Here is a 57671-nt window from a genome sequence, read left to right as displayed (position 1 = left end):
AGGCCGCATTCGCCACCGCCCGGGCCGCGTCCATTGCCTTGGAAAAGCTCGAGGTTCGCCACACTGAGGCCGTGCGTGCTGAAGACCTGCGCGATGAGCAGGCCGTGCTCGACGAGATCTCGGCAACGCGTTGGCACCGAGACCGAACCGAATCCGAGACCGAAGGGAGAGACGCATGAGCATGGTTGACGCTATGGGGCGAATCGATCAAATCCAGGCCCGTCTCTTGCAGCTAACACAGGGACAGAATGTGCGCGCCCAGGCCGCTGCACCGGCGACAAGCGCCTCGGCCACGACGTTCGCCTCGAGCCTCTCTGACGCGATGGCGCCGTCGGGTGCGACGGCGGGTTCAACCGTCGCAAATCCCTCCGCTGTGGTCGGAAGTGACGTGGCCGCGGCCGCCCAGAAGTACCTCGGAGTGCCCTACGTGTTCGGCGGTGAAGACGCTTCGGGAATGGACTGTTCGGGACTCGTGCAGAAGGTTTTCGCAGACCTCGGAATCGAGGTTCCACGACTTGTCTCCGGGCAGATGACGATCGGCACCGAGGTCGCATCCCTGGCCGAGGCCCGACCGGGCGACCTCATCGTCACCGGCGGTGGCGACCACATTCTCATCTATGCCGGCGATAACAAGGTCATTCACGCGCCGTATCCCGGCCGCTCTGTGTCGCTCGTCGACGCGTACATGACGGATGCCCAGATCACCACAATCCGCCGGGTCATACCCGCTGAGGCGACCGCGGTTGCCGCTTCCTCGACGGGCGCCAGCACAGATATCGTCACGTCCGCGCTGGCAGCGCTCGCCCGGAATGGAGCATGATGAACAACCAGCTCGGACTGCTCCGCCCGTCGGCCGTGCCTGCGGGATCGTCGACGGCGCCCGGTACCGTCGGTCGGAACGAGTCGAAAACGGGCGCGGGCGAGATATTCGGAACGGCGATGCGCGATGCCGTGGAGACCGCCCAGGCGTCACGTCGTGACGTTCACCAGCAGCAGGCCTTGGCCACCCGGAACGCGGTGGCTGTTCGGGAGCGTTTGACGAGCGATGCGCAGACCGCGCGCGCTGCGGTATCCGATTCGATGCGGGGCCAGCGCTCGGCGGCGTCGGAGACGGCAGCAGCAGCTGCACATGTACAAGCGGGGGAACGGGGGGGAGAGTCGTCGGCCGACCGCGCACGATTTGTGTCTGCTGAGAACGAACCGTCCGACAGCACCGGAGAGGCCGCGCCGGTCACTGAGGCACCGACGAACTCACTGGCGGCGCGTATTGCCGAGCCTGAGCCGGCATCCGTACAGGCCGGTTTCCCGGTGCCCGTGGCGGATGAGGTGGACGCAAAGAACTCGGCACTGATCCCGCCGGTAGCGTCGTCCACGTCGCTCCAGACGCTCGACGTGGCGGAGATGTCGGAGCGCGCTGCCGTCGCGCCCACGGATACTCGTGCCGATGCGAGTGGGGCATCCGTTCTGACGACCGTTGGAGGCGCCGACGCGACCCAGACGACGGCAGGAGGAATCGTCGTGGCAACGTTGGCCGCAACCGCGCCTGCCGTTCGTGCTGCGGTGCCGATGGCCACCACTCGTGGTGGTGACCAGACCGACAAGGCATTTGGCGCTGCAGCGCCGACCCCGGCATCGACTGCTACTGCTACTGCTACTGCTACTGCTACTGCTACTGCTACTGCTACTGCTACTGCTACTGCTACTGCTACTGCTACTGCTACCGCTGCGCTACTCGCTGGCTCGGCGCCGGCGCTGGCCGTCAACCCTGACGCTCCCGTCGCTCCAGCACCAGCACGCGACACGTCGACCGCGTCGGCAACAGTGCCGCCCGTGCTCGCGACAGCTACCGGTGCAGCGGTGACCACCGCTGTTCCGTTGATCGGCGGCGACGCCGTTACGGCGCCGTCGACGGCACCTGCGGCGAACGTCGCGGTTGTCATGCCTGCACCCGCCTCCCTGTCAGCCGCGACCGCGGTCGCACCGGTTGCAGCAACCGCTCCCCAGCCGCCGGCTTTGGCCGCGCAGGTCACTCGGGCGCTGTTCACCCTCGTGGGCGTGGCACCGGGGGAGCACACCATGGTGGTGAAGGTCACGCCCGAGAATTTGGGGCCACTCACCGTGCGGGCCCACATCACACCCGACGGAATGCGACTCGAGCTCTTCGCGCCGACCGAGCAGTCTCGGGAAGCCCTGCGCGCGCTCTTGCCCGATCTGCGTCGCGACGTTTCCGGTTTCGGAGCGAACGCCCAACTCGACCTCTCTTCAGAGAACGAACCGGAACACACCGATCGCGATTCTGGAGATGACCGGCCGGGCGAGCGCCGCCCAGGCGGATCAGAAACGGATGCCCCGCGTACCTCCTCCATTCGCACCCTGCCGTCCGCCCTATTCGGACCGACATCAACCATCGACGTACTGGCTTAAGGAGCCCTCATGACCATCACCTCCATTGTGGGCAACTCGGCCTACACCCCGATCGACCTCACGACCGAGACCACTCGCACTCCCAGCCAGAGCATGGACTCGGAGGTGTTCATGTCGCTGCTCGTCACGCAGCTGCAGAACCAGGACCCGAGCTCGCCGATGGACACCAACGAGATGCTCGCTCAGACCACCCAGTTGGCGATGATGGAAAAGATTACGGAGATGACGGCAACCAACCAAGAGAACTTCTCCCTGCAGATGCGGATCGCCGCTGCCGCCCTGATCGGACAGCAAGTGGCCTACACCGCTTCTGACGGCACCGAGATGACCGGAACGGCCACCGCCGTGTCCTACGCCGGTCCGGTTCCGCAGGTGACGGTTGGCGACAAGACCGTTGCCCTCGACACCATCTCCGGCGTCACCTCTGTGCCAGCGACCGACGCGGCCTGAGTCCCCGCACGACCAGCTACAGCCCCTTGAATTTCGCACCACCACTTCACTTCTGTTCCAACGACTGAAAGGCGGCACCCCGTGCTTCGTTCCCTGTACTCCGGAATTTCCGGACTTCGCGCCCACCAGACCATGCTCGACGTCACGGGCAACAACATCGCGAACGTCAACACCGCCGCGTTCAAGAGCTCGGCAGTGCAGTTTCAGGACACACTGTCGCAGCTCAACCAGGGTGCCGGCGCCCCGCAGGCCCAAGTCGGTGGAACCAACCCCGCCCAGGTCGGCCTCGGTGTGCAGGTCGCGGGAATCTCGACCAACTTCTCCCAGGGTTCAGCTCAGCTCACCGGACGCGCCACCGACATCATGATCTCGGGTGAAGGTTTCTTCGTGACCCAGCTCGGTAACGAGACGCTGTACAGCCGTGCCGGTGCTTTCGACTTCGACGCCCAGGGTCGCCTCGTAGCACCTGACGGCGCACTGGTTCAGGGCTGGAACGCCGTCGACGGTGTGATCACGGAGGGTGGCGCAACGGGAAGCATCACGCTTCCGTTCCAGCAGGTCATCGCGGCTTCAGCAACGAGCACGGCCTCGATGGGTGGCAACCTCCCCTCTGATGCTGCGAGTGGCACCCAGATTATTCGTGACATCGAAGTGTTTGATGCTGCCGGTGCGTCCCGAACTATTGCGCTAACATTCACAAAAGTTGCTGCTGATCCCAGTGAAGATTGGGATGTCTCTTCGGACGGTGCTACTGATGTGAGGCTTGATTTCACCGATGGAGTACTGCAGGCACCCACGACCGCAGTGATCGTTGCCGATGGGGTGAGCTTTGATATGTCGACCCTCACCGGCTACGCCGACCTCACCTCGGTGGCCGTGAATACCCAGAACGGCCAGGCGGCCGGTTCCCTCGAATCCTTCCGTCTCGGAAAGGACGGCTCGCTCGTCGGCTTGTTCAGCAACGGCGGCACGCAGTCCATCGGTCGAATCGCTCTCGCCAGCTTCATCAACCCCGGCGGCCTCGAAAAGTCCGGCGCGTCAGGCTACCGCGCCACGTTCAACTCGGGCCTGCCCGACCTCGGGATCCCGACCGCCGGCGGTCTCGGTTCGCTCACGGCCGGCGCCCTCGAAATGTCGAATGTCGACCTGTCGCAGGAGTTCACCAACCTCATCGTCGCCCAGCGCGGGTTCCAGGCGAATGCCCGTATCATCACCACCTCGGACGAAGTGCTCCAGGAACTCACCAACCTCAAACGCTAACCCGCTACGGGGGCAGAACGCACCCGGAATCGCGCAGGGAATGCCGCCATCAGCACGATGGCGGCATTCCCTGCGTAAACAGGGCGTTCGCCAAGCTAACGGATGCACTCGCTTGGCCGATTGTTCAGCGTGACGTTGCCCTTCGTGCGTCTCGTCCGGAGGTCTCATGATCATTCTCACCAAGCTCAATGACAGTCATTTCGCTATCAATCCCGATCTCATCGAGCGCATTACCGAGAATCCTGACACCACGCTCGTGATGCTCGACGGTGCCATGTACATCGTCACTGAATCCATGCACGACGTCATCGAAGCCATTGCCCACTATCGGGCCCGCGTTATTGCCCTGGCCTATGACCCCGAAACGGTCTACCAGCCCCGAGCCCCGAAAGAGTCTTGATGGATCCCGCAACACTTATCGGCATATTCGTCGCCTTTGGCGCACTGTATGCAATGATCACCATCGAGGGCGCTCAGGTCTCGTCGCTATTGCTTCCCGGACCGATCGTCCTGGTCTTCGGCGCGACCTTGGCCATCGGTATTGCCAGTGGAACCCTGCGCGACGCTCTCCAGGCCTTTCAGGCGCTTCCGGGAGCCTTTCGTGGAAAGATAACGGCTCCGCAAACTGTTATCGATGAGATCGTCGAATTGGCTGAGGCGGCACGAATGAACGGCCTGCTCTCACTGGAGCAGGCGGCCGACAGTGTTAAAGACCCATTTTTGAAAAGTGCCCTGCGCAATATTGCGGACGGCATCGACAATGAAGAGTTACGCAATACGCTTGAAGATGAAATCGCGACCCGAGGGGCTCGGGATCGGATCGCGAGCAAGTTCTACATGGGCCTGGGCGGGTATGCCCCCACTGTCGGCATTATCGGCACCGTCGTCTCGTTGACCCACGTTCTCGAGAACCTGTCCGAGCCAGATGAGCTCGGTCACATGATCGCCGCGGCCTTCGTGGCGACCCTGTGGGGATTGCTGTCGGCAAACTTTCTGTGGCTACCGATCGGCATGCGACTCAAACGATTGTCTGACCTTGATGTTGAACGGCTCACCCTGCTTATGGAAGGGTCCCTGGCCATTCAGGCCGGTAGCCAGCCGCGTCTTCTCGGCGAGCGTTTGCAATCTATGGTGCCAGCCGCGCCGGTGCGACGCGTTCGCGGAAAAAAGAACGATGAGCCGGATCCCGCCGAAGTTGACGACGTCCTGACGAGCGCGTGAGTACGCGTCGTCGTCGGCCTGTCGCCCACGTTGAAGACGAACATCCCGACGAGCGTTGGATGGCGTCGTACATGGACATGGTCACGGTCCTCATGTGCATGTTCATCGTTCTCTTTGCCATGTCGACCGTAGATGAGCAAAAATTCGAAATGCTGCGCGAATCACTGGCAACCGGGTTTGGCAACGAAGACATCGAGAAAATGGACGTGGCTGTCGGTAACGCCTCGGTGGCGGAGATCATCGCTGCAGAGAATGCCGAGCTCAGCGATATCCAAAAAGCCATGTCCGAAGTCGATCGCCTTATTGAACTGCGCGAACAGATGCGCGCCGCTCTCGACGCCCAAAACCTGAGCCATCTCATCGATTTCAACATCGACGAGCGCGGACTTACAGTGGGAATGATCGGCTCGGAAACTTTTTTTGAACCCAATCTCGCCCGCCTCAGTGATCAGGCGGTGCAGGTGCTCAATGCCATCGCGCCGGCGCTCGCCGTGTCGGCCCGAGAGATTTCGGTTGAGGGGCATGCCGACCCGCGCGGCGTGAACGTGAACTTCGAAACCGACTGGGAACTCTCCGGCGGCCGAGCGACAGCGGTATTGCGTTACGTGGTTGAATCCGGTGGGGTCACCCCCGCGCTGATCTCGGCAGTCGGCTTCGGTTCGTCCCGGCCCTCCACGCTTCTCACTTCGACCGGTGATTCCGCAGCGAACCGCCGTGTCGACCTGGTGGTGATGTCCGACCAGCCCGAGAACATTCGTGCCCTGATTCCCACGGTCATTGAGTCGCAATAATCTCGACGGTCTGCTTACGCCGTGGTTCGAGCGGCCGATAGTGGCGAATGTGACGGTCAAGGAACAGGACTCTATTGGTGCGCCGAGAATGCAGGCGCCCGACGTTGAGGTGTACGATTTTCGGCGGCCGCGCACGCTGCCGCGAGAGCATTCGCGTGCGCTGGAACTGGTTTTCGAGACCTTCGCTCGGCAATGGGGCACCCAGCTCACCGCGCGGGTGCGGGTCCTGTCTTCGGTTACCTGCGAACAGGTACTCATGCAGACCTACGACGAATACGCAGCGAGTCTGCCCTCTACGACAGCCATGGTGCTGTTCAGTTTGGAGGGCCTGACGCCCCGCGCTGTCATCCAGTTTCCGACCGCTGCAGCCCTGGCATGGGTGGGGCATATGCTGGGCGGGACCGCCGGTGGACGACCGGTCGAAGAGCGCAAGTTCACCCAGATCGAGCAGGCACTGCTTCGGCAGCTGATGACTGAGGCACTGGAAGACCTAAAGTACTCCCTCGGTTCCCTGATCACAGCCGCGATGACCGTCGACACGATTCAGTACAACTCCCAGTTTGCCCAGGCGGCCGCGACCGGTGACCTCATGATCGTCTCCAAATTCAATATCCGTGTCGGCGAGATTACCTCGCTGGCCACGGTCGCCATTCCCGCCGTGGCCATCATGCCGCAACTCGGTGAGGCCAATCCCACGAGCAACACGGCGGATGCCCAGGAACTCGTGTTGGCCCAGGTCTCTGCCGTGCCCGTCACCGTCGCGCTGCGCCTCGTTCCTGCCCAGGTCTTGCCACAGCGCATTCTCACCCTGACCCTGGGCGATTTGATTCCCATACCGCACCCGCAACATCGCCCGCTGGACATCGTGGTTGACGATCACGTGCTGGCCCGCGCCGCCATGGGGGCCAATGGGTCCCGATTGGCGTGCATCATCATTGAATCCGAGGAGAAACGCCCATGATCACCACCGACCTCATGCATGCCCAGGCGGTTGGCGCGTTAGTTCAGTCCCTTCCCACTCCGGTGCGCTTGCGCCCCGTTGCGTATGTGGGCGAGCGGATGCTCATCGACGGTCGGTTGGCCACCGGTCCCGACACCGATGGTACCTTTCCCGAGCAAGTCGGCCAGGCCATCGTTGCCCGCTTCGTCGGGTCGACCTCCGCGGATCTCGCCCTGGTGCTGGCCGACCCGAATTCCCTTGATGCAGCCGCAGGTCCGCAAACGGGCCTCGTGTCACGCGCCGATGTCGTGCGGCCCGCCCTCGAGAGTGCGGCCACTGTCTTTGGTGTCGGAGTGCTCGGCGACAGCACCATCGAAGATGCCGCGGCGCTTTTTGCCGATGCCGAAACAACCGTCTATGAGCTCACGGACGGCACAACCGTGAGCGGATGGTTCGCCCTCCGCATGCGCGCCAACGGGTCCTCGAATGGTGTTTCCCGGGCCTCTGCAGATCTCTCCGGTGGAAAGATCGGCCGCATCAACAACGTGGAGATGACCATGACCGTGGAAATCGGCCGCACCAAGATGGCGGTGCGCGACGTGTTGTCTTTGGAACCGGGAGCCGTCATCGAACTGGATCGCTCGGCGGGAGCTCCTGCGGACGTGCTGCTGAACGGTCGTTTGATCGCCCATGGGGAGATCGTCGTCGTGGACCAGGACTACGCCGTGCGCATCACCAGGATCCTTGATATCCATGAGGGTGCCTAGTAGGTGGACACCCTTATAGTTGCAGTCCGCGTTATTCTGTCCCTTGCCGTCGTGCTTGGCTTGCTCTGGTACATCCAGCGACGTCTGTCGCGGGGGAGTCGGAGGGCCGGTATCGCGCAGGCAGTGACCATCGTGGGGCGTCACGGCGTCGGGCAGAAGGCATCCGTTGTCGTCGTCGATGTCGAGGGGCAACGACTCGTGCTGGGCGTGACCGAGCAGTCAGTGACCGTGCTGTCGAGCGCGACGGCCCCGCCCGCGCCGGAGCCCGCAGAAGCTGCGGTCGAGGGCGCCAACGGTTCGGCATTCGCTCGTGTTTTGCGGGCCGTTTCAACGGAGCCGCCGACGCCCGTCTCGCTCGCGCCCCGTGAAAGCGACGTGTATGCGCCACCGGCGCGCCTCGCGGGATCGATTCTCTCACCGGCCACCTGGACGCAGGCCGTCGATGCACTGCGGCACCGCCGGTGAGCGTGACCAGCGTCGACGCGCGTGGAAGGACGTCCATTCCTCTGACCGTACGACTGATCGCTGTGTTGATCGTTGCCGCGGCAATCGTTCTGGTGTCAGCAACCGGGGCTGAAGCGCGACCCATCCATCCGCTCATGCCGGATGATTCCGGTGGGACCGACGGCTTCACGATTGATATCAACGGGCCGAACGGTGGGCCGTCTTCGTCGATCGTGACACTTGTCGGCATCACCCTGCTCTCGGTTGCCCCGGCACTGTTGCTCATGATGACGTCGTTCACCAAGATTTTCGTAGTTCTCGCTATGACGCGTAACGCTCTCGCGCTGCCGTCGATCCCGCCGAACCAGGTGCTCGCCGGGCTGGCGCTTTTCGTGTCGCTGTTCATCATGGCGCCGGTGCTGACGGACATCAACGTTCTCGCGGTCGGCCCCTATTTGGACGGGACGATGTCGTTCACCGACGGGTTGGCTGCTGCGTCCGACCCGCTGCGGCAATTCATGCTCGGCAACACCCGCGAGGAAGATCTCGCGCTCATGACCAGAGCGGCCAACCAGGCGAATCCTGAGGATGCCGCCTCGGTTCCCCTGCTTACCCTTATTCCCGCGTTCATGATCTCGGAGTTGCGAGCCGCCTTTATCATCGGGTTTGTCATCTTCATTCCCTTTCTGGTAATCGACATCGTGGTGGCGGCCGCGCTCATGTCGATGGGTATGATGATGCTCCCGCCCGTGATGATCTCGCTGCCATTCAAAATTCTGCTGTTCATTCTGGTCGATGGCTGGGGCTTGATCATCACAACGCTCGTCGGCAGTTACCGGACCGGCTGATGGATACCAACGCGGTTCTGGACATCGGGCTTCAGGGTCTCATCCTGGCGGCCAAACTTTCAGCACCCATCCTGATCACGGCCCTCGTCGTGGGCTTCGGCATCTCCCTCCTGCAATCCATCACCCAGATTCAGGAGGTGACACTGTCCTTCGTTCCGAAGGCCGTCGCCGTCGCCCTGGCCCTGCTGATCACCGGTCACTGGATGATCGCAGAATCGGTGTCGTTCACCTACGCTATGTTCGAAAAGATACCGGCGCTACTCGGCGGTGGCTGACCGTGGGCACCTTCTGACATGGAGTTCGTTCTCAACTTCTCGATGATCGAGGCGACCATGCTCGCCGGAGTGCGGATGATCGCCTTTCTGGTTATCGCGCCGCCATTTTCGTTCAATGCATTTCCGTTGCGGATCAAGGCGATGCTCGCGCTCGGACTGGCCCTTGCCGTTTCACCGGTCGTCACGACCGGGTATGAAACGCTGGATACGCCCGCGTTCATTGGGGCGCTCGTACTCGAGGTCGTCGTAGGGGCCGTGCTCGGCATTCTGGTCTTCATCATCTTTGCCGCCATCCAGGTGGCCGGCGGTCTGATCGACATGTTCGGCGGATTTTCTATGGCGCAGGGGTTCGACCCCCAGTCCATGGTGAACGGTGCCCAGTTCACCCGCCTCTTCCACATGACGGCGATCGGGCTGATGTTCGCGTCTGACAGCTATCAGTTGATAATCGGTGGACTCGTGCGCACCTTCACGGCGATTCCTCTCGGCGGTGGACTGAACCTTGCCGATCCGGTCGAAGCCATGATCGGTGCAGTGTCACAGATGTTCCTGGCCTCTGTGCAGATTGCTGGACCACTGTTAGTCGTGCTGTTTCTTGCCGATGCGGGATTGGGCCTCATCACCAGGGTTTCGCCGGCACTCAATGCTTTTGCGCTCGGGTTTCCCCTTAAGATCTACCTCACTCTCACCCTGGGATCGATCGTCTTCATTGCTCTGCCCGGTATCGTCTCGACTCTGACTGGTCAAGCCGCTGAGTTCTTATTGGGGGTGAGGTGAATGTCTGATCCCGGCAATTCCGGGGAGCGCACGGAACCGGCGACGCAGAAGCGGATGAAGGAGGTTCGTGAGAAGGGCCAGCTTGGAAAGTCGCAGGACGTGACTGCCTGGGTAGGCATCGGTGCCGCGGCGGTCATGTTTCCGTTCACCATCTCGCGGTCAGCCGATGCGGGCGTCGAGCAATTCGTGGGCATCCGTGATCTGATTCTCAACGCCGACGCCGATGCAGCCGTCGTCGTCCTCGTAGACGCCGTTGCCTCACTCGCGTACATCATGACGCCGTATTTCGGTGTGGTCATGTTTGCCGTCCTTGCTAGCGCGGCCTTGCAGGGCGGCATCCACTTCAAAAAATTCACCGGAAAGTACGAGCAGTTCCAACTCGTCAAGGGGCTGGGTCGAGTTTTCGGAGGTCAGGCGCTGTGGGAAGGCATCAAAGCCCTACTCAAGACCGCTGTCGTCGGCATCGTGCTCACCCTAGTGATCCAGGGAATGATCCCGGTGCTGATGACCGGTGGCGGACTGCCCCTCACCGAACTCATCGACGTGGCCGCTGAGGGTACCGCGTTGCTCATGCAGGCGGCGGTCATCGCCGGTCTCGTTCTCGCCGTGGCCGATATCTACGTCGTCATGCGTCGAAATCGCAAGAAGACACGCATGACGAAAAAGGAGGTCTCCGACGAGCACAAGAGCTCTGAAGGTGACCCGATGATCAAGTCGCAGCGTCGCGCCCGCCAACTGGCGATGAGCCGAAACCGAATGATCGCCGCCGTGACCGATTCGGACGTGGTCATGGTCAACCCAACCCACCTGGCCGTTGCACTCAAGTATGAGCCTGGCCGCTCGGCGCCACGCGTGGTGGCCAAGGGGGCCGGGCATATTGCGACCCGCATTCGAGAGCAGGCCGAAACTGACAAAGTGCCGATCGTGCGTGACATTCCGCTGGCTCGAGCGCTGCACTCAGCATGTGAGATCGGGCAGGAGATTCCTGTTGAACTGTACAATGCCGTAGCGCGTGTTCTCGCTTTTGTGATGGCGCTCAAGTCGCGCGGCGCGGCTTCGGGAGTGCACACGATGTCATCCCCCTCCACCCTGCCGTCCCCACCCGCCCCACCATCCGGAGAGCACTGACGTGAATAAGAATCTGGCGAAGATCGCCATGCCGGTCGGAGTGGTGGGGATCATCCTGCTGCTCATCGTGCCGATCCCGGCTGGGCTGCTCGACGTGCTCATCATCGTGAACATCATGCTCGCGTTGGTCACCCTCCTGACCACCATGTTCGTGAAGAAGCCGCTGGAATTCTCGGTCTTCCCCTCCCTGCTGCTCGTGGCCACTCTCTTTCGCCTCGGCCTCAACGTGGCATCCACGCGCCTCGTACTGGGAGATGGATACGCGGGCCAGGTGATCGAGGCCTTCGGTCACGTTGCTGTCGGTGGCTCCATCATCATCGGCGCTGTAGTCTTCCTTATTCTCGTTGTCATTCAATTCGTGGTGGTGACCAAGGGAGCGGAGCGCGTGGCCGAGGTCGGAGCGCGATTCACCCTCGACGCCATGCCAGGTAAGCAGATGGCGATCGACGCCGACCTCAACGCCGGTCTCATTACGGACTCCGAGGCCAAGGCCCGGCGCGCGGAAGTCTCCGCCGAAGCGGACTTCTACGGTGCCATGGACGGAGCGTCGAAGTTCGTCAAGGGAGATGCCATCGCTGGCATCGTCATCATCATCATCAACCTCATCGGTGGAATCACCATCGGCATGGTGCAGCGTGGAATGGGCGTCGGGGAGGCGCTGGAGACTTACGCGCTACTCACCATCGGCGATGGTCTGGTCACGCAGATTCCGGCGCTGCTGATGGCGGTGTCCACCGGTATGATCGTCACCCGATCGAATGCCGAGTCCGACATCGGCTCGACGGCCACCACCCAGCTGACTCAGTCTCGTCACTCGTTGACGATCGCCGGCTCGGCGGCGATTCTGATGGCAATTATTCCGGGAATGCCCGTGCTCCCTTTCCTCCTTGTCGGTGGCACGCTCATCCTGGTGGCCCAACGATTGAAGGCCCAGGACAGCAACGCGCGGGCAGCGGTGGATTCCGCCGCCGTCGTCGGGGCGCAGGCCCCGCAGACCGACAGCTCCGAAGACCTCATCGCCCAGATGCGTGTACACGCACTAGAAATCCTTCTTGCTCCCGACCTCATCGATATCGTGTCGGGGGGATCGGACGACCTGCTGGCCCGTGTCCGTGGCCTGCGTCGTAAAATCGCCATGGATCTTGGTGTCGTTGTTCCTCCCGTGCGCACCCGCGACAGCATTGAGCTGCCACCCTCGACCTATGTCATCCGCATCTCAGGAGTGGAATACGGGCGAGGGGTGGCCCCAACCGGCCGGGTGCTGGCCCTGGGCGATGCCTTGGAGAGCCTGCCCGGAATCGCCACGGTGGAGCCGGTCTTCGGTCTTGCCGGCAAATGGGTACCCAGCGAGATGCGGCACAGCGCCGAAATGACCGGCGCGACTGTAATCGACCGAGTGTCCGTGCTCGTCACCCACCTCTCGTCGATCATCACCACCAACGCGGATCGGCTTCTCACGCGCGAAGACGTGCGAGTTTTGACCGATGGCGTCAAGCAGGTGAACCCGTCGGCCGTCGACGACCTGATTCCTGGGCTGCTTTCTCTTGCCGAGATCCAGCGCGTACTGCAGGGGCTTCTCGGTGAGCAGATTCCGATCAACGACCTGCCGCGCATTTACGAAGCCCTCGCCCTGCGCGCCAAGGCTTCGAACGACCCCGAAGGGCTGATCGAGACCGCCCGGGCAGCGCTAGGACCGGCACTGACATCCCAGTATCTCGATGCGGGAATTTTACGCGTCATCATGATCGAGCCGATACTGGAACAGGCCATGTTGGAAGGCCTGCGACCCTCTGAGCAAGGAACACAGATCCTCATGGACCCCGACCGCATTGAGGGCGTTCTGGACTCCGTACGGTCACAGGTCGCAACGGTTGAAGCGAGCGGCCAGACGGCGGTTCTGGTCTGCGCTCCGGCGCTTCGACCCGCGATCCGCAGGATGGTGTCTGCGCAGGCAGGCGGCCTGCCTGTGCTGTCCTATGGAGAAGTCACCTCAGCCAATGTCGCCATCGAGACGGTAGGAGTGGTTCGTGGAACCGGCCAGATTTCTGCTTAAAGGTACAACGCTGCTCGAGGTCACCGACCGGGCGCGCACCCTTCACGGTCCGGATGTGCGAATCATTTCCGCTGAACGAGTCACTGTCGGCGGAATCCGTGGTTTCTTTGCACGCCAGTCCTACGAAGTGCTCGTCGAAGTGCCCCGACCCGATTCAACGTCGCAAATCGACGACGATATTCTGAATCTACCGAAACGTCTCGGTATTGCCGCACTCCTCGATGACGCGGACGAGGGCGATGTTATCGAGCCGAAGAGGGGGGAGCGAGCAAACGCGCGGCATGTCTCCACTGAGACCGACCGATTTGCCGAGATCATGGACGAGCTCACCTTCGATACCAACGATCCGGACCAACCGGACTATAGCGAGGGGCTGGATCACGAATTCGTGCCCACGCCCCGGTTCGATGAGCCGATCATTGCGTCCAGGGGATCATCATTTGCCGAGCGATTGTCAGAATCAACTTCGGAGACAGCTGTACCGCCCGTCAGCCGTGTTGCGCCTTTTCCACTCACCGGCGCCGGCGACCTGGTGGTTGTCGTAGCACTGGACGACGCGGCGCTGCTGGCTGCCCGGTCCATGGCAGACTCCAGCGGCTCGAGTGAAGTCTATGCGGCAGGTCGTGCGGGACTGACTGGGGTCGACCGCGTCAGTGATTCCCGAGCGGCACTGGCTGCGCGGGCACGCGGAGTCGGGCGCGATCAGGTTGTATTCATCGCTTTTCAGTGGGAATCGCAGGACCTCAATCGGCTCACGGCCTCGCTGCGAGCGCTGGGGGCCGACCAGGTTTGGGCCGTTGTCGACGCGTCCCGCAAACCTGACGACACCGCGGAGTGGGTGTCCATGGTCGACGCCGCCGTGAGCATCGACGCCATCGTCGTGATGGGCGAGGAACTGACTCGCAGCCCGCAGACCGTGGATTATTTGGGAATTCCTGTTGGGTGGGCGAGCGGCCGTCCAATTCAGCGCCGCCCCACCCTCGAACGATAGGATTGAAGGATGCTCGTTCTGACACGGAAAATCGGGGAGAAGATCCTCATCGGCGACGACATCGTCATCTCCGTGCTCGACGTACGCGGCGACAGCATCCGCATCGGGGTGGACGCCCCTCGTGGCCTGAAAATCCAGCGTGATGAAGTTGTTCGAGCGGTGTTGGAGGCCAACGTTGCCGCAAGCCAGGTCGACCCGGCCGCCGAAGACCGCATCAAAAATTCCCTCAAGTCGCTTGCCGCCCTTCAGTCGGTTCGGATCCAGGCTTCGCCCGCCGTGCCGCTCGAGGCCGCGGAGACGCCCGCTCCGCATCCGCCACGGGTGCATTAGCCAGCACCTGCAGGATCAGCTGCACCGCAGCGTCTGTTTCGCGGTTATCCGGTGATGCCGTTACTCGGTGATGTGCCCGCGCAGCTCGTCGATTTCCCGGCGCTCGCGCTTGGTCGGCCGCCCGGCGCCGCGATCTCGCATCGGCACCAGCGCGACCTCCTCGCGCGGCGGCGGTGGGGGAGTGTGGTCGACGTAACACTCGGCGGCGAGCGAGGCCCCGACCCGCTTGACCACGAGGCGTGACACGATCAGCACCCGGTCGAATCCGGCCGTGCGCACGCGTACCTCGTCGCCGATATGCAGCGCCTGCGCGGCCTTGGCCTTGTCACCGTTGACCTTGACGTGCCCAGCGCGGCAGGCGGTCGTGGCCATGGACCGCGTCTTGAACAGGCGAACGCCCCAGCTCCAGCTGTCGACCCGGGCAGAAGTAAGCTCCATCACACGACTCTAGCTGGCCTCGGCCTGCGTCACGCGGCCAGACGGATGGAGTAGAGCAGCAGCAGGGTCACGAGAAATCCGCTCAGAAAATTGAGCCGGAGAAAGCGCTTCCAGCCCCGGTTCGCGCGGCCCGACTCGGCATCGCTGACCGTCCAAAATGGCCGAACCGCGAGAATATACGGCACGACGAGCAGAGCGGCCAGCGGCCCGGGCCACGGTGTGAACATCATGAGCAGGCCGGCCAGGGCCCAGAAGGTGATCGCGAGGCGCACCGTCGGCCAGGCGCCGAGCGCCGTCGCGATCGACGCGATTCCGGCGTGGCGATCGGGTTCAACGTCCTGCACGGCGCCGAAGGCATGGCTGGCCATGCCCCATAGAAAAAACGCCGCGAGCAGGGCCAGCAGTCCAGGGGTGATCGTGGCGCCGGCCACGACGAGGCCGTAGACGGCCGGGCTGACGAAGTGCGTGCTCGAGGTGATCGAGTCCAGAATGGGGCGTTCCTTGAACCGCAGTCCGCGCACCGAGTAGGCGACGACGGCGAACAGGCTCCCGGCCAGGACGACCCATGACAACGGATGCTCCGCCCCCGCCAGCACCAGCATCGCCGCCCCCACAATCCCCACGTTCACGACACCGGCGCCGATCACCAGGTGGTGCAGAGCGGGATGCAGCAGAGCCCCCTCCGCGCCGCCCTTCCGAGGATTGCGCAGATCGGACTCGTAGTCGAAGACATCGTTGATTCCGTACATCAGGAGGTTGTACGGAATGAGAAAGAACAGGGTGCCAACGATCAGCAGTGCATCGAAGCGTCCGGTGGTCATGACGTAGGCCGCGGCGAAGGGAAAAGCCGTATTTATCCAGCTGAGCGGCCGGGACGACAGCACCACCTGGCGGGTCTTCCATGACACCGTGCCGAGCTGCTCAGTCATCCGTTCGTCCTATCTTGGTACGGCCCAGGAGAACCCACAGTGCAGGCAGCAGAATCGCCGCGGCCAGTGGGTAGGCAAAATCTTCGATCGGAGCGAGACCGATGAACAGACCCGAAATATGCGCCGGGTCGTAGCTGAACAGTCCAGCCCCGATCATCAGGTTATCGAAGACGGCCGTGAGTAGCAGGGTCAAGGCGAGGGCCAGCGTGACGGACACCACGAATCGGCGGGAAATCAACTGGCGCGCGAGCGCCATCGTGGCAATCGCGGCGGCCACGGCCAGAAAGATCGCATTCAGGATGAGATAGGTCATGCTCGGGTTTGCCGGTGCAGCACGAGCTGGGCCCCCCGTACCAGGTTCATGGTGAGATAGCAGAGAAAGGTGAGAAAGACGAGCTCCTCGAGCGGTAGTTCCGGCGCCAGCTGCAGCCCGGTCATCAGGGTGGTTTCCCCGCGGTAGAAGATGCCCAGGCCGATTCCGAACAGGTCCCAGGTCAGAAAGAACAGCACGCCGATGCCGACCACGAGCACGGCTCGAACCGGCGAGTGCCAGAAAAACAGACCAAAGCGCCAGTCCAGAACGACCATGCCGCCGAGCGAGACCAGCAGGGTGAGCAGGTACAGCAGGGTCACGATTGCTGCGGCGCAGACTCCACCGGGTCTCCGGCAGCCCCGTTCAAGTAAGTCGGACGTGCGGGCAACGGTTCGGCGAGCGGTCCCGTGGTCGTGTCGTGGCGCATCCGCTTAAGCAAAATCTCGGCGCTGATCAGGCACATAGGCAGTCCAATACCGGGAATGGTGGTACCGCCGGCGTAGTACAGTCCCGAGATTTTCTTCGACATGTTCGAACCGCGCAGAAAGGCGCTCTGCCGCAAGGTGTGCGCGGGGCCGAGGGCGCCGCCCTTCCAACTGTTCAGGTCAGCGGCGAAGTCGGCCGGACCGACGGTGCGGCGCACCACGATCCGGTCGGCCAGGTCGGGGATGCCGGCCCAGCGGGAGACCTGCTCGATGGCGGCATCCGCGATCAGCTCGATCGCCCGCGAGCCGGCACCGTTGACACCACCGTGGCCAAGGGTCACGTCGGGCGGCACCGGCACCAGCACGAACAGGTTGCTGCTTCCGGCCGGCGCCACCGACTTATCCGTGGCGCTCGGCATGCAGACGTAGAGCGAGGCCGGTGACGGCACCGAGGTGCGCTTGCCGAAAATCTGCCCGAAGTTCTTGCCCCAGTCCGTGGTGAAGAACAGTGAGTGGTGCTGCAGTTGGGAGATCTCCCCGGTCACGCCGAGCATGACCAGCACGGCCCCGGGGCCCGAGACGCGCTTGTCCCACCAGCGCTGGGGATAGGTTTGCAGTTCGGCCGGCACCAGCTCGGTCTCCGTGTGGTGCAGGTCAGCCGACGACACGACCGTGTCGGCGTGCAGATGCTGCAGCTGGTCGTCGGCGTCCAGGTAGCTCACCCCGGCTATGGCCTTCTGATCGCTGACCCGAATTTCGGTGACCCGCGCGCCGGTGACGAGCTGCACACCCTCGGCGCGAGCGAGCGCGGAGATGCTGTCGATCAGGGTTCCGAAACCGCCCTGCGGGTAAAGCACGCCGTCGGCCAGATCGAGATGGCTCATGAGGTGGTACATCGACGGCGTCAGGTTCGGCGCCGACCCGAGAAAGACCGCCGGGTAGCCGAGGATCTGCCGCAGTCGGGGGTCGCTGACAAAGCCGGCGACGAACTTGTCCAGTGGTTGCAGCAGCAGACGGGCCAGCCGTCCGAGCCGCCGCAGCACGTCGGGCACTAAAAACGGGCGAAACGATTCGTAGCTGGAGTACAGAAAACGCTGCACGGCCAGGTCGTAGGTCTCGGCGGCCGAGTCGAGATAACGGCGAAGCGCCGCCCCGGCCCCCGGCTGCAGCTGCTCAAATAAGCGGATGTTGGCGGCCCGGTCAGCGAGAATATCCACCGGCGCCTTTTCCCCTTCAAAGTGCACCCGATAGCCCGGGTCCAGCTTGACGAGGTCGAGTTGTTCGGCTGCGGAGGTGCCGAGCAGGCGGTAGAAATGCTCGAATACCTCGGGCATGAGATACCACGATGGGCCGGTGTCGAAGCGAAAGCCGTCGGTGTTCCACACGCCGGCCCGCCCGCCGAGCTCGGAACGGGCCTCGAGCAGGGTCACCTCATGGCCCTCGCGGGCGAGCAGGGCTGCACTCGCGAGGCCGGCGATACCGCCGCCGATCACGATCGTGCGGGTACGTCCGGTGCCGGTGGTTCCTGGGCCGGTCATCGCTTCCACGCGCCGGGTCCGAGGGTAGCGGTCAGAGCAATCACGAATTTTTCTCCATCCGGCACCCGAACGCGGGAGCGCAGTAATCGATCGGCCGGTGTCGACCGTAGTCGATTCGACAGGCGGGTGAACAGGCCCTGCGCTGCGGCCACGGCCCGGCGGCAGCTGGCGGGCAGCAGGGGCAGCACGGCGCTGGCGATCTCGAGGTCGGCATCAATGTCTTCGAGGATCGCATTTTTCTGCGGGTCGCTGAGGTTCAGCGGGTCGATTCCCGGAAAGTAGTTGCGGCCGAGCACCTCACGATCGCAGGACAGGTCGCGCAGAAAATTGATCTTCTGAAAGGCCGCGCCCAGGTGGCGGGCACCGTCTTCGAGCACACTGACTTCGGCGGCGGTGCGGGGTGAGTGCTGCAGAAAGCAGCGTAGGCACATGAGTCCGATCACCTCGGCCGAGCCGTAAATATATTCGGCGACGCCCTCGGCGGTGAATGGTTCCGGGTCGAGGTCCCGGCGCATCGACGCAAAGAATGGGGCAATCAGACTGGAGTCGATGCCCGACTGGCGGGCCGTTGCAGCAAAGGCGTGCACTACCAGGTTCGTGCTGTAGCCGCGTACGATCGCCCGCTCGGTCTCGAGTTCGAGCTCGTCGAGCAGGTGCCGCTGTTCGTCGATGGAGACACCGGCCTCGGCGGCGGCGCCGTCCACGATCTCGTCGGCGATGCGCACAAGGGCATAAATGGTGCGCACCGGCGTGCGCACCCGGGCGTCGAGCAGCCGGGTGGCCAGTCCGAACGAGGTGGAATAGTGCCCGATGACGGTCGTCGAGCTCGCCCGGGCCGTCTCGGCGTACTTGTTCAGGTTGGTGGTCGTGCTGCCGGTTTGAACCGCGGCCCGAAATTGGCCCATCAGCGTGACCGATTCACGGCGGCTTCGGCGAGTTCAATCAGGCTGGCGCGCAGTCCCGCCGGAATGATCGCCGGGTCGAGGGCCTCCACCGCCAGTCGGGAGTGGTCGTAGGCCAGGCCTTCGGCCGCTTCCTTCGCTCCGCACGCGCGCAGGTATTCCCTGGCGCGTTCCGCTTCGTCGTCATTCAGGTCGACCTTGCCGAGATAGGGAGCGATCAGCGACCAGCTGGCCGTGCTGCCGGCGTGGGCGATCAGGGCGGTCTGCTTGCCCTCGCGCAGGTCGGCCGTCACGCTCTTGCCGGTTTTAAGCGGATCGCCGAAGACGCCGAGCAGGTCATCGGTCAGTTGGAACGCCACTCCAACGAGCCGTCCGTAGCGGCCGAGAACGCTAATTGCATCGGCTCCGGCCCCGGCCAGTACCGCTCCGGCCTGCAATGGGGCTTCGAAGGAATACACGGCGGTCTTATTCTCGAGGGTGGTGATGACCTCGGCCACCGTGAGCGGATGCCGCGCCGAGCTATTGGTGACGTCGGCCAGCTCCCCGGCTGCCGAGACGAAAACCGCCCGGTCAAGCAGGTCGAGCAGGCGCAGCCGGGTGGGCACATCGACCGGCAGTTTCGCCAGCGCGCGGTGTGCCTCACTCAGGGCGAGATCGCCCGCGAGAATTGCCGCCGCCGCAGCCCAAACCCCGGCCTGGTCGGCCGCTGCACCGTGGGCGAGCGCGCGGTCACTGAAGCGACCGGCAATGTTGGCCACCCCGCGGCGGGTCAGATCGCGGTCGATGACGTCGTCGTGAATGAGGAAGGCCGTGTGCAGCAGCTCGAAGCTCACTGCGACCGGAGCGACGAGGCCCTGATCGCGTCCGCCGAAACCGGCATACGCCGCCAGGACCAGGGCAGGGCGCACGCGCTTGCCGCCACTGCTGGCCTGGGCCAGTGAATCCCAGAGGGCGACGTAGTGCTCGCCGTAGTCGCTCGCCCGCAGGCGTGCGGCAGCGAAGAATCGAGCCAGCTCGATTTCTACTCCGGCCGGAACCGTGTCAAGCATGAACACGGTCCACGTGCTGTACTTGTGCCGGCAGTGTTGGCGGCGACCCGTTGGGCTGGGGTGCTGCTCCGTCGTGCGTGTGCTCATCAACCAGCAGAATTTCGTGTTCATTCAGCGCGTTGGCGGTGTGCACGTGCTCTCCTTCTTAAGTCAACCCGATCATTACACGAATAACTAACCAGGTTAGCGACAGCTCACGTTAGCATGGTCATATGATCCAAGATGAGCGTAACCCCCTGCAACAGGGGGCGTACTGGTACGACCCTGAGAAACATGGTGTTTCTTTCGCCATCGAGGTCTTGCGTGCCGTGCGTCGCTTTCGGGTAGCCGATGCCGCCATGCGTCATCGTGCGCAGGCCGAGATGAACATCAACGAAACCGATCTGATGGCGCTGCGTCATCTCATCGCCTGCGAGCGGCAGAACCGGGTCGCCAGCCCGAAGGATCTCAGCGAATTCTTGAACATCTCCTCGGCGGCCACGGCAAAACTTCTCGCAAGATTGTCGGCATCCGGTCATATTCGCCGCGAGGTGAACCCGTCAGACGGGCGCGCGCAGCGGCTGTTCGCCACGCAGTCGTCGCACGAAGAGATGCGCGACTCGCTTGCTGCCACTCACGAGCAGATGATGCGAGTTGTCCTCGAGCTCACCGGCGACCAGCAGATCGCCGTCGTGCATTTTCTGGATTCGATGAGCGCGATAGCTACGGTGCCGCGCGCTCCGAAGGTACCGGCCGTTGAGCTGGCTCCGGAGCGCTCGGAATCCTGACCCTCGCCGTTCCTTCCGCATACGGCTGCGGGCAACGCAGCTTAAGATGAATCAGTGACTCAACTCTCTGCTCCCACTTCGCCGTCCGCCGCCGCCAGCCACGTCGAAGCACTTCTGGCCTCCTATCCCGATTTTCCCCAGCCCGGCATCGTGTTCCGCGATCTGAACCCGGTCTTCGCCGATGCCCTCGCCTTCCGCGCGATCGTCGATGACCTGGCCGACCAGCACCGCGGCCAGTTCGATGCCGTGGCCGGCATCGAGGCGCGCGGCTTTCTGCTGGCGGCCGCCGTCGGGTACGCAGCGCAGGCATCCGTTCTGGCCGTGCGCAAGGGCGGCAAACTGCCCGGCACTGTGCTGACCGAAGAGTATGACCTCGAGTACGGCTCGGCACGCCTGGAACTCGAGGTCGGCCAGCTGCCCGCAGGTACCCGCGTCTTGATTCTCGACGACGTGTTGGCAACGGGTGGCACCATCGCTGCCACGAGCCGGCTGATCGAACGGGCCGGCTACACCGTCTCCGGTGTCGGCGTCGTGCTCGAACTTACCGATCTGCACGGTCGCGAACGTCTGGGCACAGCCCCGATGCACGCCATCATGTCGATCTAGGGATCGAAAATCCACCGATAGCGGCAATTCGCCGGCCGCCTGAATTCTTTTTGGGGTCGCAGACGGGCATGCTTAGAGCATGACTGACGGTTCTAGCGTGTCTGATGCGGCTGCGGCCGGTGTGCCTCGTCCTGGCGTGGATCGAGATAGCGGCGACGCCTGGGTTTACAGTCCGGACGGCCGCAAATATTGGGGCCGATTCGGGGCGGCCGGTCTGCTCGTGCATCATCCCGACCGTGGGGTATTGCTGCAGCATCGCGCGGTATGGAGCCATTTTGGTGATACCTGGGGACTGCCCGGTGGCGCCCGTCACGAGAACGAAACCGCCTTCGACGCGGCGCTGCGCGAAGCGCGGGAAGAAGCGGGCGTCCCGGCCCACCTCGTGACTTTGAAATTCACGTCGCGCTTCGACCTGGGATTCTGGTCGTACACGACCGTCGTCGTCGAGGCCACCGAGGTGTTCGAGCCGGTCATCAGCGATCTGGAGAGCATTGCCCTGAGGTGGGTGCCCGCCGACGGGGTGGACCTGCTCGCGCTGCATCCCGGTTTCGCTGCCAGCTGGCCGGCGCTGCGGGCGCGATTGGGCTGACCGAACCGCCGGCGTGGAGTGCATGGCCGTGCGGTTCCGGTCGGGCGCTCGATAGACTGCGTATGTGACAGGCCCAGTGAACGGCACTGTGAGCGATCGGGTATTAAACCTGCCCAACATGCTGAGTTTTCTGCGCCTCCTGCTCGTGCCGGTGTTCCTGGTGCTGCTGGCTCAGGGAGAGGATGCCTGGGCGCTCGTCGTGCTCAGCATCTCCAGTTTCACGGACTGGCTGGATGGCTTTCTGGCCCGCCGTTGGAACCAGATCACCCGCCTCGGTCAGTTACTGGACCCGGCCGCCGATCGCCTCTATATCTTCGCTGCGCTGATCGGCCTGGCCTGGCGCGACCTCGTGCCGTGGTGGATCGTGCTCGTCGTGGTGGGGCGCGATGTGTTTCTGCTGGCTCTGGGAATCGTCCTCGCGAACTTCGGTTTCGGACCGCTCCCGGTGCACCAACTGGGCAAGGTCGCTACCTTCTGCCTGTTCTACGCCCTGCCGATGCTCATGCTGGGGCAGGCATTTCCGCAGCTGGAATGGTGGTCGCAGCCGGTGGGGTGGGCCTTCGGAATCTGGGGCGCTTTTCTGTACTGGTGGGCCGGCATCATCTACGCCATTGAAGCGATGCGAGTGATTCGACTACCGAGGGTCTCCGAGGGTGTATCTTCCGATACGCTGGAACGATAGGAGGTGCATGATGGTCGATCTTTCCGGTAGCAATAATTCCGAGGAGCAGAACGAGCACGTGCCCGCAGATCAGCCAGAGAACCCGACGACAGGCGAAGCAATGCCCAGCAAGGCGCAGTCCACCCCCGCATCGTCCAACGCGGTGTCGTCCAACGGCTCAGTGCCCATCGACGCCGTGTCCGGCGAAGCGACGACGGTGCACGACATGCTCAGCACCGATACGACGATGAACTTCAGCCAGGAGTTCGCCGCCCAGATCGCGTCGATCGACTCCAACGTGACCGCAGAGGAGCAGGAGTCGATCGCAGCGTTACCGTCGGGCTCTGCGCTCATGGTGGTGCGGCGTGGCCCCAATGCCGGCGCCCGCTTTCTGCTGGACGCCGATCTCACGGGTGTCGGCCGGCACCCCAACGCCGACATCTTTCTCGACGATGTCACCGTGTCCCGCCGTCACGCCGAATTTCTGCGCAACGGCACCGCGTTCACCGTCAAAGACCTCGGCTCGCTCAACGGCACGTACTACGAGGGGGAGCGCATCGAAACCGCGCGCCTCACCGACGGTACGGAGGTGCAGGTCGGTAAATTCCGCCTGACCTTCTACGCCTCCCGCCTTGACCTCGCCCGCGCGGCGAGCGAATAGTGGCGGCAAGCGCCGCTCAGGCTCGGCCCGTGTCGGCGGCGAAGGCCCAGTCCCCGGGCTCGGCGCCGTTGCTGAGCATCGGCCAGGTTCTGGCACGCCTCACGCCGGAATTCGCTGATCTCACCCCGTCCAAGCTGCGTTTTCTCGAGGAGCAGGGTCTGGTCTCGCCGGCTCGCACTGAATCGGGCTATCGTAAGTTCTGCACCGGCGACGTGGATCGGTTACGGCTGATTTTGTCGATGCAGCGCGATCACTACCTGCCGTTGAAAGTTATCCGTTCTTATTTGGACGATCTGGACGCCGGCCTCTCGCCGGTGCTACCGGGCGGAACGACCCCGGGGCCGTCGATGCTCGGCACTGTACGACGCCTCTCCCGGGAAGACCTCCTGCGCGAAGCGGGAGCATCGGCGACCCTGATGCACGATGCCGTTTCGGCGTCGATCATCCTGCCCGCCGATTACTACGGCGATGGAGCACTGAACGTGCTGCGTGCCCTCGTGGAGCTGCAGCGCAGCGGCATCGAACCGCGCCACCTGCGGGGCTTCCGTGGGGCGGCTGAACGTGAGCTGGGTCTGATTGAGAGTGCCCTGGTGCCCCTGGCTCGGCGTAAAGACGCCTCGAGTCGGGCAAAGGCTGCCGAAATGGCGGTAGAAATCGCCGGGCAGCTCGAAGTGATTCGGGGCAGCCTGATTCGCTCAGCTCTGGGCCGACTGACCAAGTAGGTCGTAGACTGGCTCAGGCATAAGGCGTCGTGACGTCCGGTGACGCCGTCGCAACGGGTGTCTTAGTCGGTGCCTGGCGCCGACACGCCAAACCGTTGGCGCGAATGTCAGGCACTAAGGCACCCGACCTCGGTACCGTAACTAGAGCGGTCCACAGCAATGCGTCGTCGCATCACCAGCTGCAAGGCGCAAACCTTCAGCACTAGTTTTCTCATGAATTCTTTTTGCACCAAGTATCTTTTGTACCAGTTCCACACCACAGTGAATCAGGGCGCCACCGCCAGCTGAATCACTGCACCAGGTAAACCCCCGAGAGGCAACCCAAATGAGTGAGCTCAAGCCTGACGCTGATGCTTCGCGTTACTCGTTAGGACTGCTGTTCACCGATGGTATGCCCGAGCTCGATGAGAACACCGGCTACCGCGGCGCTGTCGCTGCGCGTGCCGCTGGTATCAGCTACCGCCAGCTCGACTACTGGGCCCGCACCGGCTTGGTCGAGCCCACTGTGCGTGGGGCGGCCGGATCCGGCTCCCAGCGCCTCTACGGCTTTCGCGACATCCTCGTGCTCAAACTCGTCAAACGCCTGCTCGACACCGGAATCTCACTGCAGCAGATTCGCACCGCAGTCAACCAGCTGCGCGAATCGGGCATCAGCGATCTCGCCCAGACCACACTCATGAGCGATGGCGCGAGTGTCTACCTCTGCACCTCCAACGACGAGGTCATCGATCTCGTCAGCCGTGGCCAGGGCGTCTTCGGCATCGCCGTCGGCAAGGTGCTGCGCGAGGTCGAGACCAGCCTGGTCGAGCTCGACATGCAGCCCGTCGACCCCGCCGACGAGTTGGCAGCCCGTCGCACCACCCGCAAAATCTCCTAGTAGTGCCCTCCGCGAGCGCCCACCCACAAACCTGCAGACACGGTCGGGTCGGTCGCTGGTGATCTCGAGCTCGATCAACGGATGGGGACGAGCGCAGGCATTGATGCGTAGGTCAGGCCGGTAGCGCAGGCCTGCAGTCGAAGTACTTGGTCACGCTGAGAAGCAGCCGTGCCCGCGTCGGGGACGCGCCCATCCCGAAGTCGATGCGGGGGCGGTTGTCTGCGGGGTGCGAGTTTCGCCGTTCCGGAGGCGGAATCCGAGCGCTTTATTCGGATTCCACCGGAGCAACGGCGATGCCTGAGCCGAGGAGCAGATGGCTGCCCCCTCATCGCCCATCCAAAACCCCGTAAATCCAAAAAGCCGCGCTTCGAACTCAGCGAGCGCGCAGGAGCCGAGTTTCGAACTAGTGAGCGGGAACCTCGGCGTACTCGCCGATGCGCGCCGTGCGCAGCACCCGGTCTAGCAGCTGGTCGAAGTAGCCGGCCATTTCGAGGGCACTGTCACCCGGCCAGATGTGCAGCGGCTTTGCAGCCCCCTGCGCCTGCTGCAGCGAGGTGCGCTCGGGCAGCTGCGGGCTGAGTACGAGCGGGCCGAACATGTCGCGCAGCTCCTTGATCCGGAACTGGTGCTCGAGCGACGCCGTGCGGGCCCGGTTCACGATGATTCCGAGCGGCTGAAGCCGCGGACTCAGCCCACGGCGAATTTCTTCGATCGCGCGCAGCGCCCGGTCAGCCGCAGCGACCGAGAACAGACCGGGCTCGGTCACAACCGCAACCCGGTCGCTCGCGGCCCACGCGATACGGGTGAGGGCGTTGAGCGAGGGCGCGCAGTCAATGAGCACGAGCTCATAGTCCTTCTCGATCGTCGAGAGAGCCTCTTCGAGTTTCCAAATATCACGGATGCTCGGGTGCGGCCCGTCAAAATTAATGGCCGAGGGGCTGCCGATCATGACGTCAACGGTGCCGGGATGGTTGTATGTCCAGCCGCTCGGCGCAATAGCTGCCCGAACGGTTTTTTCCTTGGGCGAACCGAGCACATCGGCGACATTAAGGTGACCAGCCACCTGGACGCCCATACCGGTGGAAACATCGGATTGCGGATCGAGATCCACGACCAGCGTTCGCACGCCGCGGGCGAAGGCAGCAGAAGCCAGACCAAGGGTCACCGTGGTCTTTCCTACGCCTCCTTTGAGGGAGCTAACGCTGAGTACGTGCATGAGTAGCAAGGTTACCTTCACTAGTGTTAGAGAACCTAACCGTTAGCTGTGCGCCCGGCTGCCCTCGAAAGGCTTGCATGTTTGAGAAAATCCTTGTTGCCAACCGCGGAGAGATTGCGATCCGTGCCATGCGCGCGGCTTACGAGCTCGGAGCCAAGACCGTGGCTGTGTTTCCGTTCGAGGACCGGAATTCTTTGCACCGCTTAAAAGCGGATGAGGCGTATCAGATCGGCGAGGCCGGGCATCCGGTTCGCGCGTATCTCGACGTGAGTGAAATCATCCGTGTCGCCAAGGAATGCGGCGCCGACGCCATCTACCCTGGCTACGGTTTTCTGTCGGAGAACCCCGAGCTGGCCGATGCGGCCGCCGCTGCCGGCATTACGTTCATCGGCCCGGGCGCCGACGTGCTCGAAATGGCCGGCAACAAGGTCACCGCGAAGGAGCACGCCATAGCGGCCGGCGTTCCCGTGCTGAAGTCGACGCAGCCGTCGACCGATGTTGAACTGCTGATCAGCCAGGCCGACGAGATCGGTTTTCCCATCTTCGCTAAGGCCGTGGCCGGCGGCGGCGGTCGCGGAATGCGGCGCGTCGCCAAGAAGAGCGAGCTGCGTGGAGCACTCGAAGAGGCCATGCGTGAGGCCAACAGCGCTTTCGGCGACGCCACGATGTTCCTTGAAGCTGCGGTGCTTCGGCCCCGGCACATCGAGGTGCAGATTCTGGCGGATGCGTCCGGCGAGACGGTGCACCTGTTCGAGCGCGACTGCTCAGTGCAGCGTCGGCACCAGAAGGTCATTGAGATCGCTCCGGCGCCGAACCTGAGCGATGAGATTCGGGTGCAGCTCTACGCCGACGCGATCAAGTTTGCCCGCTCGATCGGCTACGTCAACGCCGGCACGGTCGAGTTTCTGCTCGACACCGTCGGCGAACGTGCCGGGCAGCACGTGTTCATCGAGATGAACCCGCGCATCCAGGTGGAACACACCGTCACCGAGGAGGTCACCGATGTTGACCTGGTGCAGGCGCAGATCCGCATCGCGGCGGGGGAGACCCTCGAAGAGATCGGCCTGACCCAGGGCGAGATCCGCCTGCGCGGCGCCGCCCTGCAGTGCCGCATCACCACCGAAGACCCCGCCGCCGGATTCCGACCCGACACCGGCAAGATCACCACCTATCGCTCTCCCGGTGGCGCCGGCATCCGCTTGGACGGTGGCACGATCAACCCGGGCGCCCAGATCAGCCCACACTTCGACTCGATGCTCGCCAAGCTCACCTGCCGCGGCCGCGACTACGCCGCCGCCGTCGTGCGGTCCAAGCGCGCGCTGGCGGAGTTCCGCATTCGGGGCGTCTCCACGAACATTTCGTTCCTGCAGGCCGTGCTCGACGACCCCGACTTCGCCGCCGGTGACCTGAGCACCTCGTTCATCGACGAGCGTCCGGAGCTGCTGCGCGGCCGAGAGTCCAAGGACCGCGGCACCAAGATTCTCAACTGGCTGGCCGAGGTCACCGTCAATCAGCCCAACGGCGCGCCGCCCACCACGGTGCACCCGCGCGACAAACTGCCCCAGCTCGACATCACCCAGCCGGCCCCGGACGGCTCACGCCAGAAGCTGCAGCTGCTCGGCCCGACCAAGTTCGCCGCCGACCTGCGCGGGCAGACCGCACTCGCTGTCACCGACACGACGTTCCGGGATGCCCACCAGTCGCTGCTCGCGACGCGGGTGCGTACCAAGGACCTCGTCGCTGTCGCCCCGTATGTGGCCCGGCTGACGCCGCAGCTGCTGTCGGTCGAAGCGTGGGGCGGCGCCACCTACGACGTGGCACTGCGTTTTCTCGGCGAGGACCCGTGGGAACGCCTCGCGAGCCTGCGTGAAGCCCTGCCGAACATTAACCTGCAGATGCTGCTGCGCGGCCGCAACACCGTCGGCTACACCCCGTATCCGACGGAGGTGACCGACGCGTTCGTTCGGGAGGCCACCGCCACCGGTGTGGACATCTTCCGCATCTTCGACGCCCTCAACGACGTGTCGCAGATGCGTCCGGCGATCGACGCGGTGCTGAACACCGGCACCGCCCTGGCCGAGGTCGCCGTCTGCTACACCGGCGACCTGCTCGACCCGGCCGAGAACCTCTACACCCTCGACTACTACCTGCGCCTGGCCGAGCAGATCGTCGCCAGCGGCGCGCACGTGATCGGTATCAAGGACATGGCCGGGCTGCTCCGTCCGAGCGCTGCCGAGAAGCTCGTGGCGGCGTTTCGCGAACGGTTCGACCTGCCCGTGCACGTGCACACCCATGACACCCCGGGCGGCCAGCTCGCGACGCTGCTCGCCGCGGCGCGCGCCGGTGCGGACGCCGTGGACGTGGCATCCGCTCCGATGGCCGGCACGACCAGCCAGCCGTCGGCATCCTCTCTCGTCGCCGCCCTCGCCCATACCGAACGCGACACCGGCATTTCGCTCAAGGCCACGACCGACCTCGAGCCGTACTGGGAAGCCGTGCGCACCCTGTACCGCCCGTTCGAATCGGGCCTGTCCGCCCCGACCGGCCGGGTGTACTCCCATGAAATTCCGGGCGGGCAGCTGTCGAACCTGCGCACCCAGGCCGTTGCCCTCGGCCTGGTCGACCACTTCGAACTGATCGAAGACATGTACACCGCCGCGAACACCATCCTCGGCCGGGTGCCCAAGGTCACCCCGTCGTCGAAGGTCGTCGGTGACCTCGCCCTCTACCTCGCCGCGGTGAAGGCCGACCCGGCCGACTTCGAGCAAAACCCGGACAAGTACGACGTGCCTGACTCCGTGATCGGATTCATGGCCGGCGAACTCGGCGAGCTGCCCGGCGGCTGGCCGGAGCCCTTCCGTACCAAGGTGCTCGCTGGACGCAACGTGCGCGTCGGCGTCACCGAGATCACCGCGGGGGAGCGCACCGCGCTCGAAGCCACGAGCGCCGAACGTCGCTCGATGCTCAACCAACTGCTGTTCCCGGCGCCGACCCGCCAGTTCGAACAGGTCAAGGAGACCTACGGTGACCTCTCGGTCATCGACACGCTTGATTACCTCTACGGCCTGCATCAGGGCCAGGAACACGCCGTCGAGATTGAAAAGGGCGTTCGCCTCTACGTCGGCCTCGAAGCCATCGGTGAAGCCGACGAGAAGGGCATGCGCACCGTCATGACCATCCTCAACGGCCAGCTGCGCCCCGTCTTCGTGCGCGACACCAGCATTACGGTGCAGACTAAAATCGCTGAGAAAGCGGATGCCAACCAGCCCGGCCAGATCGCCGCGCCCTTCTCCGGCGTGGTCACCCTGCAGGTCGAAGAAGGCGCCCAGGTCGAAGCCGGCCAGAGCGTCGCGTCGATCGAAGCCATGAAAATGGAAGCCGCGATCACCTCGCCGATCGCCGGAACCATCGAGCGGGTCGCCATCCCGCTCACCCAGCAGGTCGATGCCGGCGATCTGCTCGTGGTGGTGCGTCCACGCTAAGATTAGGGCCGTTATCGATCAGTTGAGGATGTGCCGTGCCAGACAAACGTACTGACGACCAGAGCGCGCCCGCGCGCCCCGTGTCGGCCACCGCCAAACGAACCCGGGACGAGCATCGCGGTACCGATGACCGCGGCGACGAGTACCACAGCGAGCTGCCACCGCACACGATCGACAACCTCGCAGCCTCCCTGCCCGAGAGTTTGAGCGTTCCCATCGACGTGCCCGCCGCTCCGCGGCGGGCCGTCGCCCTGGGGGGACTGGGCACCTCCGCGGCGACGGCCCGCGCCCTGCCGACCCCGGCCACCCACACCGTCGAAATCAACACGCCGGCCCCGGCCAGGGCGGCTGGCGCCAGTTCCGCCGTCGAATCGCTTTCCAGAACGGATGCCGCAGCGTCGGTTCAGCGCGATCGCATCCGCTCAGAAAACGGCTCAGCCCCCGAGTCGGCGGCCATGCTGACCTCGGATCGCCTGCTCACTGTGAACCGCAAGACCCGCAAGGCGCCGCAGGGCGCCTGGCCGGAATTCATCTACGCGCTCTCGCTGCACCTGGTCAATCTCGGCGACTCGCCCAAGGTGCGCGCCTACAAGGAGATGGATGAGCGCATTCGTCGCAAGTTCGAAGGCGGCACCCGGTTCGTGCCGATCCTCACCCGCAAGGGCGGCGTCGGCAAGACCACCGTCACGACGCTGCTCGGCATGGCGCTGGCCGACGCTCGCGACGACCGCATCATCGCGATCGACGCCAACCCCGACCGCGGAACGCTCTCCGAACGCGTGAGCAAGCAGACCCGCTCGACCGTGCGCGATGTCGTCTCGAAGGCCGCATCGATCGGTAACTTCACCGATTTCTCCACGCTCGTCTCGCGCGATGAAACCCGCCTCGACATTCTTGCTTCGGACACCGACCCGCTGCTCTCCGAAGCCTTCGATGAGAACGACTACAACGTCGTCGCCGACCTGGCCGCGCGTTACTACTCGATCGCCCTCACCGACTGCGGCACCGGCATTGTGCACTCGGTCATGCGCGCCACCCTGCAGCGGGCCGACTCAATCGTCATCGTCTCCGGCGGAAGCGTCGACGAGGCGCGTTTGGCCTCCGAGACCTTGACCTGGCTCGAAGCGAACGGCTACGGCGACCTCGTACGCAACGCGATCGTCGCGCTCAACACGGCCACGCAGGGCACCAACCTGGTGCGCCTCGAAGAGATCGAGTCACACTTCCGCTCGCGGGTGCGAGAAATCGTGCGCATTCCCTACGACCCGCAGCTCGCCGCCGGCAGTGTCGTGTCCTACAAGGACCTCAGGCCGATCACTCGGCTGGCTGCGCGCACCCTGGCCGAGCTCGTCGTCGAGGGTCTCCCCGCCGACCGCAGCGCCTAACCCGACCCGCACAGGGGATACGCTGCATCCGTTTGAACCAGTCGTGCCCTCCTGCTCAATCTGCCTCATCCGCTCACCCCGAGGAGTGTCCCCGTGCCCGAACGACAGATCCGTCTCTTCGGGGATCCGGTGCTGAAGACCGTCTCCGACCCCATCGACGGAATCGACGACCGCGTTCGCGGCCTCGTGCGCGACCTGGTCGACAGCGTGCGCCTACCCGGTCGGGCTGGCGTCGCCGCCTCCCAGATCGGTGTCAACCTGCGCGCCTTCAGTTACAACGTCGACGGCGACATCGGCTACATCCTCAACCCCACCGTCGTCGAACTCTCCGGCGAACCCGACTTCGTGGACGAGGGCTGCCTGTCCGTTCCGGGCCTCTGGTACCCCACCAAGCGCTACCCCTTCGCCCGGGTGACCGGAATCGACCTCGACAATAACCCGGTCGAGCTCTCCGGCACCGGAATTATGGCTCAGGCGCTGCAGCACGAGACCGATCACCTCGATGGCTTTCTTTACATCGACCGTCTCGACAAGGAAAACCGGCGAGTCGCGATGAGGGAAATCCGCGAGTCCAACTGGTTCTAGCCCCTGACCCCCGCGTACTGACCGGAGCGTGAACGGTCGGCGCTGACCCGGCACGGGCGAAGCCTCGTGAGATGAGGGAACGGGGTAAGTAATCCGCGGGGTTGTGAGTTCACGGTTTGAGCGATCAGCGGAGGGCTTTTCCCGGACCCGACCCGCCAAAAACCGCGCTAAGCCCGACCCACGCGGGCCGGGCCCAATCTCGAACTACTCCCGCAGCGAGATTCCCTCAGTCACCGGCGCGTTCGAGTACATCGTGTCGATCTCCTGAGCGAAGTCGCGCAGAATGATGTTGCGCTTGATACTCATCTTCGGCGTCAGGTGCCCGCTGTCCTCGGTGAGCTCGACCGAAAGCAGCGTGAACTTGCGAATCGATTCCGCCCGCGACACACCCTCATTGGCATGGTCGACCGCGCGCTGAATTTCGGCGAGCACGGTTTTATTGACGGATGCCTGTTCCAGCGTCATTCCGGCATCCTCTTGATGGTTGTTCAGCCAGACCGGCAGCATGTCGGGGTCGAGGGTGATGAGCGCTCCGATGAAGGGCTTCTGGTCACCGACGACGATCACCTGTCCGACCAACGGGTTCGCCCGGATCGGGTCTTCGAGGGCGGCCGGAGCGACGTTCTTGCCGCCGGCCGTGACGATGATCTCCTTCTTGCGCCCGGTTATGGTGAGAAAGCCGTCGGCGTCGAAGTCGCCGATGTCGCCCGTTTTGAGCCAGCCGTCGTCGAAGGTGTCTGCCGTGGCCTGCGGGTTCTTCCAGTATTCCTTGAAGACGTTGACGCCCTTGACTTCGATCTCACCGTCGTCCATGACACGCACTGAAACGCCGGGCAGTGGCGGTCCGACCGTGCCGATTTTGGCCCGAGTGGCCAGGCCAACGTTGGCGGGGGCGGTCGTTTCGGTCAGGCCGTAACCCTCGAGAATGACGATGCCGAGGCTCTTGAAGAAGTGGCCGAGGTGGGCGCCGAGCGGGGCCGAGCCCGAGACGGCCCAGACGACCTTGCCGCCCATCGCAGCGCGCAGCTTGCTGTATACGAGCTTGTCGAACAGGGCGAACTTGATCTTCATGCCGAGCGGAATCGACGTTCCCGCCTGTACGAGCTTGGAATGCTCGACGGCGACGTGGGCTGCGGAATCGAAGATCTTGCCCTTGCCACCGGCCACAGCCTTCTGCTGAGCCGAGTTGTAGACCTTTTCAAACACCCGCGGCACGGCGAGCAGAAAGGTGGGCTGGAAGCTGCCCAGCGCCGCCAGGAGGGTTTTGGTGTCGGCCTGGTGCCCCACGCGCACCCCGGCGTGCACGCACAGCACCGAAATGAAGCGCGCGAAGACGTGGGCGGTCGTGATGAAGAGGAGGGTTGAGGCGCCCTCCGGGTGCACCAACACCTCTTTGAGTGCGACCGCTGCATTGCGGCTGGTCTCGAGGAAATTGGCGTGGGTGAGGACGCAGCCCTTGGGCTTGCCGGTCGAGCCGGACGTGTAGATCAGGGTGGCCATGTCATCGCCGACAGCGAGGTTGCGGCGGCGTTCGATTTCGGCGTCGGTGACGTTGACACCCCCGGCTACGAGCTTGTCCAGGTCGCCCAGGTTGATCTGCCAGACCGAACGGATGTCGCTGAGTTCCGGATGAACTTCATCGAATCGGGCGAAGTGATCGGCGGTCTCGACGATGACGGACGTGGCGCCCGAGTCGCTGAGGTTCCACTGCACCTGGCTCGGCGAACTGGTCTCGTAGACCGGAACCAGAATCGCCCCGGCAAACCAGACCGCGAAGTCGATCAGGGTCCACTCGTAGCGCGTCTTGCAGATCAATCCAATCTTGTCACCTGGCTCAATGCCGGCGGCGACGAGGCCCTTGGCCAGCGCCACGACCTGGGCGTGGAATTCCTTCGTGGTGACGGGAAGCCACTGGCCGTTGCGCGGCAGAGAGAACAGAACGAGGTCTGGAGTCGCAGCGAGGCGGTCCATCAGGAGGTCGGTGATGTTGGCGCCGGGATCGGCGGGAACAACGGCGGGCATATCAAACTGTTTCACGGCAACTCCTTTGGTACCGGCTGAACGTGCCAACTGCCCAGCGCCTAAGAATTCTTAGGGTGAGCGGGTGTTTCGTCCAGCGGCAAACTGGTTTACTACACTCTAGAGGGTGTCCTGCACAGCCGCCCGGCTGACAGGCACCGCTTCCCAAATGCCCCAAACGAAAGGTGCCTCGTGCACGCCATAGGTATCGATATCGGGGGCACCAAGATCGCCGGAGCGCTCGTCGACGAAGCGGGCACGATCATCCGCTCTGAGCGCACGCCGACCACCCCCGGCAACCCGCGCGAAATTGAAGACGCCGTCGTGGCCATGATTCAGAGCCTGTCCGAGGGCGAGAACATCGTCGCTGCCGGCGTTGCAGCGGCCGGGTTCATCGATTCTGCCCAGTCGACCGTGTATTACGCGCCGAACATCAGTTGGCGTAACGAACCGTTTCGCGACAAGCTCGAGGCGCGCCTGGACCTGCCCATCATCATCGAGAACGACGCCAATGCCGCCGGCTGGGCCGAATTTCGCTTCGGCGCCGGACGCGCCTACACCGACATGGTCACCCTCACGATCGGCACAGGGGTGGGTGGTGCGATCGTGACCAACAACGCACTGTTTCGCGGTGGATTCGGCGCCGGCGCTGAACTCGGCCACCTGCGCGTCGTTCCCGACGGTCTGGCCTGCGGCTGTGGCGCCCACGGTTGCCTCGAGCAGTACGGCTCCGGCCGGGCACTGCTGCGCATCGCCAATGATTTTGCGGATGCCGGTGGCATCGGCCTCGGCTTGGCTGCTGCCCGCGAGCGGCGCGGCAAACTCACCGGCAAAGAGGTCGGACGGCTAATTCAGGACGGCGACGGCGGAGCCCTCGCGGCTCTGCGCCAGCTCGGCGGCGCGCTCGGGCAAGGCTGTGCGAGTCTGGGCGCGGTGCTCGACCCGCAGGTCTTCGTGTTCGGCGGGGGAGTCGCCGCCGCCGGCGAGCTCCTCCTCGAGCCGATCCGGGCGGCCTACCTCGAACACCTTCCGGCCCGCGGGTATCACCCGGAGGCCGAGTTCGCCATCGCCCAGCTCGTCAACGACGCCGGCGTCGTCGGTGCGGCAGACCTCGCCCGACTGCACGCCGTGCGGTGAGTGGGTGTTGAGCGGGCGCTCAGCAGGCCTGGCGCGCGGGTGCGGGAGGCCGCGGCGGTGACCGGTCTGGTCTGGCCGCGCGCGGTATCCGCTTGGATAGCGCAGGCGGACTAAGCTTTCACAGCAGGATGAAGGAGTGCGAATGTTCTATTGGATCATGAAGAACATCGTCATCGGCCCGCTGCTGCTCTCGCTGTTTCGCCCCTGGATCATCGGTCTGGACCACATTCCGAAGACCGGCCCGGTCATTCTGGCCAGCAACCACCTGTCGTTCATCGACTCGGTTTTTCTGCCGCTCGTCGTGCCCCGCCGCGTGGCTTTCCTGGCCAAAAGCGACTATTTCACCGGCAAGGGGCTCAAGGGCTGGGCAACGCGGCAGTTTTTGACCGCGGCCGGGCAGCTGCCGATCGACCGCTCCGGCGGCAAGGCCTCCGAAGATTCGCTCAATACCGGCTTGCGTGTCCTGCGGGATGGCCGAATTCTCGGCATCTACCCAGAGGGCACCCGCAGCCCGGACGCCCGCCTGTATCGGGGACGCACCGGTGTGGCACGCATGGTGCTCGAGTCGGGCGTCACGGTCATTCCGGTCGCCATGATCGACACCGAGAAGGCCATGCCCACCGGAACTCGTATTCCCCGGGTGCGCCGAATCGGAATCGTGATCGGCAAACCGCTCGATTTTGCCCGGTTCGAGGGCATGGAGGGTGACCGGTTCGTGCTGCGCAGCGTCACCGATGAGCTCATGTACGAGCTGCGGCAGCTGAGCACGCAGGAGTACGTGGACGTCTATGCATCCTCCGTCAAAGAGAAGCGGGCCAGTCTTTCGCGATAGGCTGCTAGAAGTGCTGTCTGCGCCGTGCGCGTTGCAGCACCTCATCCATTTCGTAGCCGGCGCGCGTTACCGGTCCAGCAGAGAAAACAGGAACTATCCCGTGGTAGACCCCACCGAGCCCATTGTTGCCGCAGAAGCCTCTGTCATCACGGGTCTCGACCACTGGCGCACCCTACCGATCAAGCAGCAGCCGACCTGGCCGGACGCCGACAAGGTGGCCGCGGCATCCGCCGAATTGGCGACGCAACCGCCGCTGGTCTTCGCCGGTGAGGTCGACATTCTGCGTGACCGGCTCGCGCAGGCCGCCGGCGGGCAGGGATTTCTGCTGCAGGGCGGCGACTGTGCCGAAACGTTCAGCGGCGCCACCGCCGACCAGATCCGCAATCGGGTGAAGACCGTGCTGCAGATGGCGGTCGTACTCACCTACGGCGCATCGATGCCCGTGATCAAGATGGGGCGGATGGCTGGCCAGTTCGCCAAGCCGCGCTCGAGCGACTTCGAAACCCGCGGTGACGTTACCCTGCCCGCCTACCGCGGTGACATCGTCAACGGCTACCCGTTCACCCCCGAATCGCGCGAAGCCGACCCCGACCGGCTCGTCAAGGCGTACCACACGGCAGCATCCACTCTCAATCTCATTCGCGCGTTCACCCAGGGTGGCTTCGCCGATCTGCGGCAGGTGCACAGCTGGAACCAGGGCTTCGCCAAGAACCCGGCCAACCAGCGCTACGAGGGCCTGGCCAAGGATATCGACCGCGCCATCAAGTTCATGATCGCCTGTGGCGCCGACTTCGAAGCCATGCGGCGCACCGAGTTCTACACCAGCCACGAAGGCCTGTTGATGGACTACGAGCGCCCGATGACGCGCATCGACTCCCGCACCGGCACGCCGTACAACACTTCGGCGCACTTCATCTGGATCGGGGAACGCACCCGCGATCTCGACGGCGCCCACGTCGACTTCCTCTCCCGGGTGCGCAACCCGATCGGGGTCAAGCTCGGCCCGACCACGTCGGCCGACGACATGCTGCGCCTGGTCGACAAGCTTGACCCGAACCGGGAGCCTGGCCGCCTCACCTTCATCACCCGCATGGGGGCCGGCAAGGTGCGCGATGCCCTGCCGCCGCTGCTCGAGGCGATCAAGGCGAGCGAGGCGACGCCGCTCTGGGTGACCGACCCGATGCACGGCAACGGTGTCACCACTCCGACCGGCTACAAGACGCGTCGGTTCGACGATGTCGTCGACGAGGTCAAGGGCTTCTTCGAGGCGCACCGCGCCGTCGGAACCCACCCCGGTGGAATCCACGTCGAACTCACCGGCGACGATGTCACCGAGTGCCTCGGCGGCTCCGAGCACATCGACGAGGCCGCCCTGGCGACCCGCTACGAGTCGCTCTGCGACCCGCGCCTGAACCACATGCAGTCGCTCGAGCTTGCCTTCCTGGTGGCCGAGGAGCTAGCTGCTCGCTAGCCTCTTCTTATCGACCGGGCCCGGGCCCGGAAAGCGGGCCCATGATCAATCGTGGGCCCGCTTTCACAAGGTGGGCCCAGTGAGCGGATTCCGGGCGGTTGCGTGGTCCCGCACCGCACGTTCCGCAGGCGGCCCGCGCCGGCGACGGGTCATCCGCTCCTCGCTCAAACATTCGGGCCTTCCCGGGGCCTCCGCGAAAAGCGTGCGGAGACCCCGGGAAGACCCGAAAACTCGCAACCCCGCGGAAAACCCACCGCCGCAGCTCCTCGAAAACAGGGTCGGCGCGGCGAGCTGCAGAGCTAGGCGGTGAAGCCGATCCTGAGGGGCTTACCGGGTAGTACAAGCTCGCCTTCCCCGGGATCTAATGTCGCGACTTTAAAGAAATTTGAAGCGCCGGGGGTATCGGCGAACCCGTTGTATTCGAGTTTGAGGCCAGTGGCCTCCAGTATGGGTTTGGCTTCAGTCCACGATTTTCCGATGATATTCGTGGGCACTTGTACCGGCTCGGGGCCGCGTGAGATTACGAGGGTGAGCGTGGCGCCCTCGCGAATCGTGCCCTCGGGAACCTGCGCGGTGATGACGTCGCCCTCGGGCACGGTGTCGCTGTAGGTCTGCTCGCCCGAGACGACGAGCAAGTTCTTTCCGACCAGAATATCGGTGGCCTCGGCCACGGTCTTGCCATCGACGTTTGGAATCGCCCCGAGCGACACGACGAGGTTCACGGTCAGGCCTTCGAAATACTCGCCACCGGCCGAGACATCGGCACCGTCGGTTTCCTTGCTCGCGGCCACGACGGTGCCCTCGGGCACGTCACCGTTGAAGACCGGGTCGATGCTGCCGACCACGGCGTTCAAATCGGTGATCAGAGCGGATGCCGCCTCCTGCGTAACGCCGGCCAGCGTGGGCAGCGTGATCGGTTGCAGGCCCTGGGAGACGATGACCGTGACCGGACTGTCCTGGGGCACCCGGCTGCCGGCATCCGGATCGGTGCCGATGACGATCCCCTCGGCGACCGTGGCGCTGAAGGCACCACCGAGCTCGGGCTGGAGGCCGAGTTCAGTCAATTCAGCCGAGGCTGTTTCGGGGGAGGCCGACGCGAAATCGGGCAGCATTACGTCGGAACCCGGGCCAGAGCCAAAGTACCAGCCGGTGCCGCCGAGAGCCGCAGCGACGAGAACGACGAGGGCGAACAGCCAGAATCCGCGGCGTTTGCGCTTGTCGGCCTTCTTACCCAGCAGTTCGCCGCTGTCGGGCGATCCCACCGGGCCGGTGCCGACCGGGTGAATGCCGAGCAGGGTTGCGGCGGGCGGTTTGGTGGGAGCGAGCTTGGGACCGAAAACCTGGGTTTCGGCATCCGCCAGAGCGTTGGCGCCGGAGCGCACGCTCGCGGGCAGCACCATGGTCGATTGCAGGGCCAGCTCCTGGGTGCCGCCACGCACGAGTGCGCTGACATCGTGCAGTTGGTCGAGCATGACCCGGGCGTCGCGGGGACGATCCTCTGGATCGCGGGCGGTGGCCCAGAGCACGAGTTCATCGAGTTCGCGGGGAATTGAGTCGACCTTGCTGCTCGGCATCGGCACGGTGTCATTGGCGTGCTGATAGGCGATCTGCATCGGGGCTTCACCCACGTACGGCTGCTCACCGGTCAGCATCTCGAACGTCATGATGCCGAGGGCGTAGATGTCGCTGCGGGCATCGGCGACGCCGCGGGTGACGAGTTCGGGGGAGAGATAGGCGATGGTGCCGAGCAGGGCCTGACCGGTGGCCGTGTTGTTGTTGACGGCGCGAGCCAGGCCGAAGTCGCTGATCTTAATGCGACCGTCGTCGGCCAGCAAGACATTCTCGGGTTTGACGTCGCGGTGCACGATGCCGGCCTTGTGGGCGGCGGCGAGCCCGCTGAGCACGGCTTCGAGAATGTCGAGGGTCTGTTCGGGGGTGAGCCGGCCGTAATCCTTGAGCAGGTCGCGCAGGGTGATGCCGGGCAGGTATTCCATGACCAGGTAGGCCATATCGGCGTCCTGGCCCTGGTCGAAGACGTTCACGACGTTCGGGTGTGCGAGCCGGGCGGCCGAGCGGGCTTCCTGAATGAAGCGGATCTTGAAGGCGCTGTCGTCGGCCAGATGGCCGTGCATGATCTTGATCGCGACGCGACGTTCCAGCCGCAAATCGGTGGCCAGGTAGACCGTGGCCATGCCGCCGCGCGCGATCCGCGAGCGCACCTGATACCGGCCGTCGATAAGACGGCCAATCATCGGGTCGGTCGAGGGAACGCTCACTCCTTGATTCTAGGTAATAGGGTGGCGACCCCGGCGCGCGGCGCGCAGGGTTCGCCGGGGAGACACCCGGTCGGGGCGCTGAATTCGGTCAGCCGATTTCGACGAGCCAGGCCTGCGCCGATGTTTCCCACTTCGCGTAGTAGTCGGGGTAGGCCGAAATCTGCACTGCCTGGGCGGCCTGGGTGACGGTCATCGACTCCCAGCCGGGGATGTCGAGCAGACCGCGCGTGATGTCGGGGTTGGGGTTGGACGCGCCGCCGAAGAAGGCCAGGCTGGCCCGTACCGGGTCCATGACCTGTTCCGGGGTGCCCCAGCCGGCGCTCGGGCGCTGTTGGAACAGCCCGAGGGAATCCCGGTCGCCGTAGTCGACATTGCGCAGCCCTGACTCCTGGGCGGCGGCGGCCAGCGCGATCACCAGACCGGCATTGTTCACGCCCGCGCCGCGCCCCGTCGCCACGATGGTTTGGGCGTTCTGGCGCATTTCGGCGGTCATCGGCGTGACGATGCCAGCGGTGGCGCGAGTGATGGAGGCCGCCGGGGCCACGGTCACGGGCAGGGTCAGAACCTGCCCGGGGTAGATGATGCTCGACCAGCCGAGTCCGTTGGCGTCGAGCACGGCCTGCACGCTCACCCCGGCCGCATCAGCGACCGCGGTGATGGTCTCGCCCGAGGCAATCGTGTGGGTGGCGGCGGCAACCGCAACCGTCGGCGCGACATACACGGCGGCCTCCATCGCGGCAGCAGCGGCCAGCAGCACGACCTGGCCGGGGTAGATCACGCTGCTGCCGTCGAGGCCGTTCGCTCCAAGCAGGTCGGCGGTCTTCAGCCCGTGTGTGGCTGCAATGCCGCTGATCGTGTCGCCGCTTTGCACGACATAATTCGTCGAGACCGGTGCAGCGGATGCGGCCGGCGCCGCCGCCTGAGTCAGGGTCAAGACCTGGCCTGGAAAGATCAGGGCCCGGGAATCGAGACCGTTCAGTGCCAGCACGGCCGCCGTCGACAGACCGAACCGGCCAGCGATACCACTCACGGTGTCGCCGTCCACGACGGAGTACTGCGCCGGTGCGATCTGTACGGTGGCAGCGACCGACGTGGGAACGGCGGCGAGAACCGGTGTGGACTGGGCGAGCTTTGCTTTCAGTGGCTTCTTGGCGAGCGCCTGGGCTTGGGCGGGGGCTGCGAGGTTGAGGCTGATGGCCAGGGTGCTGACCAGCACAATGGGCACAGTGAGCAGGGCCTGGCGGGACCGCAGGTCTGCGGCCTTCTTCACCCGACGCTTCGTACCGCTGGCGACAGGAGTGCCGGCACGATCAACAGCGCTCACCTCAGCAACGCTCAGCTCAATACCGGCGTGTGCAGCGCCAGTCTGCGGAACGGTGGCGCGCGGTGCGGCCGGCGCCGCGGCATCCGTTTTAGTTTGTGTTTTCACCCTGGTCGACATGGTGCTCCATTTCATTGTGTGCATCACGCTCGATGTGGACATCAAGTTCGCAGCAATGGCTGCGGTGCAGCAATCCCCACCCTGAGGTTTTCATAAATATGAGAGGGAGTCAATTGACACGGATCCGCGAATTGGCACTGATCACGATAAAAAGCTCCACAAGGTTTTGTACCGGCCCCAAAATCATGGGAAGCTACCAACGTGAGTGATCTGCCTTCAGAGCCCGAGTGGCTTACTATTCCTGCCCTTGTCAACCTCCTCGGAATGAGCCAGAGCCGCGTTCGGCACCTGATCGACGACAAATACCTGCTGGCTATCCGCCGGGACAACGTCGTGTCGGTTCCCTCCCTGTTTCTGCGTGACGGAGCTCCCGTTCCGGAACTGCGCGGCACGCTGTTCGTGCTGGCCGATGACGGCTTCACCGACATGCAGGCCATGACCTGGCTGCTCGAGGTCGACGACAGCCTCGGCGTTGCTCCGATCGAAGCCCTCCGCGCCGGACGCAAGGCCGAGGTGCGCCGCGTCGCCCAGGCGCTCGCCTAAGCGCCTTCGGTCCGGCCCGGCGGCGACCGGCGTGCGGCGCAAAATGACCTCACGATAAAACGGATGCGCCGATCACGACGGCTGCGCCGGTCAGTATGCCCGACGCGTCACGCGATCGGTCAGATCGAGCAGGGTCTGCCGGGCCGTTGCGGTGATCGGAGCGATTTCCAGCACGTTCAGCGCTTCTGCGACCTGGGCGGCGATCAAAGTTTCGACCCGCTCGACCGCGCCGCTAGCCGTGATGAGCTCCTGAAGGGCGCGAATCTGCGCCTGATCGAGCGTCGGGTCGCCGAGCCGGGCATCCAGTGCCTGTCGATCCCGGTCGTTTAGCCGCTCCCGAGCCAGCGCGATCAGCACGGTGCGCTTGCCCTCGGTCAGGTCGTCCCCGCTCGGTTTTCCGGTCACCGCGGCATCACCGAACACCCCGAGCAGGTCGTCGCGCAACTGATAAGCCATTCCGAGCGGCAGGCCGAAGGCCCGCAGCGAGCTGAGCTGGTCGGCTGACGCTCCGGCCAGCGCGGCCCCGATCACGAGCGGAGCCTGCACGCTGTACTTGGCTGACTTGTAGACGATGACCCGCAGGGCACGGTCGAGCAGCTGCGATTCGGGCTGAGCCAGCCAGGCGCGTTCCTCGAGAATGTCGAGGTATTGCCCGGCCGTGACCTCGGTGCGCATGTGATTGAACTCAAGCCGAGCGCGCCGGGCCGACGGTCGGTCGGCGACCGCATCGAGTCCTTCGTCGAGCAGCTCGTCACTCCATCCGAGGAGCAGGTCGCCGAGCAGAATCGCCGATGCCCGTCCGAACGTGACCGGACCGCCGGACCAGCCCTCATTCTCGTGCAAACTTTCGAACAGTTTGTGGGCGCTCGGCGCCCCGCGTCGGGTGTCCGAGTTGTCAATAATGTCGTCGTGCACGAGCGCGGCGGCATGAAAAATTTCCAGGGCGCTGGCCGCCGAGACGACCGCCTCGAGCGGTACCGGGGCAGTGGATGCCGCGCCTCGCCCGCCGGCTGCGGCCGCCGGTGTTTTCGCCCCCGACTGGCCTGCATTTGGGCCTGTATCGGCCACACGGACGCTCTGCGCGCCCCAGTAACAAAACTGGGCTCGAAACCGCTTTCCACCGCTGAGAAACTGCCGTGAGAAGTCTGTTAGAGGCGTCAGATCGGAGCTGATCAGGGTCACAATTGGTTCGCGGGACATGAGGAACTCGTCGATGCGAGATTGAACCAAGTCGACCAGGCGTTTGCTTTCAGGCACTCGTATAGCCTAGCCACCATGGCGGGGTTAGAATTGAGTAGTTCGACCTTACCCGGTTCGAATTTTGCAGTTCAAATTTTTCAACCCACCCGCTCGATCCCGTAACTGGAAGGGAATGAGATGCCGCTTTCGGAACAGGAGCAGCGACTCCTTGAAGAGATGGAGCGCAGCCTCTATCACAACGATGCCGACTTCGTCGCCAGCGTTGGTGCGTCGCGACTTCGCCCGAACTATCGTTCCATCGCCATCGGTGTACTCCTCGCCGTCGCGGGCATTGTCGCGCTCATTCTGGGAGTAGCCATTGCCCAGCTCTGGCTCGGCATTCTCGGCTTCATCGTGATGTTCGGTGGCGTTCTCGTCGCCGTCTCGCCCGGCAAAGCCATCCGTGGCGTTCCCGGACCGTCCGCACCCGGTCGTCGACCGGCGCAGGCCAAGTCCAACCAGGGGCTGATGGATCGCCTGAACGACCGCTGGGACCGCCGTCAAGATGGTCAGTAGCGCGAACGGTCAGTAGCGCGAATGGTCAGTAGCGCGAACGGTCAGTAGCGCGAACGGTCAGTAGCGCGAATGGTCAGTAGCGCGAACGGCCTCTAGTCACCTGAGCTGAGTCCTCCACCGGGTTTCCAGAACTTAAGAATTTGCAGCCCCCAAGGGCCGATCATCCGATCGGCCCTTTTTTTGTGCCCAAAAACCAGCAATAGGCATCCATTTTCAATGAGTGTGCTCCCTTTTCCTCCACAGCAAGTGGCCAATGAATTCGGGGCAGTTTGCTGATTAGGTTCAGAAACAGGTCAGAATTCTTCGACAAGTGGTTGAAGGTGGAGTAAAGTGGAGACAGACCTGAATCTGGCCGGAAGAAAGGGGTACGCGTGTTCCTTGGCACGTACGCCCCCCGGCTCGACGAAAAAGGTCGAATCATTCTTCCCGCGAAATTTCGGGAGGAACTCTCCACCGGCGTGGTGATGACGCGCGGGCAGGAACACTGCATCTACGTGTTCAGCACCCGCGAATTCGAAACGCTCCATGACAAGATCCGTCAGGCCCCGGTCACGAGCAAGCAAGCTCGCGACTACCTCCGGGTGTTCCTGTCCGGAGCGAGTTCCGAAACGCCGGACAAACAAAACCGCGTCACCATCCCCGGCAATCTCCGCAGCTATGCGGGGCTTGACCGGGAACTGACCGTCATCGGCGCTGGCAGCCGAGTCGAGATTTGGGACAGCGAAGCGTGGGCCACGTACCTCGCCGAGCAGGAAACCTCGTACGCCAACACGACGGAGGAGGTGATTCCGGGACTCTTCTAGCCCCTGGCGCCTGACTCCTCGCCGTTTTTGCCCTGACACACTTCCCCGGTGCCAGGACGAAATGGAGGGGAATCAGGCATCACGGACTTTCCCGGCATTATGGCCAGCAACGACATTCCCAGCAACAAGATCCACACCCCGGTACTGCTCGAACGCTGCGTCGAGCTGCTTACCCCCGCGCTCGAACAACCCGGAGCCGTGCTCGTCGACGCGACGCTGGGAATGGGCGGTCACGCCGAAGCGATCCTGTCCCGCTTTCCGGGGCTCACGCTCGTCGGCCTCGACCGCGACACCGAGGCCCTCGCCATCGCCGAGGAACGCCTCAAGGGATTCGGCGACCGGGTCCACCTCGTGCACACCGTCTATGACGGCATCGGCGAAGCCCTCGACGGCCTCGGCATCACCGAGGTCGCCGGCGTCTTGTTCGACCTCGGCGTCTCCAGCCTGCAGATCGACCGGGTCGAACGCGGCTTTTCCTACTCGAAGGATGCCCCGCTCGATATGCGCATGGACGGCACCGCCGGCCTGACAGCCGCGAGCATCCTCGCCGATTACAGCGAACGCGACCTCAAGCGCATCTTTCAGGACTACGGCGAAGAGAAACTGTCCGCCCGCTACGCCAAGGCCATCGTCGAAGCTCGCGAAACGACTCCCTTCGTGCGGTCGGCACAGCTCGTCGACGTGATCACGAAGGCGACCCCGGTCGTGGTTCAGCGGCAGGGCCACCCGGCCAAGCGAGTCTTCCAGGCGCTCCGCATCGAGGTCAACCAGGAGCTCGCCGTGCTCGAGCGGGCCATTCCCGAAGCGCTCGAACGCGTGCAGGTCGGTGGGCGCATCGTCGTCATGGCGTACCAGTCGCTCGAAGACCGCATCGTCAAACGGGCCCTCGCCGCGGCATCCGGTTCAACCGCCCCCGCCGGCCTGCCGGTGGAACTCCCCGAACACAAACCGCTCTTCACCCTGCTGCTGCGCGGAGCCGAACTGGCATCCGACGAGGAGAAGGCCATCAACCCCCGCGCGACGCCGGTTCGGCTGCGCGCTGCTGAACGACTGAGAAGGGCCGCCGCATGAGCGACAACCTGGCACGCGTATCGTTTGCGGTCGAACGTGAAAAGTTCGAGACGCCGGAGCGTCGTCCCTTTCGCATCGTCTCGTCGAACCCGAGACGCCGGGCGCGCCCGCGCATCTTCTATGCCCTCACCGCGGTGGCCGGCATGGCTGCGATCATCGTCGCCCAGCTGCTCCTGAGCGTGGGCATCTCCCAGGGAGCCTACGAGATCTCCAGCCTTCAGTCGAGCCAGTCCGAACTCGGCCGCACGGCCGCGGGCGTCAGCGAAGACCTCGTGCGGGTATCCTCGCCGCAAAGCCTCGCCGCCAACGCCGAGGGACTCGGCATGGTCACCAACTCCAACCCCGTCTACCTGCGCCTGTCCGACGGCGCTGTTTTGGGCGCTCCGGCCTCGGCGTCGGGTTCGCAGGCCGGAGCGGCCAGCCTCGTTCCGAACGCCCTGCTGACCGGCAGCGCCCTGCTGTCGCAGCTGCCCGACGACGCCGCGGCGGCAACGGGCGCTGTCGCGATCACGAGTGCTCCGGTAGTTCCTGCAGGACTCGCGGCGCCCACTACCCGATAGTTTCTCCGTGTCGACCATGATGGGCAGATGAGCGTGCGCAACAGCAGTGCCCGAACCAACCCGACCAACACCCGGTCCAGTCGTCGACGCACCTTTTTCACCATCGTCGTGCTGTTCGCCGTCATCGGTGTGTTCGTGGTGCGACTCGTCGATATTCAGGTGGTGCAGGCCGATTCGCTCACCAAGGACTCCGTGGGAAACCGTTCAGTCGGCCAGGTGATCTATGGCTCGCGCGGCGAGATCGTCGACGGGAACGGTGTGGTGCTTGCCGGAACGGTCATGCGCTACAACATCACCATGTCGCCGGTCAACGCCACCCCCTTCAAACGCACGGTCGACGGAAAAAAGGTCGAGGTCTCGGTGGCCGAGGCGGCCGCCGAAATCGGTGCCGCCACCGGGCAGACCGGTGACGCCATTCTGCTGACTATTTCCACCGCCCTGGAGGCCAACGCCAAGGCCAATTTCGCCTACATCGCCCAGAAGGTCGACGTCGACGTGCTGCGCGCCGTGCAGGAGCTGCACATTCCGTGGACGTACTCCGAGAACAGCCCGAGCCGGGTTTACCCGAACGGAGCCGTCGCCGGCAATCTGCTCGGCTTTCTGTCGGGGGAGGGAGTGCCGCAGGCCGGCCTCGAATCCGGGCAGGACGCATGCCTGGCCTCCACCAACGGTTCGGAAACCTATGAAAAGGGAGCCGACGGCGTGCGCATCCCGGGGAGCAGCGTCACGAGCACCGAGGCCGTTGACGGCGGCGACGTCGTCACCACCATCGACTCTGACCTGCAATGGTTCGTGCAGCAGACCCTTGCCGCTCGGGCGCAAGAGACCGGAGCCGCCTGGGCGAACGCGGTCGTGCAGGACGCCAAGACCGGCAAACTTCTCGCCGTCGCCGACTACCCCTCGGTCGACCCGAACAATGTGGGCGGTACCGAAAACCCCGACGATCGCGGATCCCGGGCCTTCACCCAGTCTTTCGAACCGGGGTCGACCTTCAAAGCGCTCACCGCGGCATCCGTTCTCGATGCTGGCGTTGCCACACTCGATACCGGCGTCGTCTCGCCCTACCGCTACCTGCCCTCCAACGGCGCCAATATCAATGACAGCCACTCGCACCCCGACCAGAACATGACCCTCACCGGGGTGCTGATCGACTCGAGCAACACCGGCATGTCCAAGTTCGGCGAGATGCTCACCAATCAGCAGCGCTACGACTATATGAAGGCCTTCGGAGTGGGCACCGCCACCGAGACCGGATTCCCGCGCGAAGACGGCGGCATTCTGCACCCCGCCGACGAATGGGACAACCAGACCAGCTACGCGACCATGTTCGGGCAGGGCCTGACCACGAGCGCGCTTCAGATCGCCAGCATCTACCAGACCATCGCCAACGACGGCGTGCGCATGCCGGTGCAACTGGTGGAGGGCTGCCGGCAGGCCGACGGCACGCTGACCAATGTGCCCGATGCCACCGGCACCCGGGTGCTCTCCGAAAGCGCGGCGAACGACACGAGCGACGTGCTCGAGATGGTCTATCAGAAGAGCTGGGTGAACAGTAAGTGGAACATTCCGGGCTATCGCGTCGCCGCTAAGACCGGCACCGCCCAGATGCCCGACGGGCACGGTGGGTACTCTAGCGGGTACCTCGTTTCGGTTTCCGGGTTCGCCCCGGCCGACGATCCACAGTACGTCGTCTCGGTCAGCATCGCCGATCCTGTTAAACTGAACACATCTGCCGCACCGGCTCCGGTCTTCCAGGAGATCATGAGCCAGGTTTTGAAAAAGTATCGGGCGGTTCCCTCCGGCGCGAGTGCGCCCGATCTCTCGTCCACCTGGTAAGAAAGCGAGCCCTGCGTGTCTGAATTGGCGCCGTCGGCTCTCCGTCCCGAGCATCCCGTTCCGCGGTCGTTGTCGGGATTGGTTGCCGAATTTGATCTAGAACTACGTGGAGACATCGACGGTCTCGAAGTCACCGGGGTGAGCCTGAGCTCCCGCACGGTGCAGCCCGGTGACCTCTACGTCGGTGTACCCGGAGCGCACCTGCACGGAGCCACCTTCGCCGCCGCTGCGGCAGAGGCCGGTGCCGTGGCTATCCTGACCGACCCGGCCGGGGCGCTGCTGGCCGCGGGCAGCGGGCTCCCCGTGCTCGTCACCCCGGATGCCCGCGCAGCGCTCGGCGCCGTCTCCGGGTGGATCTACCGCACCGCCGACAACCCGGCGACCCTGTTCGCGGTGACCGGCACGAACGGCAAAACCAGCGTGGTCTACCTGCTCTTCGGCATCCTAAACCAGCTCGGCATCGTCTCTGGGCTGACCTCCACCGCCGAGCGCCGCATCGGTGACCTCGCCGTGACCAGTGCGCTGACCACCCCGGAGGCGAGCGAACTGCACGCCCTGCTCGCCCGCATGAACGAGGCCGAGGTGCGCGCGGTCGGCATCGAGGTGTCGGCCCAGGCGCTCAGCCGCTACCGGGTCGACGGGCTGGTCTTCGACGTCGCCGCGTTCACCAACCTCAGCCACGACCACCTAGACGACTACGCGGCGATGGACGACTATTTTCAGGCCAAGCTCGAGCTGTTCCAGCCCGACCGCTCGCACCGCGGCGTCGTCACCGTCGACACCGACTGGGGCCGGCGCATCGCCGACGAATGCCGCATCCCGGTCACGACGATCACCAACCACACGGACATTGACGCCGACTGGCGCATGACCGTGGTCGGTGAAACCGCCAGCCACACCGATTTCGTGCTCGACGGGCCGGACGGCCGGCGCCTGCGCACCCGGGTTCCCCTGCTCGGCTGGTACATGGCTGCGAACGCCGCCCTCGCCATCGTCATGCTGGTCGAATCCGGCTTCGACCTCGAGGCGATTCAGCACACCCTCGACCGAGACGGCGGCATCGTCGCTTACATTCCCGGCCGGGCCGAGCGCATCTCCGGCGACCGGGGCCCGCTCGTCTACATCGACTACGGGCACAGTCCGGACGCCTTCCTCAATACCCTCGAGGCCCTGCGCAAATTCACCCCCGGCAAGCTGATCATGCTGTTCGGCGCTGACGGTGACCGTGACACCACGAAACGCGCCGATATGGGCGCTATCGCTGCCCGGGGCAGCGATATCGTGGTCGTGACCGACTTTCACCCGCGCTACGAAGACGCCGCGAGCATCCGTGCTGTCTTGCTTGACGCAGCGCGCGCGGCCGTTCCCGACGGCGAGTTCTACGAGGTGGCCAACCCTCGTGCGGCATTCCGCACGGCGTTGTCACTGGCACACGAAGGAGACACCATTCTGTATGCCGGCCCAGGCCATGAGGACTACCACGAGGTACAGGGCAAGAAACTGCCCTACTCCGCCCGCGAGGATGCCCGCGAAGCGCTGCGTTCGGCGGGGTGGCTGTAAATGATTGCCCTCGCCCTGACCGAGATCAGCGAGGCCGTCAACGGTGCGCTGCACCTGGCCGGTCCGGCCGAAGCCGCTGACCAGATCAGCGGCTCGGTCCAGACTGACTCCCGCCTGATCGAGCCAGGCTCCATCTTCGTTGCCAAGCCCGGTGCGGTGACCGACGGCCACCTGTTCGCGCCGGTCGCCGCCGAGCGCGGTGCCGCCCTATTGATCGTCGAGCGAACGCTCGACCTGCCGGTCACCCAGATCGTCGTCGCCGATGCCGTGGCCGCGCTCGGCGCCCTCGCCGCGGCCGTGGTCGCCCGGGTACGCGCCGCCGGAACGCTCAAGGTGGTCGCCGTCACCGGCTCGAACGGCAAGACCACCACCAAGAACCTGCTGCGCAGCATGCTCGAACGGGTCGGCCCGACCGTCGCCCCGCGCGGATCCTTCAATAACCAGGTCGGCGCGCCGATGACCATGCTCGAAGTCACGGCCGAGACTCGTTTTCTCGTGATCGAGATGGGCGCCAGCAGCGAAGGTGCGATCGCGCACCTGGTGCGCCTGGCCCGGCCCGACGTGGGGATCGTGCTGACCGTCGGCCTCGCCCACGCCGGCGAGTTCGGTGATCTTGATGCCACCGTTCGCGCCAAATCCGAGATGGTCACCGACCTGCTGGAAACGGATGTCGCGGTGCTGAATGCAGACGATCCGCGCGTCGCGCAGATGGCCGCGCTCACCCCGGCCCGCATCGTGCGCTTCGGCGAGTACGGTCAGGTCGACGTGCGCGCGAGCGACCTGCATGGAGGCCGCACCGGCACAACGTTCACCCTGCACCTCGCCGGCGGGCAGAGCGCTCCGGTCGTGTTCCGGGTGCTCGGCGAACACCACGTTATGAACGCCCTCGCCGCTGCCGCCGCCGCTGAAGTACTCGGGGTCTCGCTGCCCGACATCGTCGCCGCGCTCGAGGCCACGACCCGGGCCGAACGCTGGCGCATGGAGGTTCTCGGCGGCAAGGACGATGTCACCGTCATCAACGACGCCTACAACGCAAGCCCCGACTCGATGAGCGCCGCGCTCAAGACTCTCGCCCAGATCGGCACCCCCGGAAAGCGCACCATCGCCGTGCTCGGCGAAATGGCCGAACTGGGCGAACTGGCCGGTGAGGAGCACGATCGTATCGGCCTGCTCGCCGTGCGCCTCAATATCTCGCAGGTGATCGTGGTCGGGCGGGGTGCCCGCCGCATGCACATCAGCACCATCAACGAGGGGTCCTGGGACGGTGAGTCTGCCTATGTCGACACGCCGGACGAGGCCTTCGAACTGGTGCGCAGCTCAGTGAATCCGGGCGATACCGTGCTCGTCAAGTCATCCAACTCCGCGGGTCTGCGGTTCCTCGGCGATCGACTGGGAGACTTGTTCTCGTGAGAGTCCTGCTACTGTCCGGCGCGTTTTCACTCGCCTTCACCCTGTTTCTGACGCCGCTGTTCATTCGGCTGTTCAAGAAGTTCGGCTGGGGCCAGTTCATTCGCGACGATGGGCCGAAGAGCCACCACGCCAAGCGCGGCACCGCCACCATGGGCGGAATCATCATCATCCTGGGTGTGTTGATCAGCTATTTCACCGCCATGCTGATCGAGCAACGACCGTTCACCCCCTCGCCGCTGCTCGTGCTGTTCATGATGGTCGGCCTCGGACTGGTCGGGTTTCTCGACGACTTTCTGAAGACCCGCAACCAGCGCAGTCTCGGCCTCGGCGGCTGGTCCAAGGTGCTCGGGCAGGTCATCGTCGCCGGTGCCTTCGGCGTGCTGTCGCTGCAATTCGTCGACCGCAACGGTCAGACCCCCGCCTCGACGAGCGTGTCCTTCATTCGGGACCTGCCGCTTGACTTCATGAAACTGGGCACGTTCATCGGCATCGCCGTGTTCCTGCTCTGGATCTGCCTGATCGTGGCCGCGACCTCGAACGGAGTGAACGTCACCGACGGTCTCGATGGCCTCGCCACCGGAGCATCCATTTTCGCCATTGGATCCTTCGTTGTGATCGGGTTCTGGCAGTCCAACCAGAGCTGCTTCGGGGGAGCGGATGCCGCCGACCAATACAAGTGCTACCTCGGCCCCGACTCCTTCGACCTCGCCATCGTCGCCGCAACCATCGTCGGCGGCCTGATCGGGTTTCTCTGGTGGAACACCTCACCGGCCAAGATCTTTCTCGGCGACACCGGCTCGCTCGCCCTCGGCGGGGCGCTGGCCGCCCTCGCCATTCTCAGCCGCACCGAACTGCTCCTCGTGCTCATCGGTGGCCTGTTCGTGATGGAAGCCGGCTCGGTCATCGTGCAACGCGCGTACTTCAAGATCACCCACGGTAAACGCATCTTCCTGATGAGTCCGGTCCATCATCACTTTGAGCTCAAGGGCTGGGCCGAAGTCACGGTTGTCGTGCGGTTCTGGATCATCGGCGGCCTGCTCGTCGCCGCCGGTGTCGGCTCGTTCTACCTCGAATGGCTGTCGCAATAGTGAACTCTGAAACCCCCGCTGCCGGCGACCGCCTGAACGGGCTGGTCAGCTGGCACGCCGACTGGCGAGGCCTGCGCGTCGCCGTGCTCGGTCTCGGCGTGACCGGCTTTGCCGCCGCCGATACCCTCGCGGAACTGGGCGCCGACGTGCTCGTGCTCGCCTCGCCGGGCGCCGACGAACGCTTCGACCTGCTCGGGGTTCTCGGGGTGCCGTTCGTGCAGGCTGACCTGCGTGAGGTGCCGGCTGAGCTGGCGGCGCAGCTACCGGAATTGATCATCGTCTCGCCGGGATTTCACCCAGATCATCCCCTGCTGCTCTGGGCGGTGGAGCACAACGTGCCGGTCTGGGGCGACATCGAGTTGGCCTGGCGGCTTCGCGACAAGGTCGGCACTCCGGCCGAGTGGATGCTCGTCACCGGCACCAACGGCAAGACCACCACGGTGCAGCTGACCGCCACGATGCTTGCCGCGCACGGCAGCCGGGTCGCCCCCTGCGGCAATATTGGCGTGCCCGTACTTGACGCCATTCGTGACCCGCAGGGCTGGGACGTGCTCGTCGTCGAACTGTCGAGCTACCAATTGCACCACCTGCCCGCAAACGGCCCGGGCGCCCTACGTCCCTGGGCCAGCCTCTGCCTCAACATCGCCGATGATCACCTCGACTGGCACGGCTCCGCTGCGGCCTACCGCGCCGACAAGGCGAAGGTCTACCTGAACACGGCGGTGGCCTGCGTCTACAACACAGCGGATGCCGCGACCCTCGCGATGGTGCAGGACGCCGACGTGCAGGACGGCGCCCGCGCGATCGGTTTCGGTCTCGGCGTGCCCGGACCGAGCGAATTGGGGATCGTCGACGGCATCGTCTGCGACCGGGCCTTTCTCGAGGACCGCTTCGAACGGGCCCTGGAACTGACCACCGTGCCGCACCTCGTCGCGGCCGGGCTCGGCGCCCCGCACGTGATCATGGACGTGCTCGCCGCGAGCTCCCTGGCCCGGTCGTTCGGGGTCGAGCCGGCGACCATCCACCGCGCGCTCGAAACCTTCCACCTCGACGCACACCGCATCGAAACGGTCGCGATCGCCGACGATGTGGAGTGGATCGACGATTCCAAAGCCACCAACCCGCACGCCGCCGATGCCTCGCTGGCGGCCTATGAGTCAGTCGTGTGGGTGGTCGGCGGGCTGCTCAAGGGCGTCGACATCGCCGAGCTTGTGCAGAAGCACATCGGCCGACTACGCGGCGCCGTCATCATCGGCGTCGACCGGGGGGCAGTCCGCGAAGCATTCGCGCGACACGCCCCCGACCTGACCGTGTTTGAGATTGACGCGAACGACACTGTATCCAACGGCGGCGAACAGGTGATGACGGCTGCGGTGCGGCTGGCAGCCTCGATCGCGCAGGCTGGCGACACCGTTCTGCTCGCACCGGCCGCCGCATCGATGGATCAGTTCGAGAGCTATGCCGAACGCGGCCGGCTTTTCAATCAGGCAGTACACGACTTCTTGGGCAGGTGACGCGGATGGTACAGGTGCCTCGCAACCCCGCCTCTCGTCCGGCCGGGCAGAACCCGGGCAGCACGGGCGCCACACCCGGAAAACGCCCCAATCCGGGGGCGCGCCCCGGGCGCCCGGCGCGGATTCCCGAACAGGCGGTGGCGGGCGGTGCACAGGTCCGAATCAATCTCGGTCGGGTGTTCAAGGCCGAGGGCGGCAACTACTTTCTGCTGCTCGGCACCACCCTGTTCCTGGTGGTTTTCGGTCTCATCATGGTGCTGTCGTCGTCGTCGGTCGATTCCTTTCTGGCCGATATGGGCTTCTTCGGCGGGATCCTGCGCCAGGGTATGTTCGCTCTGATCGGCATTCCCCTCATGCTCGTCGTGAGCCGGCTGCCGCTCGCTTTTTGGCGTCGCGTGGCCTGGCCGGCGATGCTGATCACCTGCTTCTTTCAGTTTCTGGTCGTGGCCACCGGCCTGGGCGTCGGCACCGGCGGCAACACCAACTGGCTGAACATCTTTGGCATTCAGTTTCAGCCGTCCGAGGGCATCAAGGTTGCCCTGGTCATCTGGCTCGGCGTGATCCTCTCAAAGAAGCAGCACCAGCTGCAGGACTGGAAGCACGTGTTCATTCCAGTCTTCGGTGTCGGCGGCGGCGCAGCATTTCTCGTCATGCTCGGCGGTGACCTCGGAACCACGATGATCATGGCCGGCATTTTGTTCGGTGCGCTGTTCTTCGCCGGCGTCAAACTGCGCCTGCTCGCCGTACCGTTGCTGGTCGGCGTCGGCGCAGCGGTTGTGCTGGCCATCGCGAGCCCCAACCGGCTGACTCGCATCACGAGCTTTCTCAACGAGGGCTGCACGGAACTGGTCGGGGAGATCTCCTCGAGTTGCTGGCAGCCGCTGCACGGCACCTGGGCCCTGGCCAACGGAGGAATCTTCGGCGTCGGCCTCGGAAACTCCAAGGCCAAATGGTCCTGGTTGCCGGCCGCCGACAACGACTACATCTTCGCTATCATCGGCGAAGAACTCGGCCTGATCGGCTGCATCGTCGTTCTCGGCATGTTCATTCTGCTGGCCTTCGCCTTTTTGCGCATTATGCGCGCGGCCACGACCGTGCAGGCGAAGGTCTCCATCGCCGCCGCCATGGTTTGGATCATCGGACAGGCCTTCGTCAATATCGGCGTGGTGCTCGGGGTGTTCCCCGTGTTGGGTGTACCGCTGCCGCTCATCTCGGCCGGTGGTACTGCCCTGCTCACCACCCTCGTCGCGATCGGCATCGTGCTCTCCTTCGCCCGCGGCGACCGTTCGAGCGACGCCGAGAGCGCCTTTCACGACACCAATCTTATTGAGGCTGACCGAGCATGACTACCTACCTTCTGGCGGGCGGAGGCACCGCCGGCCACGTCAACCCCCTGCTCGCCGTCGCCGACCGCATTCGCGCCAGCGAAGCGGATGCCACGGTGTTGGTTCTCGGCACCGCCGAAGGTCTCGAGGCGCGCCTGGTTCCGGCCCGCGGCTACGAACTCATCGTCGTTCCCCGGGTGCCGTTTCCGCGCCGGCCGAACCGGGCGGCCCTGGCCTTTCTGCCACGCTTCAGCGCGGCCGTGCGTGGGGTGGCCGCGGTCATTCGCTCTCGCAAGGTCGACGTGGTCGTGGGCTTCGGCGGGTATGTCTCCACGCCGGCCTACCTCGCGGCCCGGCGTGCGGGAGTGCCGATTGTCATCCACGAGGCCAACGCCAAGCCGGGCCTGGCCAACAAACTCGGCGCCCGCCTGACCGAGTACGTCGGTGTCGCTTTCGCCGGCACCCCGATTCGGCACGCCCGCTTCGTCGGAATGCCGCTCCGGCCCGAAATTGAACAGCTCGACCGGTCGGCCGTTCGCGCCGAGGCCCTCGCGTTCTTCTCGCTTGAGGCGGATCGTCCCGTGCTGCTGGTCACCGGGGGATCGCTCGGCGCGCGCAATCTCAACGCGACCATTCTGGCCTCGGCGCCCGCGCTCGTGGCCGCCGGCTGGCAGGTGCTGCACATCACCGGGTCCAATTCCGAGATCGTCGACCCCGGCGTGCCGAACTACCACCTGGTCGCCTACTGCGATCGCATGGACCTGGCCCTCGCCGCAGCCGATTGCGCCGTGACCCGGGCGGGAGCGGCGACGGTCAGCGAACTCTGCGCGCTCGGCATTCCGGCCGTATACGTGCCGTATCCGGTCGGCAACGGCGAGCAGCGCTTTAATGCCGCGCCGGTGCTGGCCGTCGGCGGCGGTGTGCTGATCGATGACGCGGACTTCGTGCCGGCCTGGGTTCGCAGCGAGTTGGTGACCCTGTTGGGTGACCGGCTGCAGCTGGCGAAGATGGGGCGGGGGGCGGCATCCGTCGGTGTGCTGGACGGCACGGCCCGCATGCTCGACCTGGTGCACGGGGCGCTCACGACCTGAGTGTCGGTCGGCGCGCGTAACCTAGTGCCCGCACGAACTGTTTTATTTGCTTCGATCGAGAAGAGCGCACCACCGTGATCAAACCAGACCTCACCCTGACCATTCCCGAGGACCTCGGACGTGTGCACTTCGTGGGCATCGGAGGCTCCGGAATGAGCGGAATCGCCCGCCTGTTCCTGAACCAGGGCTATACGGTCACCGGTTCCGNCGCCCAACGTGCAGGCGCTGCGGGAACTCGGTGCGAGCGTGTTCATCGGTCACGATGCGGCCAATGTCGGCGCGGCCGACACCCTCGTCGTCACCGGCGCGCTCTGGCAGGACAACCCGGAGTACGTGCTCGCCAATGAGCGCGGCCTGCCGGTGCTGCACCGCGCGCAGGCCCTCGCCTGGCTCATTCGCGAGCACCGCCTCGTTTCCGTCGCAGGCGCCCACGGCAAGACCACCTCCACCGGAATGATCGTCACCGGGCTGCTCGGCCTCGGCCAAGACCCGAGCTTCGTCAACGGCGGCGTGATCGAATCCCTCGGGACGAGTTCCGCCAGCGGAGCCGACGACCTGTTCGTGGTCGAAGCCGACGAATCCGACGGCTCCTTCCTGCTGTACCACACGGCGGTAGCCCTGATCACAAACGTCGACCCCGACCACCTCGACCACTACGGCTCACTCGAAGCGTTCGAGGCCGCGTTCGTCCAGTTCAGCACCAAGGCCAGCGAGCTCGTCGTCATCTCCTCCGACGATGTCGGCGCCGTGCGGGTCACCGCAACGATCACCGCCGGCCGGACCGAAGCGGATGCCGCCGAGCGCGTGATCACGTTCGGCGAGCACCCCGAGTCCACCGTCCGCGTGCACTCCATCACCACGACCGGTCCGGTGAGCTTCAGCGTCGCCTGGCAGGGTCAGGATTACAGCGCCACCCTGCGCATTCCCGGCAAGCACAACGCCATCAACGCGGCCGGCGCCTTCGCCGTGCTGGTCGGGCTCGGCTTCGAACCTGCGGCGAGCCTCGACGCGATCGCCGGCTTCGGCGGTACCCAACGCCGGTTCGAACTGCACGGCACCGTCGGCGGCGTCAGCGTCTACGATGATTACGCCCACCACCCGACCGAGGTCGCCGCAGCCCTCGCGGCCGCGCGCACCGTCGTGGGGGAGGGCCGCATCATCGCGGTGCACCAACCGCACCTGTACAGTCGCACCCGCCTGTTCGCCCAGGAATTCGCCGACGTGCTCGAGAACTTTGCCGATCAGACCATCGTGCTCGCGGTGTACGGCGCCCGCGAAGACCCGGAGCCCGGCGTGACCGGAGCGCTCGTGTCCGAGCGGTTCCGCGAACCGTCGCACGTCGCTTACGTGCCGGACTGGCAGGATGCCGCTGATTACCTCGCCAGCATCGCCCGCGAGGGCGACTTCGTGGTCACCCTTGGCTGTGGTGACGTGAACCGCATCGTTCCCCAGCTGCTCGCTGCACTCGAACAGGCACGCGGATGAGGTGGCGGTGAGGCGGCCGGCCGGCTTCGAGCGCCCGGCCAAGGCGACCCCGACCCCAGCGGCGAAACCGACTCGGGTTCAGTCGGACGCTCCGTCGACCGCTCAGCCCACTCCAGCGGCGAAACCGGCTCGCTCTAAGTCGTCGGTTCAGGCGACTCCAGCGGCGAAGCCCTCGCGTGCCCGGCCGCAGGCGGAGCCGAACCAGAAATCCGACGGCCCGACCGGCGCCGCCGCGGGTTCGGTAACGACCCCGAAGGCGTTCCCCCGGGGAAGCACCGGCGGGAAGAGCGGGTCGCATGACCCCTCGACGGTGTCGTCGACACCGTTCGTAAAGCCGTCCTCGAAGCCGTTGCCCCAGAACTTGTCGACACCGTCCGCAAGGTCGTTCGATGGCTCCGACACGACGACGGAGCCGATAGTCATCCCGGGGGCCGGGGCATCCGGTTCACCGGTTTCAGCAGATCTGAGCGAGCCTGTCAGCGCGGCAGACCTGGCCGCACTCACGACCCCCAGGTCCACGACGGGCGCAGCAACCCCGGCGATGCCCGTGACCCGGCGGACGTCGACGACGGCCGCGCCAGCCGGGCTGCCGAGCGGCGGAACCGCGGGG

Annotated in this window: 57 protein-coding genes and 1 pseudogene (2 of these 58 only partly in view); 45 read left to right on the top strand and 13 right to left on the bottom strand. The window is 64.7% G+C overall.

Going from position 1 to position 57671, the window contains the following annotated elements; translation table 11 throughout:
- The 18 genes from E3O45_RS09390 to csrA form a co-directional block, all read left to right on the top strand.
- Positions 1-179 carry the final stretch of a flagellar FliJ family protein gene (locus tag E3O45_RS09390; RefSeq protein WP_134443151.1) on the top strand. 271 nt of this gene lie to the left of the window's left edge, so 179 of the gene's 450 nt are visible here — the last part of the coding sequence; its start codon lies beyond the left edge, outside the window; the stop codon is at positions 177-179.
- Positions 176-820, top strand: coding sequence for a C40 family peptidase (locus tag E3O45_RS09385; protein ID WP_134443150.1), 645 nt, complete (start codon positions 176-178; stop codon positions 818-820). Before E3O45_RS09390 ends, E3O45_RS09385 begins: the two co-directional genes overlap by 4 nt.
- Positions 817-2424: a flagellar hook-length control protein FliK gene (locus tag E3O45_RS09380; protein WP_134443149.1), complete on the top strand. Its 1608-nt coding sequence runs from the start codon at positions 817-819 to the stop codon at positions 2422-2424. The genes E3O45_RS09385 and E3O45_RS09380 overlap by 4 nt, the downstream gene beginning before the upstream one ends.
- Before the next feature lie 9 nt (positions 2425-2433).
- Positions 2434-2874, top strand: coding sequence for a flagellar hook assembly protein FlgD (locus E3O45_RS09375; protein WP_134443148.1), 441 nt, complete (start codon positions 2434-2436; stop codon positions 2872-2874).
- A gap of 81 nt (positions 2875-2955) precedes the next feature.
- On the top strand, positions 2956-4134 hold the full coding sequence (locus E3O45_RS09370) for a flagellar hook protein FlgE (RefSeq protein WP_134443147.1): 1179 nt from the start codon (positions 2956-2958) through the stop codon (positions 4132-4134).
- A 166-nt stretch (positions 4135-4300) separates the two neighbouring features.
- On the top strand, positions 4301-4534 hold the full coding sequence (locus tag E3O45_RS09365) for a flagellar FlbD family protein (RefSeq protein ID WP_134443146.1): 234 nt from the start codon (positions 4301-4303) through the stop codon (positions 4532-4534).
- Positions 4534-5355 (top strand): motility protein A, encoded by an 822-nt coding sequence (locus E3O45_RS09360; RefSeq protein WP_134443202.1) that lies wholly within the window; start codon positions 4534-4536, stop codon positions 5353-5355. The genes E3O45_RS09365 and E3O45_RS09360 overlap by 1 nt, the downstream gene beginning before the upstream one ends.
- The gene (locus E3O45_RS09355; protein WP_255452970.1) at positions 5352-6146 is read left to right on the top strand and encodes a flagellar motor protein MotB; all 795 of its coding nucleotides are present in this window, start codon (positions 5352-5354) and stop codon (positions 6144-6146) included. The genes E3O45_RS09360 and E3O45_RS09355 overlap by 4 nt, the downstream gene beginning before the upstream one ends.
- 49 nt (positions 6147-6195) lie before the next feature.
- Positions 6196-7107 (top strand): flagellar motor switch protein FliM, encoded by a 912-nt coding sequence (locus tag E3O45_RS09350; RefSeq protein WP_241985303.1) that lies wholly within the window; start codon positions 6196-6198, stop codon positions 7105-7107.
- Complete coding sequence (gene fliN, locus E3O45_RS09345) at positions 7104-7853, top strand: flagellar motor switch protein FliN (RefSeq protein WP_198418243.1); 750 nt, start codon at positions 7104-7106, stop codon at positions 7851-7853. The genes E3O45_RS09350 and fliN overlap by 4 nt, the downstream gene beginning before the upstream one ends.
- A 3-nt stretch (positions 7854-7856) precedes the next feature.
- Positions 7857-8318: a flagellar biosynthetic protein FliO gene (locus E3O45_RS09340; RefSeq protein ID WP_134443145.1), complete on the top strand. Its 462-nt coding sequence runs from the start codon at positions 7857-7859 to the stop codon at positions 8316-8318.
- Between the two features lie 2 nt (positions 8319-8320).
- The gene (fliP, locus tag E3O45_RS09335; RefSeq protein WP_370450355.1) at positions 8321-9145 is read left to right on the top strand and encodes a flagellar type III secretion system pore protein FliP; all 825 of its coding nucleotides are present in this window, start codon (positions 8321-8323) and stop codon (positions 9143-9145) included.
- Positions 9145-9420 (top strand): flagellar biosynthesis protein FliQ, encoded by a 276-nt coding sequence (fliQ, locus tag E3O45_RS09330; RefSeq protein WP_134443144.1) that lies wholly within the window; start codon positions 9145-9147, stop codon positions 9418-9420. Before fliP ends, fliQ begins: the two co-directional genes overlap by 1 nt.
- Positions 9421-9438: 18 nt before the next feature.
- Entirely contained in the window at positions 9439-10197 is a 759-nt protein-coding gene (locus tag E3O45_RS09325; RefSeq protein ID WP_134443143.1) for a flagellar biosynthetic protein FliR, read from the top strand.
- Positions 10198-11325 (top strand): flagellar biosynthesis protein FlhB, encoded by a 1128-nt coding sequence (locus E3O45_RS09320; protein ID WP_134443142.1) that lies wholly within the window; start codon positions 10198-10200, stop codon positions 11323-11325. It abuts the gene before it with no gap.
- A gap of 28 nt (positions 11326-11353) precedes the next feature.
- Positions 11354-13378 carry a flagellar biosynthesis protein FlhA gene (locus E3O45_RS09315; protein ID WP_241978855.1) on the top strand — a complete coding sequence of 675 codons (2025 nt, stop codon included), beginning with the start codon at positions 11354-11356 and terminating at the stop codon, positions 13376-13378.
- The gene (locus tag E3O45_RS09310; protein WP_134443140.1) at positions 13353-14369 is read left to right on the top strand and encodes a hypothetical protein; all 1017 of its coding nucleotides are present in this window, start codon (positions 13353-13355) and stop codon (positions 14367-14369) included. Before E3O45_RS09315 ends, E3O45_RS09310 begins: the two co-directional genes overlap by 26 nt.
- Before the next feature lie 9 nt (positions 14370-14378).
- Positions 14379-14699 carry a carbon storage regulator CsrA gene (gene csrA / locus E3O45_RS09305; RefSeq protein ID WP_134443139.1) on the top strand — a complete coding sequence of 107 codons (321 nt, stop codon included), beginning with the start codon at positions 14379-14381 and terminating at the stop codon, positions 14697-14699.
- A gap of 60 nt (positions 14700-14759) precedes the next feature.
- Here the strand turns inward: csrA and E3O45_RS09300 are convergent, their stop codons facing one another.
- The 7 genes from E3O45_RS09300 to E3O45_RS09270 are packed head-to-tail and all read right to left on the bottom strand — an operon-like array spanning position 14760 to position 20293.
- A complete protein-coding gene (locus E3O45_RS09300) occupies positions 14760-15137 on the bottom strand; it encodes an RNA-binding S4 domain-containing protein (RefSeq protein ID WP_092450597.1) in 378 nt (125 codons plus the stop codon).
- Between the two features lie 29 nt (positions 15138-15166).
- Positions 15167-16066 carry a prenyltransferase gene (locus E3O45_RS09295; protein ID WP_134443138.1) on the bottom strand — a complete coding sequence of 300 codons (900 nt, stop codon included), beginning with the start codon at positions 16064-16066 and terminating at the stop codon, positions 15167-15169.
- A complete protein-coding gene (locus E3O45_RS09290; RefSeq protein ID WP_134443137.1) occupies positions 16059-16379 on the bottom strand; it encodes a lycopene cyclase domain-containing protein in 321 nt (106 codons plus the stop codon). Before E3O45_RS09290 ends, E3O45_RS09295 begins: the two co-directional genes overlap by 8 nt.
- Positions 16376-16699: a lycopene cyclase domain-containing protein gene (locus E3O45_RS09285; RefSeq protein WP_134443136.1), complete on the bottom strand. Its 324-nt coding sequence runs from the start codon at positions 16697-16699 to the stop codon at positions 16376-16378. The genes E3O45_RS09290 and E3O45_RS09285 overlap by 4 nt, the downstream gene beginning before the upstream one ends.
- Entirely contained in the window at positions 16696-18342 is a 1647-nt protein-coding gene (gene crtI / locus E3O45_RS09280; RefSeq protein WP_134443135.1) for a phytoene desaturase family protein, read from the bottom strand. Before crtI ends, E3O45_RS09285 begins: the two co-directional genes overlap by 4 nt.
- Complete coding sequence (locus tag E3O45_RS09275) at positions 18339-19247, bottom strand: squalene/phytoene synthase family protein (protein ID WP_134443134.1); 909 nt, start codon at positions 19245-19247, stop codon at positions 18339-18341. The genes crtI and E3O45_RS09275 overlap by 4 nt, the downstream gene beginning before the upstream one ends.
- Positions 19247-20293 carry a polyprenyl synthetase family protein gene (locus tag E3O45_RS09270; protein ID WP_166789447.1) on the bottom strand — a complete coding sequence of 349 codons (1047 nt, stop codon included), beginning with the start codon at positions 20291-20293 and terminating at the stop codon, positions 19247-19249. The genes E3O45_RS09275 and E3O45_RS09270 overlap by 1 nt, the downstream gene beginning before the upstream one ends.
- A 212-nt stretch (positions 20294-20505) precedes the next feature.
- Between E3O45_RS09270 and E3O45_RS09265 the strand changes: the two genes are divergently transcribed.
- From E3O45_RS09265 to E3O45_RS09235, 7 genes are all read left to right on the top strand, one after another.
- A complete protein-coding gene (locus E3O45_RS09265; protein ID WP_134443132.1) occupies positions 20506-21060 on the top strand; it encodes a MarR family winged helix-turn-helix transcriptional regulator in 555 nt (184 codons plus the stop codon).
- Positions 21061-21114: 54 nt separating this feature from the next.
- The gene (locus E3O45_RS09260; RefSeq protein ID WP_134443131.1) at positions 21115-21666 is read left to right on the top strand and encodes an adenine phosphoribosyltransferase; all 552 of its coding nucleotides are present in this window, start codon (positions 21115-21117) and stop codon (positions 21664-21666) included.
- Positions 21667-21745: 79 nt separating this feature from the next.
- Positions 21746-22255: an NUDIX domain-containing protein gene (locus tag E3O45_RS09255; protein WP_134443130.1), complete on the top strand. Its 510-nt coding sequence runs from the start codon at positions 21746-21748 to the stop codon at positions 22253-22255.
- A 64-nt stretch (positions 22256-22319) separates the two neighbouring features.
- Positions 22320-22937 carry a CDP-alcohol phosphatidyltransferase family protein gene (locus E3O45_RS09250; RefSeq protein ID WP_370450352.1) on the top strand — a complete coding sequence of 206 codons (618 nt, stop codon included), beginning with the start codon at positions 22320-22322 and terminating at the stop codon, positions 22935-22937.
- Between the two features lie 205 nt (positions 22938-23142).
- Positions 23143-23577 carry an FHA domain-containing protein gene (locus tag E3O45_RS09245; protein ID WP_134443197.1) on the top strand — a complete coding sequence of 145 codons (435 nt, stop codon included), beginning with the start codon at positions 23143-23145 and terminating at the stop codon, positions 23575-23577.
- Between the two features lie 29 nt (positions 23578-23606).
- Positions 23607-24299, top strand: coding sequence for a MerR family transcriptional regulator (locus E3O45_RS09240; RefSeq protein ID WP_166789446.1), 693 nt, complete (start codon positions 23607-23609; stop codon positions 24297-24299).
- Positions 24300-24624: 325 nt separating this feature from the next.
- Complete coding sequence (locus E3O45_RS09235; protein ID WP_134443128.1) at positions 24625-25176, top strand: MerR family transcriptional regulator; 552 nt, start codon at positions 24625-24627, stop codon at positions 25174-25176.
- Between the two features lie 403 nt (positions 25177-25579).
- On the opposite strand, the gene E3O45_RS09230 is transcribed toward E3O45_RS09235, so the two are convergent.
- Positions 25580-26392 (bottom strand): ParA family protein, encoded by an 813-nt coding sequence (locus E3O45_RS09230; RefSeq protein WP_134443196.1) that lies wholly within the window; start codon positions 26390-26392, stop codon positions 25580-25582.
- Positions 26393-26469: 77 nt separating this feature from the next.
- On the opposite strand from E3O45_RS09230, the gene E3O45_RS09225 reads away from it, so the two are divergent.
- From E3O45_RS09225 to E3O45_RS09215, 3 genes are all read left to right on the top strand, one after another.
- Positions 26470-29874, top strand: a complete 3405-nt coding sequence (locus E3O45_RS09225; RefSeq protein ID WP_134443127.1) for a pyruvate carboxylase — start codon at positions 26470-26472, stop codon at positions 29872-29874.
- A 35-nt stretch (positions 29875-29909) separates the two neighbouring features.
- Positions 29910-31259: a MinD/ParA family protein gene (locus tag E3O45_RS09220; RefSeq protein WP_241985301.1), complete on the top strand. Its 1350-nt coding sequence runs from the start codon at positions 29910-29912 to the stop codon at positions 31257-31259.
- 93 nt (positions 31260-31352) lie between these two features.
- Positions 31353-31844, top strand: a complete 492-nt coding sequence (locus tag E3O45_RS09215) for a peptide deformylase (RefSeq protein WP_134443126.1) — start codon at positions 31353-31355, stop codon at positions 31842-31844.
- 204 nt (positions 31845-32048) lie between these two features.
- On the opposite strand, the gene E3O45_RS09210 is transcribed toward E3O45_RS09215, so the two are convergent.
- Complete coding sequence (locus tag E3O45_RS09210) at positions 32049-33881, bottom strand: long-chain fatty acid--CoA ligase (RefSeq protein ID WP_134443125.1); 1833 nt, start codon at positions 33879-33881, stop codon at positions 32049-32051.
- A 174-nt stretch (positions 33882-34055) separates the two neighbouring features.
- On the opposite strand from E3O45_RS09210, the gene E3O45_RS09205 reads away from it, so the two are divergent.
- From E3O45_RS09205 to E3O45_RS09195, 3 genes are all read left to right on the top strand, one after another.
- The gene (locus tag E3O45_RS09205; protein WP_092450567.1) at positions 34056-35000 is read left to right on the top strand and encodes an ROK family glucokinase; all 945 of its coding nucleotides are present in this window, start codon (positions 34056-34058) and stop codon (positions 34998-35000) included.
- 142 nt (positions 35001-35142) lie between these two features.
- A complete protein-coding gene (locus E3O45_RS09200) occupies positions 35143-35832 on the top strand; it encodes a 1-acyl-sn-glycerol-3-phosphate acyltransferase (RefSeq protein WP_134443124.1) in 690 nt (229 codons plus the stop codon).
- 100 nt (positions 35833-35932) lie between these two features.
- Positions 35933-37303 carry a class II 3-deoxy-7-phosphoheptulonate synthase gene (locus E3O45_RS09195; protein ID WP_092450563.1) on the top strand — a complete coding sequence of 457 codons (1371 nt, stop codon included), beginning with the start codon at positions 35933-35935 and terminating at the stop codon, positions 37301-37303.
- Positions 37304-37602: 299 nt separating this feature from the next.
- Here E3O45_RS09195 and pknB read toward each other — a convergent pair whose 3' ends face one another.
- Both pknB and E3O45_RS09185 read right to left on the bottom strand, forming a co-directional pair.
- Positions 37603-39555 carry a Stk1 family PASTA domain-containing Ser/Thr kinase gene (gene pknB / locus E3O45_RS09190; protein ID WP_370450354.1) on the bottom strand — a complete coding sequence of 651 codons (1953 nt, stop codon included), beginning with the start codon at positions 39553-39555 and terminating at the stop codon, positions 37603-37605.
- Positions 39556-39667: 112 nt separating this feature from the next.
- On the bottom strand, positions 39668-41008 hold the full coding sequence (locus E3O45_RS09185; protein WP_241985300.1) for a LysM peptidoglycan-binding domain-containing protein: 1341 nt from the start codon (positions 41006-41008) through the stop codon (positions 39668-39670).
- Between the two features lie 213 nt (positions 41009-41221).
- Between E3O45_RS09185 and E3O45_RS09180 the strand changes: the two genes are divergently transcribed.
- Positions 41222-41563, top strand: coding sequence for an Rv2175c family DNA-binding protein (locus E3O45_RS09180; protein ID WP_134443121.1), 342 nt, complete (start codon positions 41222-41224; stop codon positions 41561-41563).
- 90 nt (positions 41564-41653) lie between these two features.
- On the opposite strand, the gene E3O45_RS09175 is transcribed toward E3O45_RS09180, so the two are convergent.
- On the bottom strand, positions 41654-42820 hold the full coding sequence (locus E3O45_RS09175; RefSeq protein WP_134443120.1) for a polyprenyl synthetase family protein: 1167 nt from the start codon (positions 42818-42820) through the stop codon (positions 41654-41656).
- Positions 42821-42940: 120 nt separating this feature from the next.
- On the opposite strand from E3O45_RS09175, the gene E3O45_RS09170 reads away from it, so the two are divergent.
- The 12 genes and pseudogenes from E3O45_RS09170 (at position 42941) to murC (ending at position 57061) form a co-directional block, all read left to right on the top strand.
- Positions 42941-43318, top strand: a complete 378-nt coding sequence (locus E3O45_RS09170) for a DUF3040 domain-containing protein (RefSeq protein ID WP_092450553.1) — start codon at positions 42941-42943, stop codon at positions 43316-43318.
- A gap of 371 nt (positions 43319-43689) precedes the next feature.
- The gene (mraZ, locus tag E3O45_RS09165) at positions 43690-44121 is read left to right on the top strand and encodes a division/cell wall cluster transcriptional repressor MraZ (RefSeq protein WP_092339873.1); all 432 of its coding nucleotides are present in this window, start codon (positions 43690-43692) and stop codon (positions 44119-44121) included.
- A gap of 99 nt (positions 44122-44220) precedes the next feature.
- Entirely contained in the window at positions 44221-45192 is a 972-nt protein-coding gene (gene rsmH / locus E3O45_RS09160; protein ID WP_134443194.1) for a 16S rRNA (cytosine(1402)-N(4))-methyltransferase RsmH, read from the top strand.
- Positions 45189-45752, top strand: coding sequence for a hypothetical protein (locus E3O45_RS09155; RefSeq protein WP_134443119.1), 564 nt, complete (start codon positions 45189-45191; stop codon positions 45750-45752). The genes rsmH and E3O45_RS09155 overlap by 4 nt, the downstream gene beginning before the upstream one ends.
- Positions 45753-45779: 27 nt before the next feature.
- Entirely contained in the window at positions 45780-47588 is a 1809-nt protein-coding gene (locus tag E3O45_RS09150) for a penicillin-binding protein 2 (protein WP_134443118.1), read from the top strand.
- Between the two features lie 15 nt (positions 47589-47603).
- Positions 47604-49148, top strand: a complete 1545-nt coding sequence (locus E3O45_RS09145; protein WP_134443117.1) for a Mur ligase family protein — start codon at positions 47604-47606, stop codon at positions 49146-49148.
- Complete coding sequence (gene murF, locus E3O45_RS09140) at positions 49149-50558, top strand: UDP-N-acetylmuramoyl-tripeptide--D-alanyl-D-alanine ligase (RefSeq protein WP_134443116.1); 1410 nt, start codon at positions 49149-49151, stop codon at positions 50556-50558. It abuts the gene before it with no gap.
- Positions 50555-51646: a phospho-N-acetylmuramoyl-pentapeptide-transferase gene (mraY, locus tag E3O45_RS09135; protein ID WP_092450543.1), complete on the top strand. Its 1092-nt coding sequence runs from the start codon at positions 50555-50557 to the stop codon at positions 51644-51646. The genes murF and mraY overlap by 4 nt, the downstream gene beginning before the upstream one ends.
- Positions 51646-53160, top strand: a complete 1515-nt coding sequence (gene murD / locus E3O45_RS09130) for a UDP-N-acetylmuramoyl-L-alanine--D-glutamate ligase (protein ID WP_241985299.1) — start codon at positions 51646-51648, stop codon at positions 53158-53160. The genes mraY and murD overlap by 1 nt, the downstream gene beginning before the upstream one ends.
- A gap of 5 nt (positions 53161-53165) precedes the next feature.
- On the top strand, positions 53166-54506 hold the full coding sequence (ftsW, locus tag E3O45_RS09125; RefSeq protein WP_134443114.1) for a putative lipid II flippase FtsW: 1341 nt from the start codon (positions 53166-53168) through the stop codon (positions 54504-54506).
- Entirely contained in the window at positions 54503-55576 is a 1074-nt protein-coding gene (locus E3O45_RS09120) for a glycosyltransferase (protein WP_134443113.1), read from the top strand. The genes ftsW and E3O45_RS09120 overlap by 4 nt, the downstream gene beginning before the upstream one ends.
- A gap of 74 nt (positions 55577-55650) precedes the next feature.
- Positions 55651-57061 (top strand): annotated as a pseudogene (gene murC, locus E3O45_RS09115) (UDP-N-acetylmuramate--L-alanine ligase).
- Between the two features lie 147 nt (positions 57062-57208).
- Here murC and E3O45_RS09110 read toward each other — a convergent pair.
- A complete protein-coding gene (locus E3O45_RS09110; protein ID WP_134443112.1) occupies positions 57209-57484 on the bottom strand; it encodes a hypothetical protein in 276 nt (91 codons plus the stop codon).
- A 124-nt stretch (positions 57485-57608) separates the two neighbouring features.
- Here E3O45_RS09110 and E3O45_RS09105 point away from each other — a divergent pair, with 124 nt between their 5' ends.
- A protein-coding gene (locus E3O45_RS09105) for an FtsQ-type POTRA domain-containing protein (RefSeq protein ID WP_166789445.1) crosses the window boundary here: on the top strand, positions 57609-57671 show its 5' end (the start). It continues 765 nt past the right edge of the window; 63 of the gene's 828 nt are visible here — the first part of the coding sequence; the start codon lies at positions 57609-57611; its stop codon lies beyond the right edge, outside the window.

The sequence above is a fragment of the Cryobacterium sp. TMS1-20-1 genome, assembly GCF_004402355.1.
Classification (GTDB): domain Bacteria; phylum Actinomycetota; class Actinomycetes; order Actinomycetales; family Microbacteriaceae; genus Cryobacterium; species Cryobacterium levicorallinum.
Note: the sequence above shows the minus strand (reverse complement) of the source record. Positions and strands in the feature narration are given on the sequence as shown.

Excerpts from the sequence above, each read along its gene's own strand:
- E3O45_RS09385 (WP_134443150.1), top strand. The coding sequence starts at position 176 with ATGAGCATGGTTGACGCTATGGGGCGAATCGATCAAATCCAGGCCCGT.
- E3O45_RS09380 (WP_134443149.1), top strand. The coding sequence starts at position 817 with ATGATGAACAACCAGCTCGGACTGCTCCGCCCGTCGGCCGTGCCTGCG.
- E3O45_RS09375 (WP_134443148.1), top strand. The coding sequence starts at position 2,434 with ATGACCATCACCTCCATTGTGGGCAACTCGGCCTACACCCCGATCGAC.
- E3O45_RS09365 (WP_134443146.1), top strand. The coding sequence starts at position 4,301 with ATGATCATTCTCACCAAGCTCAATGACAGTCATTTCGCTATCAATCCC.
- E3O45_RS09360 (WP_134443202.1), top strand. The coding sequence starts at position 4,534 with ATGGATCCCGCAACACTTATCGGCATATTCGTCGCCTTTGGCGCACTG.
- fliN (WP_198418243.1), top strand. The coding sequence starts at position 7,104 with ATGATCACCACCGACCTCATGCATGCCCAGGCGGTTGGCGCGTTAGTT.
- fliQ (WP_134443144.1), top strand. The coding sequence starts at position 9,145 with ATGGATACCAACGCGGTTCTGGACATCGGGCTTCAGGGTCTCATCCTG.
- E3O45_RS09325 (WP_134443143.1), top strand. The coding sequence starts at position 9,439 with ATGGAGTTCGTTCTCAACTTCTCGATGATCGAGGCGACCATGCTCGCC.
- E3O45_RS09320 (WP_134443142.1), top strand. The coding sequence starts at position 10,198 with ATGTCTGATCCCGGCAATTCCGGGGAGCGCACGGAACCGGCGACGCAG.
- E3O45_RS09315 (WP_241978855.1), top strand. The coding sequence starts at position 11,354 with ATGCCGGTCGGAGTGGTGGGGATCATCCTGCTGCTCATCGTGCCGATC.
- csrA (WP_134443139.1), top strand. The coding sequence starts at position 14,379 with ATGCTCGTTCTGACACGGAAAATCGGGGAGAAGATCCTCATCGGCGAC.
- E3O45_RS09300 (WP_092450597.1), bottom strand. The coding sequence starts at position 15,137 with ATGGAGCTTACTTCTGCCCGGGTCGACAGCTGGAGCTGGGGCGTTCGC.
- E3O45_RS09295 (WP_134443138.1), bottom strand. The coding sequence starts at position 16,066 with ATGACTGAGCAGCTCGGCACGGTGTCATGGAAGACCCGCCAGGTGGTG.
- E3O45_RS09290 (WP_134443137.1), bottom strand. The coding sequence starts at position 16,379 with ATGACCTATCTCATCCTGAATGCGATCTTTCTGGCCGTGGCCGCCGCG.
- crtI (WP_134443135.1), bottom strand. The coding sequence starts at position 18,342 with ATGACCGGCCCAGGAACCACCGGCACCGGACGTACCCGCACGATCGTG.
- E3O45_RS09275 (WP_134443134.1), bottom strand. The coding sequence starts at position 19,247 with ATGGGCCAATTTCGGGCCGCGGTTCAAACCGGCAGCACGACCACCAAC.
- E3O45_RS09270 (WP_166789447.1), bottom strand. The coding sequence starts at position 20,293 with ATGCTTGACACGGTTCCGGCCGGAGTAGAAATCGAGCTGGCTCGATTC.
- E3O45_RS09265 (WP_134443132.1), top strand. The coding sequence starts at position 20,506 with ATGATCCAAGATGAGCGTAACCCCCTGCAACAGGGGGCGTACTGGTAC.
- E3O45_RS09255 (WP_134443130.1), top strand. The coding sequence starts at position 21,746 with ATGACTGACGGTTCTAGCGTGTCTGATGCGGCTGCGGCCGGTGTGCCT.
- E3O45_RS09245 (WP_134443197.1), top strand. The coding sequence starts at position 23,143 with ATGCTCAGCACCGATACGACGATGAACTTCAGCCAGGAGTTCGCCGCC.
- E3O45_RS09235 (WP_134443128.1), top strand. The coding sequence starts at position 24,625 with ATGAGTGAGCTCAAGCCTGACGCTGATGCTTCGCGTTACTCGTTAGGA.
- E3O45_RS09230 (WP_134443196.1), bottom strand. The coding sequence starts at position 26,392 with ATGCACGTACTCAGCGTTAGCTCCCTCAAAGGAGGCGTAGGAAAGACC.
- E3O45_RS09225 (WP_134443127.1), top strand. The coding sequence starts at position 26,470 with ATGTTTGAGAAAATCCTTGTTGCCAACCGCGGAGAGATTGCGATCCGT.
- E3O45_RS09200 (WP_134443124.1), top strand. The coding sequence starts at position 35,143 with ATGTTCTATTGGATCATGAAGAACATCGTCATCGGCCCGCTGCTGCTC.
- pknB (WP_370450354.1), bottom strand. The coding sequence starts at position 39,555 with ATGATTGGCCGTCTTATCGACGGCCGGTATCAGGTGCGCTCGCGGATC.
- E3O45_RS09170 (WP_092450553.1), top strand. The coding sequence starts at position 42,941 with ATGCCGCTTTCGGAACAGGAGCAGCGACTCCTTGAAGAGATGGAGCGC.
- rsmH (WP_134443194.1), top strand. The coding sequence starts at position 44,221 with ATGGCCAGCAACGACATTCCCAGCAACAAGATCCACACCCCGGTACTG.
- E3O45_RS09155 (WP_134443119.1), top strand. The coding sequence starts at position 45,189 with ATGAGCGACAACCTGGCACGCGTATCGTTTGCGGTCGAACGTGAAAAG.
- E3O45_RS09150 (WP_134443118.1), top strand. The coding sequence starts at position 45,780 with ATGAGCGTGCGCAACAGCAGTGCCCGAACCAACCCGACCAACACCCGG.
- murF (WP_134443116.1), top strand. The coding sequence starts at position 49,149 with ATGATTGCCCTCGCCCTGACCGAGATCAGCGAGGCCGTCAACGGTGCG.
- ftsW (WP_134443114.1), top strand. The coding sequence starts at position 53,166 with ATGGTACAGGTGCCTCGCAACCCCGCCTCTCGTCCGGCCGGGCAGAAC.
- E3O45_RS09120 (WP_134443113.1), top strand. The coding sequence starts at position 54,503 with ATGACTACCTACCTTCTGGCGGGCGGAGGCACCGCCGGCCACGTCAAC.
- E3O45_RS09110 (WP_134443112.1), bottom strand. The coding sequence starts at position 57,484 with ATGACTATCGGCTCCGTCGTCGTGTCGGAGCCATCGAACGACCTTGCG.